Raw genomic sequence first — 53719 nt, forward strand, 5'->3', positions numbered from 1 at the left:
AGCAGCGGCAACGTGATCTGGGTGAACCGCTGCCAGGCCGAGGCGCCGTCGACCCTGGCCGCCTCGTACACGTCGGCCGGGATCACCTGCAGACCTGCGAGCAGCAGCAACGCCATGAACGGCGTCGTCTTCCACACGTCGGCCGCGATCACCGCGAACCGCGCGGGCCACGCGTCGGAGGTCCACAGGATGTGGGTGCCGAGCACCCGGTTCACCACCCCGTCGTACTGGAACATGAACTCCCACAACCGCGCGGTGACCGCGGTCGGGATCGCCCACGGAATCAGCACCGCGGCGCGCAGCAGCGCGCGTCCCTTGAACGTCTTGCCCATCACCATGGCGAAGCCGAGGCCGAGGGTGGCCTCCAGCGTCACCGTGACCACGGTGAAGAACAGCGTGACGCCGATCGCCAGCCAGAACTGCGAACCGAGGTTGCCGGTGGGGCAGCTGACTGTCTCACCGGCCGCCTGGCACTGCTGTAGCAGCCAGTGCGTGTAGTTCGAGAAGCCCGCGCTGCCGCCCTCGACGAACATGCCCGTCGCCGGGTCGAGACCCGAATCCTGCTGGAAGGACATCCACAGCGCCCGGATCACCGGGTAGCCGATGACTACCGCCAGCGCCAGCAGCACCGGCGCGACGAACAGCCACGCCCTACCGGAGCGACGCATTTCCACAGCCAGGGTCTCGCCGAGGCCACGCTTGCGTGGCAGGAACTCGTCACTCGGCACAGTGCTGGCCGCTCCCGAAGGATCCGACACCGTTTCTCTCTCCTACGGGTCTCGTCGGTTCCGTTGCGCTCTCCGCCTACGATCCCGCGGTCTCGATGCCCTTCTGCATCCCGATGATCGCGTCGTCGACGGACTTGGACTGCTTGAGCGCAGCATAAGCGTTGTCCTGGATGGCTTTCGACACCGCGGGGTAGAACGGCGTGACCGGACGCGGCACCGCGCTGGCGATGGAATCCTTGAGCGCGGGCAGGTACGGCATCTTCGCGATCAGCGCCGGGTCGTCGTACATCGAGGCACGCACCGAGGGCAGCGCGCCCGAGGCGACGATGTGCTGGGCGTCCTCGCTGATCAGGAAGCGCAGGAAGTCCAGCGCGGTGGCCTTGTTCTTGGAGTACGAGCTGATCGCCGCGTTGTAGCCGCCGAGCGTGGACGCGCCGACGCCGTTCTCGCCGGGCAGCGGGGCGACACCGAACTTGTCCTTCACCGCGGAGGCGTCGCCGCCGACGTCACCGTAGGTGGACGGCCACGAACGCAGGAACATGAGCTTGCCCTGCGCGAACGCGTTGCTGCTCTCCGGCTCCTTGAAGGTGATCGCTTCCTGCGGGATGTTGCCGTCCTTGTAGGCGTCGACCAGAACCTTGAGTCCGGCGCGCGCCTGCGGGCTGTTCACCGTCGGAGTCTTGCCGTCGGCGCCGACGAAGCTGCCACCGTAGGCGTTGATCACCTCGGCCGCGTTCACCGTCAGGCCCTCGTACGGCGCGAACTGCCCGGCGTAGCAGCCGATGTTCTGCGCCTTGGCCACCGGGCACTGGGCGATCATCTCGCTCCAGGTCTTCGGCGGGTTGGGCACCAGGTCCTTGCGGTAGAACAGCAAGCCGCCGTTGGTGTTCCGGGGCGCCGCGTACAGCGTGTTGTTGTAGGTGGCGCTGGCGACCGGCGGGGACAGCAGCGCGGAGGTGTCGATGGCGAAGGAATCCTTCAGCGGCTGGATCCAGCCCTTCGCGGCGAACTCGGCGGTCCACGGCACGTCGAGCGCGACGACGTCGTAGCTGGACTGCTTGGACCGCATGTGCTCGACCAGGTCGTCGTACTGCTGCGAGGCGTCGTTCGACTGTTCCTTGAACGTCACCTGCTCGTCCGGGTGCGAGGCGTTCCAGCGCTCGATGAGCTGCTTGACCGCACCGGTCTCGGTGGTGTCCTTGCCCTCGACGTAGGTGATCGGCCCGCGCCCGCTGAGGTTCTGGCTCGCCGGACTCCCGCCGCTGTCGCTGGAGCAGGAGCTGGTGAACGTCGCCGTCAGCAGCGCGACCGAGACGGCCGCGAGCGCGGCCTTCGGTACGAGCGACGTACGTAGGGACGACACCTTTTTCACAGCCATCGCGGACACTCCAAGTCGATCGTGAGCATTAGCACACCCTGCCGGTTGCACAACGCAAGATACATGGTGCGGGAGTGGCTCGGGGGATTGTGGCGGGAAGTCCTCGCTACTCTGGCGTGTGATGACATCGCCGAACCCGGTTCCCGAGCGGATGCTGACCCGCATCGGCGGGCTGCTGCGCCAGGCAGAATCCACCGATAACGAGCACGAGGCCGAGGCGTTTCTCGCCGCGGCCCAGCGGCTGGCGACCAGATCGTCCATCGATCTGACGGTGGCCCGCGCGCACATCGCGGGACGTGAGCGCAGGCCGACGCCCATTCAGCGGGTCGTCCCGATCGGCGAGCCGGGCAAGCGCGGGCTGCGCACCTACGTCCAGTTGTTCGTCGCCATCGCGCACGCCAACGATGTGCGCTGCGATGTCGCTCGCACCTCTACCCAGGTGTACGCCTACGGTTTCGATTCCGATATCGACACCTGCGAGGCGCTGTACGCGAGTCTGCTCGTGCAGATGGTGCGTGCGTCGGATCAATACATCAAGTCCGGGCAGTACCGCTCGGCGACGGTGGAGAAGGTGGTCACCGAAAAGCGCTGGGGGCGCAGGGTGCAACGGCGGGTGCAAGCGCCGGTCGCCGGGGTGACCGCGCGGTTGAACTTTCAGATGGCGTTCGCGGCGCGGATCGGGCAGCGGCTGGCCGCGGTGAAGGCGGAGGTCGAGGCCGAGGTGGTGCCCAGCGACAGCGCCGGGGCGAGCACCGCGCTGGCGTTGCGCAACAAGGAGATCGAGCTCACCGACTTCTACGCCAGCACGTCCGAAGCGCGCGGGACGTGGCGTGGGCCGCAGGCGTCGGCCGGGCATTCGGCGGCGGCGCGGCGAGCGGGGGACCGGGCCGGTAAGGCGGCGCGCCTGGGTACCTCGCCGGAACTCGGCGCGGCGCGTGGGCAATTGACGACGCGCAAGTCTCGCGGCTCGAACAACGGGTCAGCGTGAGTGCGTGCGGGGCTGCGGCGTGTCTGCGTTCGGACGCGCGGGACAGCGCTGGCTCCGGTCGCGTACGCGCCGTTCGTGGACGATGCTCGTGAGCGTGCGAGATACGCAGCGCGCCAAGGTATACGACGCCGAGCAGTTGGTGCGTGGGATGTTCGACCGCGCCGACGAGCACGGCGGTCGCACGGTCGAGCTGTACGGTTCGCACCTCACGCTGCCGATCGAACGGCGCTTCGCCTCCGTCGATTCCGTGCAGAGTTACGCCGACAAGGTGCTTGCGCTCAATTGGGTTCGGGGACAATGGGATCGCGCCGGGACCGCGGTTCGGGTGCGCTCTCGCGCGGGCGCGACGGCCGCGCACTACGAGGTCGACGACGCGGTCCTCGCGGTACCGCTGCATACGGGCAGTAGGGGATGGGCGTTGCGCGAGCTGGTGATCCTGCACGAATTGGCCCATCATCTGGAGCCGAACGTCGGCTCGGTCGCCCCGCACGGCCCCGAATTCTGTGCCCGCTACCTGGAATTGGTCGACGGCATCATCGGTCCCGAGGCGGCGTTGGTGCTGCGCGCGACGATGCTGGGATGCGGTGTGCGGCTCGGGTAGCACCGGTCTGTGCGGTCAATATCGGAGCTGTAGGGGCTATTTCAACGTGCCGGCCGCGAAAAATGTCCGCTCAGACCGGCGGCGCCTCCACCAGTAGCAGCACGCGGGCCAGCCGCTCTTCCCACCACGCGGTTCGATCCGGGTCACGCTGCCGGTACTGCTCGGCGAGGGCGGGATCAGGCTGCGGCGGCGTCCGCGGCACAGGCAGATACCCCTCGACTCGAGGCAGCGAATCGACCACCACATCGCCGGTGAGCAGCGACAATGTGCCCAGCCCGCAGGCGAAGTCGAGTTCGGGGATGGCACCGGCGAGGGCGAGTTGCGCGGCCAGGCCGACGCTGGTCTCCAGGGCCGAGGAGACCACGCACGGCAGCCCGGCGGCTTCGGCCACCCGGAGCGCGCGGCGGACGCCGCCGAGCGGAGTGCATTTCAGCACCGCGATATCGGCGGCACCCGCGACGGCGACCCGCAACGGGTCCTCGGCGCGGCGAATGGATTCATCGGCGGCGATGCGCACGTCGACGCGGCGGCGGACCGCGGCCAGTTCCTCGATGGTCCGGCATGGCTGTTCGACGTACTCCAAACCGCCTGCTGCCTTGTCGATTCGGGTGATATGCGCGACGGCGGTCTCGACATCCCAGACCGCGTTCGCGTCCACCCGGACGGCGCCGCGCGGACCGAGCGCGTCGCGCACCGCCTCGACCCTGGCGAGGTCCTCGGCGAGCGAATCGGGATGATCGGCGATCTTCACCTTCGCGGTGCCGCAACCCGACGCCGCGACAATCGCGTGCGCGCGTTCCGGATCGACCGCGGGCACCGTGCAGTTGATCGGAATCCGATCGCGCACCGGTTCCGGCCACCCCACCGTCACCTGTTCCAGGGCGGTGGCCAGCCAGCCGGCCGCCTCCCGGTCGTCGTACTCGGTGAACGGACAGAAGTCGCCCCACCCGAGCGGACCCCTGATCAGCATCCCCTCGCGCACGGTGATGCCACGGAAGCGGGTGCGCATCGGGATCGCGTAGACGATGCTCTCAACAACGTGCTCGGTCATCGCCGCCCAGCTTATCGGGCGCTGTCATGTTCGGACCGAGTATCGGCCGTGGTCGCCTGACCAGGGGTTTTCGGTTGCCGATGCGAATTCTCCTCATGCGGACTGAGTAGTTTTGCGGTCCTGCGAGTGCCATTCGCTCGCGATGCTGAATACATGACCTACTACCCGACAGTGCAGCAGCAATGGCAGCCGCCGCAGCAGGAGTGGCAACAGCCGCAGCCGCGGACCTGGGACCTGGTGCTCGCCATCGTGCTGTACAGCTGCGCGGCACTGCTCGGCCTGGTCGCCGCCTACGCCACCCTGTTCTTCGCTTTCGCCGCCGACTCCTGTGGCGCGAACAACTGCAACGACGGCTACCTCGGCGCCGCCTTCATCGTCTCCTGGGGCGGTACCGCCCTCGCCCTGGTCGGCTCCCTCATCATGATCATCGTGGCCGGGATGAAGCGCTGGTACATGTGGTACTGGCCGGTGCTGGCCGCGATCATGATCGTCGGTTCGTTCGCCGCCGGCGTAGCCCTGGCCTCCCAGGTCTACCCATCCTCCTGAGCACGAATTGCGTTGCTGAGCGTGTGATGGTCCGCAACTCGTGCGCGGCCAGAGACTTTGCGCGCGTGCTGCGCAGTGCTGCCGGGTGGGTCATCCTTGGGTATGGCGTGGGAACCGCGAGACGGGGTGCCGGATCTGCTGCGCACGGTGTTCGGTTCGCTGATCACGGTGGCTTTCGCCTGGTTCGCCGCGTATTTCGTGCCGCTGTACGAGGTGGTCGCGCGCGACGATGACGATGGGCGGGCCTGGCGGTATCTGTCGGTGGCGCAGGTCGTCGGCTGGGGAGGGATTGCCGCGTCGGTGATTTGGGCGGGTTGGCTGATGGTGCGCAAGGCGGGTACGCGCCGGCCGATCGGTTGGACACCGTTGATCGCGGTGCCGTTGATCATCGAATCATGGGTGGCCGGATTTCTGATCGCACTGGTGCTCTGACGCGGTGCCCATCCCGCGATGGGCACCGCGCCTGCGCGATTCAGAGGCGTTCGAGAATCATCGCGTTCGACAAACCACCTGCCTCACACATGGTTTGCAGACCGTAGCGGGCGCCGCGGTCCTGCATGGCATGCACCAGCGTGGTGGCCAGCCGGGAGCCGGAGGCGCCGAGCGGGTGACCGATGGCGATGGCACCGCCGTTGACGTTCACCTTGCCGAGGTCGGCGCCGGTCTCCTGTGCCCAGGCGAGCACCACCGGCGAGAAGGCCTCGTTCACCTCGAACAGGTCGATGTCCGAGATCTGGAGTCCGGCGCGCCGCAACACCTTTCGGGTCGCCGGGATCACCGAGGTGAGCATCAGCAGCGGGTCGTCGCCGACCACCGCGAAGCTGTGCAGCCGGGCCAGCGGCTTCAACCCGAGTTCCTTCGCGCGTTCGCCGGTCATGATCAGCACCGCGGCGCTACCGTCGCTGACCTGGCTCGCGGTGGCCGCGGTGACCTCCCAGCCGATCTGCGGGAAGCGGGCCGCCATCGCCTCGTCGTAGTAGGCGGGGCGCAACGTGGCGAGGGTGTCCAGGGTGCTGCCGACCCGGATGCCCTCGTCGGTGCTCAGTCCGTTGATCGGCGCGAGTTCGCTGGCGAACAGGCCGTTTTTCGTTGCCAGCGCGGCCTTTTCATGGCTGCCGAGCGCGAACTCGTCGAGCTGGGTGCGGGTCAGCCCCCACTTGGCCGCGATCAGTTCGGCGCTGATCCCTTGCGGCACCAGGCCTTCCGGGTAGCGCGCGGCGAAGCCGACACCGGAGATATCCGCCGAGCCGATCAGATTGGCGCCCATGGGGATCCGCCCCATCGACTCGACACCGGCGGCCACGACGATGTCGTAGGCCCCGGAGATCACGCCCTGGGCGGCGAAGTGGATCGCCTGCTGGCTGCTGCCGCACTGCCGGTCCACCGTTGTCGCGGGGACGGATTCGGGATACCCGGCGGCCAGTGCCGCGCGCCGGGTCATATTCGCGCCTTGCTCGCCGACCTGGGTGACGATGCCACCGATCACGTCGTCGATGAGCGCCGGATCGATGCCGCTGCGGTCGACCACTTCGCGCAGGCTGTGTGCGAGCAGATCTACCGCGTTCACGTCGTGCAGCGCGCCGTTCGGCTTGCCCTTGCCGATCGGGGTGCGTACCGCCTCGACAATTACCGCGTCTCTCATCGTGCTTCCTTTCGGACCGAGAACCGGGCGGCCTTGCCTGGCTCTATCGACACATAGTCAGGTTACGCCTGGCAATAGTTGAGGCAAGTCAGCGAGGCTATGATGTTGGTCATGGCAGCAGTGATGGAAGGACCGTTGGCTGATCTGAGCTCGTGGCAGCCCACCGATTGCTCGATCGCCAAGGCGATCGAACTCGTCGGCACCCGCTCGGCCGTGCTCATCCTGCGCGAGGCGTACTACGGCACCACCCGCTTCGACGGCTTCGCCCAGCGAGTCGGCATCACCGACGCCGCGGCCGCCACCCAACTCCGCAAACTCACCGAAGCGGGCCTGCTCACCAAACAGCCCTACCAAGAACAGGGCAAACGCACCCGCAACGAATACATCCTCACCCCCATGGGCCGAGACCTACTCCCCGTGGTGCTGGCCCTCATGCAATGGGGCGACGCCTACCTCCAACCCGGCCCACCCCCACTCCTGCTCGTCGAAGAATCCACCGGCTCCCCCGTCCGCGTCCAGATCCGCAGCGACGCCGGCCACGAAGTCGCCCTCGAACAACTAGCCGTCCGCCTCAACGACGACTACCTCGACACCATCCACCCCCGCAAAACCAAGCGCTGAACTCAGGTTGCTGGTCACAGTTTGGTCGGGCATTGCCGTCGGAGTTCGACAACTCGGCTGAGCCCTGAACACCAGTCGCGAACTTCTGGGCTGATCGCGCCGAGCAGACGGAGAGCGTCGTTGTGACGAGCGACGATGTTGACGTTGAGAAGTGGTTCCATGTGCGAAACACGATTGCGAAGTCCGTGCAGTCGACCAGCGCGCGCCGCCAGAATGAAGCCGTCCGGATCGGTCGTGTTGTGGGGGAAACCATGCCGTAATGCCTGGCGCCACAGGACCTGGCGTGCACGGTAGTTGGCATCGCCGGTGTCGTGTGTCGGCAATAATTTCGTCCACACACCGAAGGTGATTTGAGCAAGGATGTCGTCGTGAGTGACCGCAGCACCCTTGCGGGGGTGGCCGACTCCACGACCGCCATCGGCTTCGAGTGCGTGCTTTCCTGCGGTCCTACGTGAGTCCCTGGTCATGGAGTTGAGAGGGCGTGCGGGATCGAGAAGCCAGTCCCTGCTGTGGGTAAGACCGACGTCGGTGTGGTGTGGCTGCGTGGCATTCCAAGTCCGCAGCTGATCATCGATCGCGTTGCGCAGCGCGACTTCAGTGATGGCAAGGACCTGCTGGAAGGCGGCGGACAACTGGAGATTCCATTTGTATAGCTCGAGTGCCTGGAAGGGATCGTTTCCACAGCGTTTGGAGTAGGTAGCCAGCCGAACGGGATGCAGGTGTTTATTGACGGCGACGATGGTCGCGTGCTTTGGCATACCTCGATCCCTCCGCTATCATTGAGTACAGATACGAGGACAAGGTCCCTCGTAAACACATGGAGTTCCCCCCGCGGCAGCTAGGTCGCGGGGGTTCTTCGTTTTTGAAGGCAGTAACACCACAGTCGCACCTACGAAATTTCGCTCGATGTGGCTCCTGACCTCGCCAGGTATTCGGTGCCGAGGCCCTACTGGATGTGCGCCTCGGCGAGCGGTGGCGGGGCAAGCCTGCCGCGGCGATCGCTGTCACAGATGTGGGGGCTGTCTCGTCTTCTCAGTGACGGCGGATTTACCGCGGGCGCAGAGGTTGGGAGCGGAAAACCGCTTCCGACGCCGTTGCGGCCGGCGTGCATTCTGCCGGTGGCGGTGGGCGCCATGGTGTGGGTGATCATGCCGTTTTTGTCGCGCGGCTTCGCGGGGTGGTTGGCGCGCTGACAAAGGTGTCGGGAAATGACCGAGCCCGGTCCGTTGCGGACCGGGCTCGGTGGCTGATGCACTCAGTGCAGGCGGCGGCCGTCCTTGGCGGAGAAGAAGTAGGTGTGCTGGGGGTCGGTGGAGAGGCTGACGCGGGTGCCCTTGGCGGGCGGGTTGCGCCAATCCGCGCGCGCGACAATGGTTTCGCCGATGGCGTTGCCTTCGGAGGTGGTGCGGCCGTAGATGTAGGCGTCGGAGCCGAGCTCCTCGACCACGTCGACCTCCATCTCGATGCCGGTACCGGTCCCGTTGCCGAGCTCGAAGTGCTCGGGGCGGATGCCGACCGACACCGAACCCTCGGCCGAGTCGATGACGGAGCGCGGCAGCGGCAGCACATGCCCGCCGAGCGACACGGATCCGTCGGACACCGGGAGCGCGAACAGGTTCATCGCGGGCGAGCCCATGAAGCCTGCGACGAACACGTTGACCGGGTCCTGGTACAAATCGCGCGGCGTCGCACACTGTTGCAGCAGACCGTCTTTGAGCACCGCGACGCGATCGCCCATGGTCATCGCCTCGACCTGATCGTGCGTGACGTACACGGTGGTGGTGCCGAGCCTGCGCTGCAGCTGCGCGATCTGGGTGCGGGTCTGCACGCGCAGCTTCGCGTCGAGGTTGGACAGCGGCTCGTCCATCAAAAACACCTGCGGCTGGCGCACGATCGCCCGGCCCATCGCGACGCGCTGCCGCTGACCGCCGGACAGCGCCTTCGGCTTGCGATCCAGGTACGGCTCCAGGTCGAGCAGCTTCGCGGCCTCGAGCACCCGCTTCTGCGTCTCGGCCTTGGCGACCTTGGCCAGTTTCAGCGCGAAGCCCATGTTCTCGGCGACGGTCATGTGCGGGTAGAGCGCGTAGTTCTGGAACACCATCGCGATGTCGCGTTCCTTGGGCTCGGCGTGCGTCACATCGTTGGCGCCGATCAGGATGCGTCCGTCGCTGACGTCCTCCAGCCCGGCGAGCATGCGCAGCGAGGTCGATTTACCGCAGCCCGACGGGCCGACGAGGACCAGGAATTCGCCGTCTTCGATTTCCAGATTCAACTGGTCGACAGCGGGTTTGGTGGAGCCAGGGTAGAGCCGGGTAGCACCGTCGAAGGTCACTGTGGCCATGACAAAATCACATCCCATCACCGGCAGGAACGTGCCGGACGATCCGAGTAAGGGTTGACCGGCGACATTACTATGTCTGCTCGTTTCGCGCTCGAAATGCTCGAGTTCGCGCGCGAAGTGCGGGTGGTGCAACGCGTCTCGGCCGCGGCCCGGATTGCCGAGAGGCTAAGCCGGATACCGGTTGCGCCGGTAGCCTCGATCGGGGGACCAAGCCGAGCGACGAGGAGCTTTTCATGACCCGAGCGGTTCGTATCGGAGTTCAACTGCAGCCGCAGCACGCGCCCAAGTACGGACTGATTCGGGACGCCGTACTGCGCTCCGAGGACGCGGGCGTCGACGTCGTCTTCAACTGGGATCACTTCTATCCGCTCACCGGCGACCCCGACGGCGCGCACTTCGAATGCTGGACCATGCTCGGCGCGTTCGCCGAGCAGACCGAGCGAGTGGAGATCGGCGCGCTGGTCACCGGTGGCGGCTACCGCAACCCGGAGCTGCTCGCCGACATGGCACGCACGGTGGACCACATCAGCGACGGCCGCCTCATCCTCGGCATCGGCGCGGGCTGGTTCGAGAAGGACTACACCGAATACGGCTACGAGTTCGGCACCCCCGGCACCAGGCTCGCCCTGCTGAAGGAAAACATGGCCCGGCTCAGCGCCCGCTTGAAGAAGCTGAACCCGCAGCCGACCCGCGAGATCCCGATCCTGATCGGCGGCGGTGGCGAGAAGAAGACGCTGCGCCTGGTCGCCGAGTACGCGCACCTGTGGCACACCTTCGCCGACCTCGATTCGCTCGCGCGCAAGAGCAAGGTGCTCGCCGACCACTGCGCCGCCGTCGGCACCGACGAGTCGCGGATCGAGCGCTCGGTGCAGTGGCCGGGCGCCGAGCAGGCGTCGGCCCTCGTCGAGGCCGGTGTTTCGCTGTTCACCGTCGGCGTCAGCGGCCCGGGCTACGACCTGAGCGAGGTCGAGCGAGCGATCCGCTGGCGCGACGAGGTGAACCCGGAGCCGGTCAGCGGGCTCGCCTGAACGGCACCGATAGTCGGATCAGGGCTCAAACGGGGTTGGTGTGCACCGGCTAGATGGTGTGCGATCACGCCCTCGGATCAAGGCTGACCTGGATTGCCGACCAGGGCATGCTTCCAGCACGCCTAGTTCGGATCATGCTGATCCGAACTCTGTCGCCGCAGGTCCGACTTGTCGCATTCCAGATGACGCGGCTTCGGTGGCGGGGTAGCTGCGAGATAACACTTGGGCGCGGCTAGGGTTTCTCATCATGGCTGGTCTGCCCGCTGTGCGGTCTCGTGCGTTGATCGCCGTGATATTGCTTGCTGTCGGTCTCGCGGCCACGGCGTGTGGTTCCGGCTCCGATGATGCGTCGTCGGAACGCAACCTGTGTTCCCCGCCCGGGGTGAGTGCGGCCTCGGCCGCGCCGACCAACCTGGCCTCCGCGCAGACCGCGGGCGCGGACAAGTACACGACGGCGACCACCGCGCCGGTGTCCTCGATCGACACCTCGAAGCTCGGGCTGATCACGCCGGGCAAGCTCAGCGTCGGCACGCTGTCGGACGCGCCGCCGAGCATCTGCGTGAACGGCCAGGGCTCGTTCACCGGCTTCGACAACGAGCTGCTGAAGGCGATCGCCACGAAACTCGGCCTGCAGGTGGAGTTCTCGGGCACCGAGTTCGCCGGGCTGCTCGCCCAGGTGGCCGGTAACCGCTTCGATGTCGGCTCGTCGAGCATCACCACCACCGACGCGCGCCGTCAGCTGGTCGGCTTCACCAACGGCTACGACTTCGGCTACTTCTCCCTCGTCGCCCCGAATTCCGGTGGCATCAAGGGCTTTTCGGACCTCAACCGGGGCACCAGGATCGCGGTGGTGCAGGGCACGGTGCAGGACGAGTACGTGATCAACACGCTGCACCTGGATCCGGTGAAGTTCCCCGACTACAACACCGCCTACGCCAACCTGAAGTCCGGCCAGGTCGATGCCTGGGTGGCGCCGTCGGCGCAGGCCGAGGGCGCGATCAAGCCGGGCGACGGAACGGCGGTGGTGCAGAACACCTTCAGCCTGGACAACTTCGTCGGCTGGGCGGTCGCCAAGACCAACCAGCCGTTGACCGACGCGCTCAACAGCGGCCTGGACGCGGTCATCGCGGACGGCACCTACGCCAAGCTGTACAGCGACTGGGTGCCCAGGCAGCTGCCGCCGGGCTGGAAACCGGGCTCCAAGGCGGCGCAGCTACCGCAGCTGCCGGACTTCGCCGCCCTTGCCGCGGAACGCAAACCGGCCGACACCACGGCGGTCGCGCCGAAATCCACGCTGCGACAGCTGAAGGACACCTTCTTCGACTGGTCGTTGTACCGCAAGGCATTTCCCGACCTGTTCAAGACCGGCCTGCCGAATACCCTGATCCTCGCGGTGGTTTCGGGCGTCCTCGGCACCATCCTCGGCATGCTGCTCGCGGTGGCGGGCATCGCGAGGACCCGCTGGCTGCGCTGGCCGGCCCGGGTCTACACCGACATCTTCCGCGGCCTGCCCGCCGTGGTGATCATCCTGCTGATCGGCCTCGGCATCGGCCCGGTGGTGCGCAACGTGACCGGTAGCAACCCGTACTGGCTCGGCGCGGTAGCGCTGGCATTGCTGGCTTCCGCCTACATCGGCGAGATCTTCCGTTCCGGCATCCAGTCCGTCGAAGCCGGTCAGCTGGAAGCGGCCCGCGCCATCGGTTTCGGCTACCGGCAGGCAATGACGCTGGTGGTGATCCCGCAGGGCGTCCGCCGGGTGCTGCCGGCGCTGATGAACCAGTTCATCGCGCTGATCAAGGACTCGTCGCTGATCTACTTCCTCGGCCTGCTCGCCACCCAGCGCGAACTGTTCGCGGTCGGCCGCGACCTCAACGCGCAGACCGGCAACCTGTCTCCGCTGGTGGCCGCCGGCCTGGTCTACCTGCTGTTGACCATCCCGCTCACCCACCTGGTGAACTACATCGACCGCCGCATGCGCACCGGCGGGCCGGACCGGCCGATCGACCAGGTCGAGGCCGCCACGATCACGGAAGGGCGCGGATAGATGAGTTCCTCCCTCACCGGAACCGGTTTGCACCTGAAGCTCGGGCACAACCGCATCCTTCGCGGCATCGACATCCACGTCGACGCGGGCAAGACCACCACGGTCATCGGCCCGTCCGGCTCCGGCAAGTCGACGCTGCTGCGCGTGCTCAACCGGCTGCACGAGCCGGACCAGGGCGATGTGCTGCTCGACGGCAAGTCGGTGCTCACCGAGGATCCAGACCGGCTGCGCCAGCGCATCGGCATGGTGTTCCAGCATTTCAACCTGTTCCCGCACAAGAGCGTCGCCGACAATGTCGCGCTCGGCCCGCGCAAGCTGCGCGGACTGTCCAAGGACGAGGCGCGCGCGGTCGCCGTTGAGCAGCTGGAGATCGTCGGCCTGTCCGACAAGCTCGACGCGCGGCCCGCGAACCTGTCCGGCGGGCAGCAGCAGCGGGTCGCCATCGCTCGTGCGCTGGCCATGAAGCCCGAGGTGATGTTCTTCGACGAGGCCACTTCGGCGTTGGATCCGGAGCTGGTCAAGGGTGTGCTCGCGCTGATGGCCGACCTGGCGTCGGGCGGCATGTCGATGATCGTGGTGACCCACGAAATGGGCTTCGCGCGCACGGTCTCCGACAGCGTCGTGTTCATGGACGAGGGGCAGGTCGTGGAGACAGGCACGCCCGACGCGCTGTTCGACAACGCCGAGACTCCGCGCCTGCGACGCTTCCTCTCCCAGGTGCTGTAGCGCACCCTTAGTTAACTTCACTGATGCGCATCTGCTAATGTGTCTGCGCTCACATATCCATCTGTCCACGCTTGGAAAGAGGGAGATCTGATGACCACGGCACATATGCAGCACACCGAGCACGACCACGCGCACGGCCCGAACTGCGGGCACGCGGTGATCGAGCACGGTGATCACGTCGATTACGCGCACGACGGCCACCTGCACCGCGAACACGACGGCCACTACGACGAGTGCGAACCGCAGGGCCACGCCGAACACACCGATCACGCGCACGCGCACGGCCCCGACTGCGGCCACGACACCGTCCAGCACGGCGACCACGTCGACTACGTGCACGACGGCCACCGCCACGCCGCCCACGACGGGCACTACGACGAGCACTGAGGCTCGTCCGCCTCTCCGCCTCTCCGCCTCTCCGCGTCTTCAGGCCAGATCTAGGTGCGGTCACCGGAACGCCGGCGCCCCGCGGTGAGTATGTGGGTGCATTAGTCGGTACCCGGCGAGTTACCCATGTGGTTGCGAAACCAGTCGTCCCGTTCCGCGACCGTGTGACTGACCGCGGAGATAACGAGGGGCCCTAGAGTCAACCACGTGATCGAGGCAATCAAGATTTCTACCGCTGCCGGGACGTTCGACGCGCTGTGCAGCGGCGAGGTCGGGGGACGGGAAGTCATGCTGCTGCACGGGTTTCCGGAGGCGGCCATCGAGTGGGAGTTCCAGCTGCATGCGCTCGGTGGCGGTGGGTGCCACGTGGTAGCGCCTGATCAGCGAGGGTATTCGCCCGGTGTGCGGCCGGACGATGTCGCCGACTATCGGCTCGACGAATTGGTCGGCGATGTGTTCGCGATCGCCGACCAATTGGGTTGGCAGCGCTTCGATCTGGTCGGGCACGACTGGGGGGCCTATGTCGGGTGGGCGGCAGCGGCGGATATGCCCGAGCGGGTCCGCAGTTTCACCGCGGTGTCGCTGCCGCATCCCGCCGCCTTCCTGCGAGCGATCACCGAGGACGAGGATCAGGCGCAACGGTCGCAATACTTTTCGCTGCTGCGCACCCGCCGGGTGGCCGAGCGGGCGCTGCTGATGGACGAGGGGGCCGGGCTCCGGAAGATCTTCGAATGGAAGATCCCGGCGGAACGGATCGACGAGTACGTGCACCGTCTCTCCCAGCCCGAGGCGCTGACCGCGGCCCTGAATTGGTACCGCGCGATGCACCTGTCCGGGCCGACCGGACCGGTGTCGGTGCCGACCATGTACGTGTGGAGCACCGAAGACAGCTCCATCGGCTCCACCGCGGCGATGGCCACCGCGAAGCACGTGACCGGACCGTATCGATTCGAAATGCTCGAGGAAGTGTCGCATTGGATCCCCGAGCAGGCGCCCGAGGAATTGACCCGCCTGCTCATGCAGCACCTCCTCGCGCACCGCACCTAAGGCGGCCGTTCGCCTGACACAGCGCCACCGGGAGTGAATTGTGGACAATAAGGTCTACGCACCGGAGGCGAGTTCATGGACGTCAAAGAAATCAACCGCGCAACCATCACCCAATTCCGCGCGGGTGGCGAGATCGAGGGCATGCACCGCGAGAGACTGGTGCTGCTCACCACCACCGGCCGCAGTACCGGCAAACCGCACACCACGCCGATGATGTTCCATCGCGACGGCGACCGGCTGCTGGTCATCGCCTCGAACGTCGGGGCGACGACGCATCCGGACTGGTATCAGAACCTGGCCAGCAACCCCGAGGTGATCGTCGAAGTCGGCGACGAAAAATACGACGCTGTCGCCACTCCGATCACGGGCGCCGAACGCGACCACCTATGGACCATGTTGAAGCAGCTCTATCCGTTTTTCGCGGACCACGAAACCAAAACCGACCGCACAATTCCGGTCGTCTCGCTAACAAGACGGTGAAGCCCCGATCCAAAAGGGCGTGCCGCTCCGAATGCGGAGCATGCCCAACACGAACACACGCAATCTGCACGAGCTGTCCGCCGACATCACCGCCGTTGTCCGCGAAGTAATAGCGACCGGCGAAGACGCCGTCATCACCGATGACGGCACCGAGGTGGCGGTCGTCATGTCGATGGCCGACTACGACCGCCTGCACCTCTACGCCGAGCTGGCCGACGCCGCGCGACCCGGCTACGCGGGCGCGACCGAGTTCCGGGCGATGTCCATCTCGGAGATGCTCGATGTGCTCGGCGTGCATCCGACCGTGGACCGCGGGCTGCGTGGCTGACTCAGGTGCACAGGGTGGCGAACGCCGACCAGAGCAGCGGCGAATGCGCGATGGTGCGTTCGGTGCGCCAGGCGTGCAGCCGTTCGCGTTGCCATGCGGCGAGCTCGGCGACCGGGTCCGGCTGTTCGTGCGCAGCGTCGATGGCGCAGATGGCCTGTTGCAGCGGGTGGGCGTCGGGCGGCGCGCCCGCGATGCGGTGGAAGGCCAGATCGGTGGGCAGTGGCCAGCGGCTCGCCGTCACCAGTTCGGCGCCGCCGTTGATCATCGCCGCGGTCAGCCCGAGTGCCTCGGTGAAGCGCATGTCGCCGCCGCTCTCGCAGGCGATCAGCGCGACTCGGCTCGGTATGGGCCAAAGGTCCTGGCCGTCAGCGGGTTCCGGGGCAAGCGTATGCGTGCCGAGGAGGAAGTCCTTGGCGGACAAGGGGCGGTGGGTGCGGGTGGAGATGGCGAAGCCGAGAGTGTCGGCGGTGCAGGCCAGGTGGAGTTCGGCGTCCTCGCTCTGGCCGGACTCCGGTGCCGCGGCGGTGACGTGGCCGACGTAGATCAGGCGGCTCGCGCCGTCGCGTAGTACCTTGCTCAGCCAGGTGCGGTCGATATCGGTCCGGCGGAACGCCTCCGTCGGGTCGAGCACCGCGGGACATAGGCGATCCTGGGCCGCGTACTCGGCGATCCGTTGGGTAAGTGGGGCATTCGCGGGCATGCGGCCGAGCACCGAGCCGAGGATCGAATCGGCGCGGAAGCCGGGGATGCGCGGATCCAGCACGGCGACAACGGGTGCGCGGTGGGTGCCGGCCCAGCTGCGCGCGGTGCGGCCCGGCGCGTGCACGATGCCGGCCGGTGCGAGCAGGCTGACATCGGCGATGTCGATCAGCCGGATCTCCGGGCCCGGGGCGATGATCTCCCACGGGACCTGAGCCACCCGCGGCGAGGGCTGCAGCCGGATGTGCGGGCGGACGCCGCGTCGATACAGCTCGTACAGCTGAGCGGCCAGTGCTTGCGGCAGCAGCGCTCGGGAAAGAGCTTGGGCGACAAGGTACTCGCTGTCGAGCTCGGCGAAAGCGCCGGTGGTCATGGCACGTTCGAGCCCACCAGGCGCGGCTGGCTGCGGCAGCGCGTCGGACAGCCGCCGCACGGCCTCGAGTACCGGCTCTCCCGGCAGCATGGCGGCACCCCGTGGCGCGGTATCCCCGATCCAACGCCAGGACAGGTAGACATCTCCCGCGTCCGCCATCCGCACCACGACGGTCGGCTGCTCCTGCGTCATACCGTCAGCACCCGGTCGTCTCGGATCACCCTGCCGTAGCGTTGTTCGGCGGCGGCGAGGTAGGGAGCCAGCGCGATACGACCCTCGGCGGCGAGCGCGAGGCGTGGCGGCGGGGAAACCGGAAGGCCCGCGCTGGCCGCGACTTCGGCGAGTGCCGCGCCCAACTGGAGCGTGGTGGTTCCCGGCTGCTCGGCGAGATCGGCTGGGGGATCGAGGAGTTCGAGCGGCAGCCGGATCGCGCGGCCGTCCTCGGATCTATCGATGTTCAAGGTGGTTCCCGCGCATTGTGTTTCGATCAAATCTGCGAGGAGCAGCCCGTTGCCGGACAGGTAGGCGAAGCGGAAAGCCAATCGCATGGCGGGGTCGGCGATCTGACGGTTCCACTGGTCCCGCTGGTTGCCGTTGGGGAGGGTGTAGCGCACCGCATCGATGGCCAGTGCGGCGGGGACCGCGACATCGACGGCTCGGGTGAGCAGTTCGGGCGAGTCCACGACGGCACTCTCCAGCAGCGTCGCATGCCAGTAATCGAGCTGGGCACAGTGCATACCGAGACCGCGCTCAGCGTACGCGTCGAAGGCCTCGGCGAGCAACGCCTCGCACTCCTCGTACCTGCCGCACTTGAACGCCACGGTGGACAGGCGCATGCGCAGGTCGGCGGCATCCAGCACCGCACCGGACGCCACGAAGTAGGCCAGGCTCCGGCTGTACAGATCCTGCGCCTGCGCGAGATCCTCGCGACCTTCGGCGAGGAAAGCCAGTGTCTTGAGCCCGATTCCGGCGCGATAGCCGAGCCCGGCTTGCTCGAAGTAGTGCTGGCTCGCCCACAGCGGCGCCTCGGCATCGTCGAAGCGATCGGTGCGGACCAGCATGGTGGCCAGGTTCTGCTGGGTCTCGGCGACGGCATTGCGGTCGCCCGCCGCCTCGAACGCGGCGAGCGCCTGCCCGGCGAAGTCGACCGCGAGGTCGCGGCGCCCGGTCTCGAAATATGTCGCGGCCAGGTTCATCAGTGGATGACCGGCCAGCTGTGGAGCGAAACGCCGTGCCGCGTCCAGGGATTCGGTGGCCAGTTCGGCGGCGTATGCCCAGTTCTGGCGGTGCAGGGCGACGGCGGTCAACGACAGCAGGCAGGCCACCCGCAGGACACCCTGGTCGGTGGCCTCGGCGAGTAACTCCCGTGCCTGCTCCAAGGCTTCCTGCGCCGCGTCGAGTTCGCCGAGGTGCTGCAACGCCTGCGACATGTTGACCAGCGTGTTGGGGCGCAGCCGCGGGGCATCCTCGGGCATGGCGGCGAGCGCCTCGCGGTACAGGCGCAGCGATCCGGCGTGATCGCCGAGTTCATCCGCCATACTCGCCGCGTTGACGATGGCGCCGACGCGGACGTCGCCGGTGGTGTTGCGCGCGGCGTCCTCGAAGATGCGCAAGGCTCCTGCGGTGTCGCCGCGGGTGTACGCTTCGGCGCCTGCGGCGAGCAGGGCACGACCGTCTTCGGACGTCTCGCCGGGCATCTCAGAAGTCCGAATCCGAAGCGGCGGCGTCGATTTCGGCGAGCAAGGGGGCATCACCGGCATCCTCGACCGGGTCGGCCGCGCGGCGCAGTCGCCGGACGGCGAGGTCGCGCAGCCGCTGGCGAACCATCGGGCCGCCGTGCTCAGTGCTGTCCGAGCCGACGCCCGGTACGTAAATTGCCACGGCCACACCGGATTCCGCGCCGTCGGGCGCGGGCACCTCGGTGGTCCACATGTCACCGGCAAGTGTCAGCGCCGCGTCGGCGGTTCCGGCGGCCGTGCGGACCAGCACGTGGGGATGCAGGTAGGACGGAAAGTGGCTCTGCGGCGCGGCGACCGCGCGCACCGCGACGGTCGTGTCCGCGGCCCGGCGCACCACTTCCCACGACACCGCCTGTTCCGAGGCATCGAGCAACCTGGGTGGGCAGCGGCGCCAGTCCCAGCCACCGGTGCCGCGCGCCAGCACCAAGGCACCCGGAGCGGCGGTGGCCGCACCCGCCGCGAGCGCGTAATCTTCGGCGCGGCCGCGTGTCTCCGATACCTGGCCGGTCGGCGGTTCGGCGACTTCGAACGGCTCGTCCGCGCCGTCGACGATCATCTCGCACGCCTCGGACAGCGTCGCGATGTCGTCCAGCAACAGCCGCTCGTCCAGTGGCGCGATGCCATCGATGATCGACGCGGGCCACCACCGCGCCGCCCAGTGCGCGTACCCGAGCCGCCGAGCGCTCGACACGAGTTCCGGCAAGCCGGGCACGGCGGTCAGCTCGCCGGTTTCACCCGCGTCGACCGCCAGTGCGACTTCTTCGCCGTAGACCGCCCAGAGCCAGTCCTGGGCGAGCTGCACGTCATCGATCACGGCGGCCGGAAGGGACTGTCCGGCAAGCAGACTCCACGTCAGGTGCCCGCCCGCCGCCTCGAGTACCAGCACGTCGATCTCCGCCGCGTCATCGAGGACGGTAGGCGCACCGTCAGGCGCGACGACCAGGAGCCCGTCGGCCGCCCGCCGAATCCGCACCGTCTCGTTCATCAGCTCGCCCTCGATTCCGTCGAATCCGATTCGGCCGCACCCGCACTCAGCGCCCGTTTGACCCGCGTCCGGTGATCGAGGATGACCGAGCGTGCCACGCCGTCGAGCAGATCCCACAGTTCATCCGGGTCGTCCACCGCGAATTCCCGAACATCGCGGCCGTGCAGGCGAACCCACAGCCGCCGCAGGTATGGCCGCCACGGGGTGGACAACTCCGTGGCGATAGCGGCGAGCGGCCCGGCCGGTGGCGAGTCGAGGTCGACGCGCACCGCCAGCCGACGAGCCTGCAACACGTAGGCCTCACGTTGCCAGCGGCTGTTGATAACTCGGTGCGCCGTGGTCTCGCGCGCACCCGCCGCGGGCAAGCGTGCCACATCGGCGTCGGATCGCGGGCGCCGAACTGCCGTTCCGATCGGCGAAAGCCCCTGCGCGAGGGCAACGCCCGCCGTTGCCGTCACTCGGAGCGTCTCGTCCAACAGCGCCCACGGCGCACAACTCCTGGCGATCTCGGTGGTCACCAACTCCGGAATCGGCGGCAGCTCAGCGCGTTCACTGGATGCCTGCAACGCCGTGAACACTCGCTCGTACACGGTGCGATCGAACGGCAGGCCCAGGGTGGATGTCGAGGCCGACGCGCCGACGGCGGGTGGCTGCGCCACGGCATGTGTCGTGAGTCCCAGTCCCGCTGCGGAATAACCGGGTTCGGACCGCCAGAGCCGGATTCCGGCATGTGTCCCCGCATGGGCACCGACCAGCGCGGTCAGTGCCGTATGCCCGTTGTCCCGCCGCTGCTCCAGTCGGGCCGCGGCACAGGCGTCGAGCAGTTCGGTGAACGCACCGGTGTGGTCACCGCCTGCCGGACCGGTCAACGGCCGCCGTCGCCACGCGACCTCGACCAGCGTCGCGAGCTCCGGAGTCCGTTCGGCGACATACTCCTTCAACGCCTGGGTGGTGCGGCCCGCCGCGTTGTCGTGCACATCGCGCAGCGTTGCCTCGGCTATTGCCCTGTCCTGCAATGGATCTGGCATCCCCGAGGTAGTAGCCAGCTCGAAACACCGTTGGAAGTAAAGATCCTGTGGATGCCCCTCGGTGATCCGCAACGCCCGTCGCACCTGCTTGAGCACCGTGAACCAGGCCGCCGTCGCGCGCAGCACATCCGCCGCGGCGTGCACCCGCGCGGCGAGCAGCACCGCGCCGTCGGCCGTCACGATCGGCCCGGCGCACGCCGGATGCTGGACTGGCCGGATCACCAGCGGATCGAGGATCAGCTTCACCGTGCGGCGCAACGGCCCGCCGTGCGGACCACTGAGCGGTTCGACGCCGTCGAGCTTGCGCCACACCTCGTCGAGCACCATGGCGCGCGGTCGTCGCATTCGACCAGGTTAACGGACTTTTGTCCGATTCGAACCCGGTAAAACCTGGGATCGGTAGGGCGCGACGCGTTCCTAGGTTTCTCGTATCGGCCCAGACACCCGGGCCGCACGAACACAGGAGAAACCATGAACACCAAGTCCGTCACCGCCGCCCTCGTCGCCTCCGCCGCCGCTGCCGCCTTCTTCGTCACCGGTTGCAGCGACAACGCGAGCAGCACCCCGCCCAAGTCCTCGACCGCCGCTGCCCCACAGACCAACTCGGCGCCGTCGGGCAAGTCCACCGCGTCGGTCGACGGCAAGGCCTTCGACGCGAAGTTCACCACCACCTGCGCCAAGCAGGGCGGCACCCTGGCACTCGCGTTGACCGATGCCGCCAACGCCGCCTACGGCAACCTCTCGGTGAGCGCCACCATCACCGGCACCGACACCGTGCAGGCCGTCGGCATCGCGGGCAGCAAGGGCGGCGACGCGGGCCAGCCGTACGCGATCGGCTTCGGCAACGGGATGCCCGGCGGCTCGGCCACGCTCACCAAGGACGGCAACACCTACAAGGTCACCGGGGAGGGCGTCAGCGCGGATCTGACCAACCCGCTGGCCGGCCCGAAGTCGTCCAAGTTCGACGTCACCTTCGCCTGCTCGACCGTCGTCGGCGGCTGACCACCAGCGCTGGCAAGCGCGAATGCGCGAGGCCGGCCCGCTCGAGTTCGCTCGAGCGGGCCGACAACGCGCCCCTATCGAATCTTCGAGGAACATCATGAAATCCCTCCGCTGGATCACCGCCGCACTCGCCGCACTGGCCATCGGCTACTACCTCTTCCACGGCCTCACCTATGTCAGCGCCAATGCCTACGAGCCCGCCGCACTGGGCTGGCTCGGTTGGCAGATGGCGCTGCCGATCACCGCGATCACCCTGGTACCCATCGTCTTCGCGTTTACCGGCGAGGGCATTGTCGCGGCCTTCACCGGCCGCAACAGCGCCGAGTTCCGTAACGGCCTGGTCGGGCTCGGCACCATCAGGTCGTTCGCGCAGACCGGCTTGACCGTCAACGACCAACCGCAGGTCCGCATCGAATTCGGCGTCGAGGGCGTCGACGGAAAGAACTTCACCGCCACCGCGAAAATGATTGTGCCGCTTACCGAATTGGCGCTGCTACAGCCGGGAGTCGTGCTCCCGGTGCGTTATCTGCCCGGCCGGACCGGCAAGGTCGAGGTCGACATGTCCGGCGACACCTCCATGGCGCAGCGGGCGATGAACGAGTCGATGATCCGCAAGGGCATCACGACCAGGCACAAGCTCGATATCGCCGAGCGGGGTATCGCGACTCAGGCTGTGGTGCAATCGCTTTCGGTGCCCGGCGAGATCCGCGACGGTCACTCCAAAATCGAACTCGGCCTGGTGGTCACCAGGCCGGACGGCTCGACCTTCGGCACCCGGGTGGAAAAGTTCCTCGCACCGAGCAGTGTCGGGCAGGTGCAGGTCGGTCGCATCCTGCGGGTGCACTATCTGCCCGAGAACGAGCACGAGGTCGTCATCGCCCTTGCGGTGAATGCGTAGCCCCGCAACGAATGCCGCGTTGATTCGAGATTCTCGAACAACGCGGCATTCTCGCGTCGGCGGACTACATATTGGCGAATCGCGCGAAATCGCCTTGGGCACCGCTGTATACGTTCAAATCGGTGTTTCCCGCGATGCCGTCGATGCCGCCGCTGTCGGTGGTCTGCCAGAACGTCCAGGTGGACCAGCCGCCCGGCACCTCGGGTGCCTCGTTTCCTCGGTAGTCGGCGATCCACAGTGGGTACCTGGTGAACTCGTTGGTGTCGGCCATCGCCGTCCGCCAGAAGTTCGGATAGGTGTAGACGATCGGGGTCCGTCCGGTGAGCGCCTGCACCGAGCTCAGATACCGTCGCGTCCAGTCGATCAGCGCGGCGGGTGGCAGCCCGCCGGTGGTCTCCAGATCGAGCACCGGCGGCAGATCCAGCGCGCCGTTTTGGCCGAGCACCACCGCGGCATATATCGCGGCCTGCGGTTCGGGCGCCAGGTTCGGCCGCGCGTAGTGGTACGTGCCGCGCGCGACGCCGGCCGCCCGCATCAGCAGGCTGTCCGCGACGAAGTACGGGTTGATGTAGCTCACGCCCTCGGTGGCCTTGACCATGGCGAACGTATGACCGGAGCGTTTCACCGCGAACCAGTCGATGAGTCGGCCGTCGATGTGCTGCCAGGACGAGACGTCCGGGCCCGTCGGCGTGGCCCCGGCACTCGCGGACAGGGTAGCCGTGAGGATGCCGGATAGTGCGATCAATGAGAGCGCCGTGCCGCGGCGACGGATGGTCGAGCGCCAGCGAGAGGTGTCCATGGTGTTCGACGATAGCTATTTGATCTTAATGTGACCAATGTTGCACAAGGTGCAGTTGCGCAATATTTATCTGACGGCCGCGCCGGCCGCCATCAGCCGAGCCAATCGAGCACCGAGGCCGCCGTCCAGGACTGCTGCATGCTGCCGAGCGGTTCGCCGGTGAACGGCTCGTAGTACTCGGCGAAACTGCCGTCGCTGGCCTGCCGCAACCCTTCGGCCCGCAGCATGAACGAGCGCTCGGCCCAGCCGCGCCGGGCGAACACCCAGGAGAACAGCCAGCTCATCACCGGCCACACCGGGCCACGCCAGTACTCACGCGGACGGAACTCCCGCGACACCGGCGAGGTGGACGGCGGCAGCGCGTACCGCAGATCCGGATGTCCGCAGAAACGCGGACCCTCGAACGTGCGCAGCAGGCTGCGTTCGGTGTCGCGCGGCAGCCCGCCGCACAGCAGCGGCGCGAACATCGCCAGCGTCTCGGTGCCGATCCAGCGTTGCAAGCGCACGTCGAAGTCCCTGGCCGCGCCGGTGCGCGCATCAGTAGTCGCGACAACGCCGGCCCGGAAGCGATCGGCCCACGCGTACAGATCGCGAACGTCGGCAAGCGGCTGCTTGTACTCCTCACCGATATTCGCGAGCACCTCGCAGGCCAGCGCGAAGATCCCGGTGACGAACACGTCCTCGACCGCGAAGCTCATTGTCGAGGCCAGCTGATAGTCGTCGTAGCCCGCCCTGCGCATCTGCTCGACCAGCCACAGGTAGCGGTCGTATTCGCGGTCGCTCGGCCGCTGCGTCGGGTCGGCAACCACCCGCACGTCCTCGCGGTCGTACGGCGGCAGCTCGCCGGGGATCACGTTCTCGTAGGCGCGGTCCCAGCGCGGTGAGTTGTCCATGCCGGATTCCCAGCCGTGATACAGCGTGATCCGCCCGGTCTCCTTGGGATCGCGCGCGTGCGCCAGCCAGCGGTGCCAGCGCACCAGGTCCGGCCAGCGCCGGTTCAGGAATTCCTCGGCGACCGCGCGGGTGCCGCGGCCGTGCCGCCGGGAGTGATCGAGAATGCGCTGCACCGCGATGGCGTGCACGGGCGGCTGGGTGATGCCCGAGGTATCCGGGCCGTCGGGCGCGTTGGCGGCCAGTTTGCGGCACTCCCAGCGGGACGGACCGGGGAAGTACCCGTCGACGCCGTTGGCGAAGACGATGTGCGGGATCATGCCGTTCTTCCACTGCGCCGACAGCAGCGTGTCCAGCTCGATCACGGCGCGCTCCACGCTCAGCGGGGCGAGCCCGACCGCGACGAACGCGGCGTCCCAGCTCCACATGTGCGGATACAGGCGCGGTGCGGCACTGGTCATGGTGCCCAGGTCGTTGCCACGCAGCAGGTAGGCGGCGCGGGCCGCGAGCTGTGTCGGGGTGAAACCCGGGTGTGCCATCCCCCTATTCTGCGATGCCACCCGCAGGTACGCCCGCTCGGCGGTGTCCGACTCGGCCTCGTCCCACCTGCCGGTGGGCGGCTCGTGCTCGGCGGTTCTCACTCTCGAATGCCCCGTCCCTGATTCGCTGTCCGAGATTATTGCAGTGATGTATGCGTGCATCGCTGTGTTTCCGCGGGCTATTACGGTGGGGCGCATGACCAATGCCGTGACCAGCTCTCCGAAGCCGACCGCGCTGATCACCGGCGCCAGCCGCGGCCTCGGCGCCGCCATCGCTCGCGAGCTCGCGCCGACGCACGACCTGCTGCTCGGCGCCAGATCCGCCGACGCGCTGCACGCGATCCGCAAGGAACTGCCCGAGGCGACCGCGTGGCCGGTCGAGCTGACCGACTATCCGGCGGTGGCCGCGGCGACCGAGCCGATCCGGCGGCTGGACGTGCTCGTGCACAACGCGGGCATTCAGGACCTAGCCTCGATCGCCGAGTCGACCGTCGATCAGTGGCGAAACACGTTGGAGGCCAACCTGATCGCCGTGGTCGAGCTGACCAGGCTGCTGCTGCCCGCGCTGCGCGCGGCGGACGGCCACGTGGTGCTGATCAATTCGGGCGCCGGGCTGCGCGCGAACGCCGGCTGGGCCTCCTACGCCGCGAGCAAGTTCGGGCTGCGCGCCTTCGCCGACGCGCTCCGGCTCGAAGAGCCCAAGCTGCGGGTCACCTCGATTCATCCCGGTCGCATCGACACCGACATGCAGCGCGAGATCATCGCGCAGGAGGGCCGCGAGTACCGCCCGGAGCAGTTTCTGCGCGCGGAGACGGTCGCCGGTGTCGTGCGCAACGCGGTGGAGACGCCGAGGGACGGGCATCCGACGGAGATCGTGCTGCGACCCGCGTCGAGCTAGCGGGTCTTTCGTTCCCGCGTGATCAATGGTTCAGGTTGTGGACAGATACGATCGGTAGCCTGTCGCTGTATTGTGCGCCGCCCCCTGGAGAGAGAGCGGCGTCGTTCGATCAAAGCAAGGGTTTCGAAGCAGTGGATAGACGCCGGATGTTGATGCTCGCCGCAGGTACTGCCGCCATACTGGCCGGTTGCGCGGTCGCCGAGGGCGACCCGCTCAACAGCGGTTCGGCCGGTGGCGACCCGCTTGCCCCGCCGAAGCCACCCCTGCTACCGCCCCCGCCCGGCGGCCCGAAGACGCCGATCCCCGCCAGCACCATCACCGCCCTGCCCGGCCCCGGCACCAACATGGCGCTGACCGTAGACGACGGAGCCAGCCCCGAGGTGGTCGGCGCGTACATCAAATTCGCCAAGGACACCGGCGCCCGCTTCACCTTCTTCGTGACCGCCTACTACGACTCATGGTCGATCCACCGGGACGCCTTGCGCCCCTTGGTCGATTCCGGCCAGATCCAGCTAGGCAACCACACCTGGGACCACCCCGACCTGACCAAGCTCTCCGCCGCAGCCGTCGCCGACCAGCTACAACGCGCAAAAACCCACTTGCAGAACAACTTCGGCGTCGACGGCGCCCCGTACTATCGACCGCCGTTCGGCAGACACAACGCCACCGTCGACAAGGTCGCCGCCGACCTCGGCTACCCCGTCCCCGCTATGTGGTACGGCTCCCTATCGGACTCCGGCGTCATCACCGAGGACTACCTGATCGAGTGCGCCCGCAAGTACTTCCACCCCCAAACCATCATCATCGGCCACGCCAACGCCCCCGCGGTAACCCACTGCTACGGCCAACTGGTCGACATCATCAAAGAGCGCAACCTAGCCATGGTCACCCTCAACGACGTCCTACTCCCCCCGCACTAGCCCAACAATCAGTTGGGGCAAACCATATGACTCACCTCGATGACACTCAGGCGACGATATTGATCAGGCGGCCGGGGACGACGATCAGCTTGCGGGGTGCGGCGCCGTTGAGGAGGGTGGCGATTTTTTCGTCGGCCAGCGCGGCCGCCTCGATGGCCGCGGTGTCCGCGTCCGCCGGAACCTGAATTCGGCTGCGCACCTTGCCGTTTACCTGGATCGGGTACTCGACCGACTCGTCCACCAGCAGCGCCGGGTCGGCCACCGGGAACGGGCCGTGCGCCAGCGAAGCGGTGTGGCCCAGGCGTTCCCACAGCTCCTCCGCGATGTGCGGCGACAGCGGGGCCAGCATCAGCACCAGCGGCTCCACCACCGCGCGCGGTGCGCCGTCCGGGTAGGTCTTGGTGAGATGGTTGGTCAGCTCGATGAGCTTCGCGCCCGCCGTGTTGTCGCGCAGGGCGGCCAGGTCCTCGTCCACACCGGCGATCGTCTTGTGCAGCAAGCGCAGTGTCTCGTCCGTGGGCGCGGCCTCGGTGACCCGCAGTCCGCCGGTCTCCTCGTCCACCACCAGCCGCCACATCCGTTGCAGGAAGCGGTGGGCGCCGACGACGTCCTTGGTCGCCCACGGCCGCGAGGTGTCCAGCGGGCCCATCGACATCTCGTAGAAGCGGAAGGTGTCGGCACCGTACAGATCGCACATCTCGTCGGGCGAGATGGCGTTCTTCAACGACTTCCCGATCTTGCCGTACTCCTGGTTCACCGGGATCTCGGTGCCGGTCGGGTCGGTCCAGAAGAACTTGCCGTCGCGCTCGACCACCTCGGCGGCCGGAATGTAGGCGCCGCGCTCGTCGGTGTAGGCGTAGGCCTGGATGTAGCCCTGGTTGAACAGGCGCCGGTAGGGCTCGTACCCGGACACGTCACCCAGGTCGAACAGCACCTTCTGCCAGAACCGCGCGTACAGCAGGTGCAGCACCGCGTGCTCGACACCGCCGACGTACAGGTCGACGCCACCCGGATCGTCCGGGCCGTGCTCGCCCGTGCGCGGGCCGAGCCAGTACTGCTCGTTTTCCTTGGCACAGAACGCTTCCGGGTTGGTCGGGTCCGCGTAGCGCAGCTGATACCAGGAGCTGCCCGCCCAGTTGGGCATGACGTTGGTGTCGCGCCGGTACCGCTTCGGCCCGTCGCCGAGATCCAGTTCGACCTCGACCCAGTCGGTCGCCTTGGCCAGCGGCGGCGACGGCTCGGAGTCCGCGTCGTTCGGATCGAAGGTCACCGGGGCGAAGTCGTCCATGTCCGGAAGCCGCACCGGCAGCATGGATTCCGGCAGCGCGTGCGGCGCGCCGTCCTCGTCGTACACGATCGGGAACGGCTCGCCCCAATAGCGCTGGCGGGCGAACAGCCAGTCGCGCAGCTTGTACTGGATGGTGCCCTTGCCGTGGCAGTCGGCCTCCAGCCGGGCGACCACCGTCGCCTTCGCCTCGTCTATCGAAAGTCCGTCCAAGTAGCCGGAATTCACGATCGCGCCGTCGCCGGTGTAGGCCGAGGCGGTCAGGTCGCCGCCCGCCACCACCTCCTTGATCGGCAGACCGAGCGCGGTGGCGAAGTCCCAGTCACGCTGATCGTGCCCCGGCACCGCCATGATCGCGCCCGTGCCGTAGCCGCTCAGCACATAGTCGGCGATGAAGACCGGCATCGGCGCGCCGTTCGCCGGGTTGGTGGCGTAGCTGCCGAGGAAGACGCCGGACTTCTCCTTGTTCTCCTGGCGCTCCAGATCGGACTTGGCCGCGATCGATTTGCGGTAGGCCGCAACGGCATCCGCGGGGCTCGCGCCGCCGTTGGTCCAGCGCGCATCCGTGTCAGCGGGCCATGCGGCCGCGGTCAGTGTGTCGACCAACTCGTGCTCGGGCGCGAGCACGACATACGTCGCACCGAACAGCGTGTCGGGACGGGTCGTGAAGACCTCGATCTGCGCACCGTTCGCGTCGAACTTGACCTGTGCGCCCCGCGAGCGCCCGATCCAGTTGCGCTGCATGGCCTTCACGTTGTCCGGCCAGTCCAGGTGATCGAGGTCGTCGACCAGCCGGTCCGAATAGGCGGTAATGCGCATCATCCACTGCCACAACCGCTTACGGAACACCGGGAAGTTGCCGCGCTCGCTGCGACCCTCGGCGGTGACCTCCTCGTTGGACAGCACCGTGCCCAGGCCCGGGCACCAGTTGACCATCGAATCGGTCTGGTACACCAGGCGATACGAGTCGAGCACTGCCGCGCGCTCGGCGGCCGACAGTGCCGCCCAGTCCTTGCCGTCGGGGGCGGGCCGGGCGCCGGTGGCGAACTGGTCTGCCAGTTCGCTGATCGGGCGGGCCCGATTCAGCTCCTGGTCGTACCAGGCGTTGTAGATGCGCAGGAAGATCCACTGGGTCCAGCGGTAGTACTCGGGATCGGTGGTGGCGAACGAACGCCGCCGGTCGTGGCCGAGCCCCAGGCGATCGAGCTGGCGCTGCATGGTGCGCATGTTCGACTCGGTGGTGTCGCGCGGGTGCGCGCCCGTCTGCACCGCGTACTGCTCGGCGGGCAGGCCGAACGCGTCGTAGCCCAGCGCGTGCAGCACGTTGCGGCCGTGCATCCGGTGGTAGCGGGCGAACACATCGGTGGCGATGTAGCCGAGCGGATGCCCGACGTGCAGTCCTGCGCCGGACGGGTACGGGAACATGTCCTGGACGAACAGCTTGTCCGCGGGGGTGGCACCGGCGAGTGGACCGACCGGATTCGGCGCATGGAAGGTCCCGCGCTCGCTCCACGTCTGCTGCCACCGACGTTCGATGCGGCCCGCGAGCTCCGCGGTGTACCGGTGCTCGGGTACATCGCTATCGGTTGCACGAGTGTCCTGCACGGTCCTGCCTTCTTGTGATCGCCGATCCCCGACAAACTTCGTCTATCAGGGTAGAACGTGCGGACCGCAGTACCGAAAATCGGGCTGCGCTGACTCGGTCGGCGGGTCCGCGTCCGCGCCTCGAAGAAAGTTACCCGCCCGTCGGTATGGGATTGTGCCGCACCGTCTTCGCATTACTCGCGGGTTGTCGTTCCCATCCGAGCGGTCCCAACAGTGCGTTTGGTTGCTACGTCGCCGGCCTGGCCCCGCACAGTGTGGAACACGCCTGTCCGCCGGTGGTGGCGGGTCGGGTGCTGATCGGTTGCGGGGAGCTCCCGGCCGGCGTATGACACCGATGCGCTAGCCTGCATGGGTGCTCGTCGTCGCTCTCGTCCTGTTCGTGCTGGCCCTGGTGGCCATCGCAACCGGCGCACTCGGACTGATCGGCAGGCTGCCGCGCAACCGCTTCGTCGGAGTGCACACCGAGGCCGCCCTATCCGATGACGAGACCTTCCGCATCGCGAATCGCGTCGCCGCCCCCACCTCGCTGGCGGCCGGCGCGCTGCTGTTCGCCGGTGGTCTCGTCGCCCTCGCCGCGAGCGGCATCGTCGCGCTGCTCGTCGGTGCCGGAGCGGCTGTCGTCGCGCTGTTCACCCTCGGCGCGGGAGCGAATGCCGCGGCGTCGACGGCCGCCGCCCTCGCGCCGCCCGCGGAGGTCGGCGGCTGCGGCAGCGCGTGCGGAGCATGCTCGCTGCGCGACGCTTGCCAGCCCGCGACCTAGACCCTTATTCGGCGCATTCCGGTGCGGGCACGCTGCGCGACAGCGGACTCCCGAGCGGATTGAGGTAGAGCACGCACAGCTGGACCGGCGCCGAGCCACGGTTCCGTGCGACATGGGGATAACTCGAACCACTCGGCTCGCGAAAGACACGCCAACGGCGGTAGGTCACCGGTGCGCAGTCCGCGCCAGGGTGATCCAGCGTGCCGCGCGTGACCACGACCAGCAGCGTGCCGTCGTGATAATGCCAACCGCTGCTGCCGCCGGGTTCGATGATCGTCTGGCGCAGCACCAACTCGCGACGGCCGATGGCAATGCGGAACAGCACGCGGCTCGCGGTGTTTTGCGCGGGTGCCGCGTTCACCTGATACTCGCGTCGCATCAGACCATCGAACCATTTTCCGGTGCCCCGGGTAGCACTGTGGCGACCAGGCCTTTCCGTGCGGGCCGGGTGGGTTGAGTCGACCGAGTTACGTTTCGGGTCGAACCCTGTCGGTGGCGGTATCGGCGGTCCATACTTGGGGCGTTGTAGTACCAGCTTGATTTTCGGGGTGGAAATGAACTCGCTCGACTTTGTTGCCGCGGGCAATACGTGGGGAATCTCCGGACCCGACTTCATGGCGCTGTATTGGCCATTCATCGGCCTCGCGCTGCTATTCGGATTGTTGATGCGATTGCGGGTGACCCGCGGCGCGGTCGATAAGCGTGGCATCGAGCGGCCGGGCATGGACCTGTCGCTGCCCGAGCTCGCCATGTTGTTCGACGATCGCCGCGCGGTGCTGACCGCGCTGGCCCGGCTGCGCGGCCACGACCTGATCGACTCGGCGGCCGCACCGGCGCGGCCGCTGACCGATGCGGACAAGCATCGGCTCGATCCGTTCACCCGGTCGATCTACGACCGGATCGTTGCCGGAGCCAAGCCGACGGTCGTCTCGCTGACCGCGAATTCGGCGGCGGCCCTCGGCCGACTGCGTGACTCGATGATCAAGCGTGGCTACTTTCCCGACGCGGCCTTCCGGCGCAGGCTGTGGGATGCGGGCCTGCCGCTATTGATCGTGGGCGCGGTCGGGGTGGTGCGGTTCATCGCGGGAACGCTGCAGCACAACCCGGTCGCGTTCCTGGTCATCGCGCTCGTGGTGCAGGCCTTCGGCTACTGGCTTGTGGTGGCCAAACCCCGGTTGACACCGCTCGGCCGACTGGCCCGCAAGAACGCGACGAGCAGCAATGCGCATCTGCGGCCGTCCAATTCGCCTGCCTACGCCACCTACGGCGCGGAGAGCGCCGCGCTTGCCGCGGCCGTGTTCGGTGGTGCCGCGCTCTTGTCCCTGGACCCAGGGCTCGCGAGTGCCGTGCAGCCGCCGAGCTCGTCAGGCGGCGACGGCGGCAGCAGCAGCGGTGACAGCGGTGGGGGTGGTTGTAGCGGCGGTGGCGGCTGCGGTGGTGGTTGTGGCGGCTGATCGCGGCGCGCACCGGAGCCTTGGATGAGCGGACCGTTGGTGAATGGGACGCTCGGCATCGGCTGGCGTCCGGAGATCTGCGGGGTGATCGCGGAGCTGGATGGGCTCGGGTTCGGTGAGGTGATCGCGGAGTCGCTGCCGGTGCGGCGGCGGCTCGGCAGGTCGAAGGTCGTGCTCCCCGACGAGCTGACGGCGTTGATCTACCGCGGGGTAGCGATTGTGCCGCATGGCATTTCGCTGTCGCTCGGTGGCGCCGAACCGGTGGCCGAGCACCGGATCGACCATCTCGCCGCGTGTGCGCGGGCGCTCGGTGCACCGTTGGTGAGCGAGCACGTCGCCTTTGTCCGGGCAGGCGGGGTCGAAGCGGGACATCTGCTTCCGGTACCGCGCAGCAAAGCCTCCTTGGATGTGTTGGCCCGCAACATTTCCCGTACTCAGGAAGCGCTCGACGTACCGCTGGCTGTGGAGAACATCGCGGCACTGTTCGACTGGCCCGACGACGAATACACCGAGTCGGAGTTCCTCACCGAACTCGTCGACCGCACCGGGGTCTACCTGCTGCTCGATATCGCCAACGTTTACGCGAATGCCCGCAATCGCGCCCGCGACCCGCTCGACGAACTCCTGCGTCTACCCGCCGACCGCGTCGCCTACTGCCATGTCGCGGGCGGCCACGAATCCGGCGGCCGCTACCACGACACGCACACCGACCCGATTCCTGCCGAAATCCTCACGCTCGTCAGCGAATTCACCGATATCCACCCGGTGCCGCTGATGCTGGAACGCGACGGCAACTACCCACCCGCTGCCGAACTCCTCGACGAACTCGACGCCATCGCCGCGGCAGCGCATCGACCGTCCGTCACCGGCCGCGCACGATCGGCGCGCACATGAGGACACCCGAAGCGCATTCATCGAGGCGGGAAGTCGACGCGCTTGCCGAGCGGCAGGCGGCTTTAGTCCACGCCTTGGTAGCGGGGAGTCCGGCGCCGGACGGTTTCGATACCGAAGCCGTCGCCGCGACGGCCCAGGCATTGCTGCACAAACGCGCGGGTGAAGTCGCGCGCCGCTTCCCGTTACTCGCGCACGCCTGCGGTGCCGACTTCACCGAACAGTTCGTCGCCTGGGCTGTCGACAAACCGAAGACGACTACCGCTTCGGACGCAACAGCTTTCGCTGAATACGTGAGTGTCGCGCTGTCGACGAGCGGCGCCCGTAAGTCGTTCCCGCGCCGACTTCGCTAGCCGGGCTATTCGCCGCGCGTTGTCATCAACACGCCGAAGCGCCGGCACCGAGGCCGTCGACGGCAGGCATGCAGACGAACGTTCGTATTCATCGAACATGCCAAGAGGTCCCATGGTGTGACGAATTACGTACTTTTCGGTTCTATCTGGGAACACCGTCGGCGTTAGCGTGTGGTGTGCGATTCCTTAGCAAGTTCTACATCGACGGTTTCATCCTGTCGATCCTCGCTACGGTTGCCCTGGCCAGTGTGTTTCCCGCCCGGGGTACCGCTGCCGACGTAGTGAGCGTGCTGACGAAGATTGCCATCGCATTGCTATTCCTGCTGTACGGCACCCGTCTCTCGCCGAAGGAGGCCCTGGCCGGCCTCACCCACTGGCGGCTGCACACCGTGGTCCTGGCAAGCACGTTTGTGCTGTTCCCGCTGCTCGGGCTGGCGGCGCACCTGCTGGTGCCCAGCGTGCTCACCGACGACCTGTACACCGGTTTGCTGTTCCTGTGCCTGGTGCCGTCTACCGTGCAGTCCTCGATCGCGTTCACCTCGATCGCGAAAGGCAATGTGCCCGGTGCGATCGTGAGCGCGACGGCATCGAACCTGATCGGCGTCTTCGTGACACCGCTGCTTGTCATCCTGTTGATGAACACCACCGGCCAGGCCAGCGTCGATTTCTCCTCGATCGGCGACATCGTGCTGCAGCTGCTGGTGCCGTTCGCCATCGGTCAGCTGATCCGGCCGAAGGTGCATCGCTGGCTCAGCCGCTACGCCGAGCCGACGAAGCTGGTGGACCGGGGCTCGATCCTGCTCGTCGTCTACAGCGCGTTCAGCGCGGGCATGGTCGAAGGCATCTGGCACATGCTCTCGCCGTGGCGGATTCTCGCGCTGGCCGGTGTCTGCTGCGTGCTGCTCGCGCTGGTCATCGCCGCGACCATGCTGATGGGCCGGATCTTCGGCTTCGCCATGCCCGACCGGATCGTGATCGTGTTCTGCGGCTCCAAGAAGAGCCTGGCCACCGGACTGCCCATGGCGACGGTGCTTTTCGCCAGCCAGCCGGTCGGGCTGATCGTGCTGCCGCTGATGATGTTCCACCAGATCCAGCTGATCACCTGTGCCGCCTTGGCGCAGCGCTGGGCCAAGAAGGCGGCGGAGTCCGGCGAGGAAGGCGAACTGCGGCCCGCCGCATGACCGGCTAACGCAGCGTCTCCAGGGCCGTCAGGACCGCATGATCCGCGTCCGGGTCGCCGACCGAAATACGGGCACTCCCATCGGGATACGCCTTGGCGGCGATGCCTGCCCGCCGCAGCGCGGTGGCCACGCCGGGCCCCGGCAGGTACAGGAAGTTCGCCTGGCTCAGCGGCACCGCGATCCCAAGGCGCCGCAACGCGTTCCGCAATGTCTCCCGCGCGGCGGTGATCCGCATGGTCCGCACGGCGAGTTCGGGTTCGGCGGCGTAGGACGCGGACACCGCGGCCACCGCCGCCGAACTCACCCCGAACGGCAATTGCAGTTTGCGCACCCTGGCCATCATTTCGGGCCTGCCGAAGGCATATCCGATGCGCAGCCCGGCCAGCCCGTAGGCCTTCGAGAAGGTACGCAGCACAAGCAGATTCGGATGCTTGCTCAACAGGGCGAGCGGGTCGATGTAGTCGGCGGCCCCGAGAAACTCGACATACGCCTCGTCCAGGATCACCGGCACCCGCGCGGGCACGCTGCTCAGAAACGTCCGCAACGCGGCGGCCGAGACCACCGTTCCGGTCGGATTGTGCGGACGGCACACCACCACCAGCCCGGTCCACTTGTCGATGGCCTTGGTCATCGTCCGCAGATCCTGGTTGCCCGCCGAGTCCAACGGCACCGGCACCATTTCCACGCCCGCCATCTCGGCCAGGATCGGGTAGCCGTCGAAGGTCGGTGCCGCGTAAACCATTCCGGCACCGGGCGTGGTGAGCGACTGGATGATCTGCATCGCCACCCCGGTCGCGCCGGAGCCAACCACCACCTGGTCCGGATGCACGCCGTGATGCTGCGCGATCAGCTTCGGCAGCCGCCGCGGCAGGAACTCTGGATAGCGATTGGCCTGTGCCAGTACGCTGTGCACCGCGCGCAGCACCGAAGGCAGTGGCGGGAACGGGTTTTCGCTCAGGGTCAGATCGAATCGGGGCTGCGCTGACGGCCCGCCACGGCGCCGCGACGGCGTGGTCTCGTCGACGAGGTGCAGGCTCATCGTGCCGCGCCCCACCGGATGGCCGCGGCCCCGGCGAAGTCACCCGCGTGCGCGAACGCCGACAGCAGCACCACCGAGCCGTTGCGCAGCCTGCCCGCCCGGTTCTCCACATCCAGGGTCACCGGAATGCCTGCCGCGAACAGGTTTCCGCACCTGTCGAAGGTGTCCGGATGGCGTTCGGCGGGTAGCTCGAGCGCATCGTGCCAGTTGCGCAGGAACAACCGGTTCGGCTGATTGGTGACGAAGGTGTCGATGTCGCGGCCCTTCACCCCGATCCGATCGCACACCGCCAGCGCGACTTCCGGCACCAGCCGGTTGCCGCGCGCGAACACCTTGGTGATCTTCGATTCGGTGAAGCTGACGCAGCCCTGGCCCTCGCCCGGTTCCCAGTACTTGCGCTCGCCATTGGTGGAAAACTCCATGTCCCCGGCGAATTCGGGATAGGTGCGGCATTCGAGGTCGAGGATCGGCGCGCTGTCGTCCTTGACGAGCAGCCCGACCCCGCAGCCGTCGCCGGGCACCGGCGCCTGCGCCAGCTTGCGGATGTCGGGCTGGGTGAACACCGGGCCCGCGCAGTTCTGCGTCGCCGCGATCAGTGCGGTGCGCGCGTTGGTGGTCTGCAGCACCATGCGGGCGATCGACATCATGTGCACGAAGGCCGCACAGCCGCCGTTGTGCACGTCGTACACGAAGGCGGGGCGCGCGCCGAGCCGCTTGGCCACCTCGGGTCCGCAGCCCATCACCGGATTGTCCGGCAGCTGGGTATGGGTGATCAGCACGTCGATGTCCGAAAGGAACCGCGCGCCATGGCGTTCGATCAGCGGCGCGACGGCGCGCTCGACCATGTCCACCGCGGTCTCGTCCCGGCCCACATGGTGGCGGGCCTTGGGCGAGCGGAACATCACGTTCTTGGCCATCCGGTCCGAACGGGAGAACTGGGTGAAGTATTCGGTGCCGACCGGCTCGCCCGGCAGGTAGCTGGCCACATCGACCAGGCTGACCGGGGGCAGCGCGGGAGCGTCCGGATTGGTGGGGATCATGCCTGGTCTCATTTCATCCAGTCGGGCTTGATGGGCAGGTCATGTGCCGCCCGGAATTCGCAGATCGCCTTGAGGTTGTCCATCTCCAGCTGGTGACCGGCGGAGAACATCTCCCAGAAGTCGCCGACCCACACCGGGCGCTTCGCGGGCGCGGTCTCGGGATAGGGGTTCTCGTCGTAGAACGGGTGCTTGCAGTTGACCCACAGCACCACTGAACCCGGCTTGTTGAACACCGTCTGCGCGTCGACGACCCGCAGCAAGTAGATCATCCACAGGTGCTGCGACTGATCCCAGGCGCAGTGGTAGTCGACGGTCATCCCCTCGGGGTGCGCGACGGTGCGAGTGAAGATCTGGGTCTCATCACCGAGCCGGTCGTAGGCCAGCCACAGGCCCGGTTCCTCGGTCGGCACGAAACCACGCAGGCTGTAGGTCCATTCCTCCAGCGAGCGAGTGTCGGCGAGGTATTCGTACACCGCGCGCGGCGGCGCGGCGATGTAGGCCTGCACCGGGCAGTAGTCGCCGAAGATCTGGTCGTGCGGATAGACCGACCGCAGCATGTCCATGATGATCGGGGTGGTCGCGTCCTTGTCGGAATTCTCGATCCGCAACAGGCCGGTCGGCAGCAGGTCCTCCGGGATGTCGCTGAGTGCTGGCAGGGCGCCGGTAGGCCCACCCGGCGCCCGGCCACCGGCCCTGATGGAATCGCTACGCGCTGCGGTCATTTCGTACTCCTGGATTGCTCGATGGTCGTCAAGAACGGAAGAAACGGGGGCACCTCGTCCGGGTCCACGTCGATCGAAATGAACGACGGCCCCGCAGTTTCCATGCAGTGCCGCAGCGTCGCGGCCAGCTCGGCAGGCAGGCGCACCGAGAAGGTGGGCAGTTCGGGGAACATGGCGCCGACGCCGTCGCCGAGGTGCGCGGGCCGGAATCTGTTGAAGCTGTAGCGGTCTCGGTAGTACAGCTGTTCTCTGGTGACGCACATGGCGTGGGCGTTGTTGTTGAGCACGAGAAAGGTGATCGGCAGCGCGTGCTCGATCGCGGTGTGTATCTCCATGCCGTGCATGAAGAACGCGCCGTCACCGGCCACCACCACGGTGCGCCGCACCCCGTCGGGTCCGTGCCCGCGGGCGAACGCGGAACCGATGCCCGCGCCGAACGCGTACCCCATGCCGCCCATCCCGAGCGCGACCACGAACCGGCCACCGCGCGGCACCCGCAGGTGATGCACCACGGCCGCACCGGTATTGCCCGCGTCGGCGAAGACGTCGGTGCCCTCGGGCAGTCCGGCTTCGATGGTCTCCACCAGCTGCCGGTAGCGCAGTCCGGGGCCGGAGGCTGCCGGAACATGCAGCGGGGTAAGCGAAGTGATGGCGCGTCGCTCGGGTGCCGTGGTGGCAGCGGTGAATTCGTCGGCCAGCTCGCCCAGCGTGCGCGCCAGGTCGGTACTGGTGGCGTGGATGGTCGGCAGGTACGGTGACGTCACGCCGATGCTCGCCACCACGGCGCCCGCCAGTAATTCGTCCAGCCCGGTGCGCGCGGTGATCGGCATCGGTGTGCCGATGATCAGGCACAACGCCGCCGACCGGACGGCCGCGCTGAGTTCTGGATGCCCCATCGTGCCCGCGACCCCGCAGAAGCCGGGGTCGGTGTTGTCGTAGGTGTCCTTGGCATCGGGAGCGACGCCGACCGCGGCGTCCAGTGCGCTGGCCAACCGCGCCAACTCGTCCCGCGCGTCGTCGCGGGCGACCTGGTCACCGGCGATGATCACGATCTTGCCGGTCCGTCGCGCCGTCGTCAGCGCGGCGCGCAGCCGAGTCAGGCCCGCCTCGTCGCGCCGATACACCTTGGTGGGCAACCGAATCGAGCCCGCCGCGCCCATGTCCGCCTGCTGCACATCCTTGGGCAGCAGCAGCACCGCGGGGCCGCCGCGCCGGGCGGCACCGACCGCCCTGGCCAGCTGATCGGGCAGGTCGGCGGCGGTCTCGACGCGCGCGCAGTAGCGGGTGATCTCGTCGAACATCCGGGCGGCGTCGATGGTGCCCGCCTGTCCGCTGGTGTCCTGGAAAGCGCCATTGCCCTCCAGCGCGGTCGGCGGCTGGCCGACCAGCGCAAGCACCGGTACCCGCGAGGCGAACGATTCGGCAAGTCCGGCAACGAGATTCATCGCGCCCCCGCCGGACGTCGCGGCGACGACGCCGAGCCCGCCGGTCGAGCGGGCGTACCCGTCGGCCATGGTGGCCGCCGAGAATTCGTGCTTGGCGATCACCCCCGTGACGTCGTAGGGCGCGTCGAAGATCGCGTCATAGAGGTCCTCGATGTTCGCGCCGTCCACGCCGAAAATGTGCCGGACTCCCAAGGTCGAAACCGCCTGTACCAAATAATCCACGACCCGGCTCTGCATCGGCACTCCTTCCCGCGGTGTCCCTCCGTGCACTGGGCACACGCGAGATCACTTGCTGCGTACAGGAGTAATACGGGCGGGAAGGGTGGACGGTTCAACGCTGGGCCAGCAGCGCGGCGACGGCCGCGCTATCGAAAGTCGCTCAGCTCAGCTCGATGGGGTCGCTGTAGACGACTTCGCTGGTCTGCCCGCCTGGGGTGACCAGGGTGAATTTCACGAACGTCCGCACCGTTACCGGCCCGAACGCGCCGGTGACGGTCAGATGTGTGTCGGACAAATCGGCGTATGCCATGGGCTGGGTCAGTGCGACCGTCGCCAACGTCGTCGCGACGATGCCGCCGTGCCCCACCTGGAACGATGTCTGCTGGGACGGCAGCACGGTGGCCAGCGCACCGAACTCGCCGCCGAGTTCGTAGTTCAGCGGGGTATCCGATTCGGCGGCGGCCTCGGGCTGGGATTGCGACTGCGATGCGGTGCTGCCGGAGATCTTCGGCTTGGTGTTTCCGGTGACCGCCACCGACGGCGAGTTGAGCGTCGCGGTGATCCCGTTGGGCGCCAGTGCCACCGGGTAGCCGATTTCGTAGCCCACCTCCAGCACCGCGCTGACTATCTTGCCGCGCTTGGGCCCGTCGACCTGGCCGATGCCGATCCCGGACAGGAAGGCTTCCTTGCTGAACGGATTGTGGTCCAGCGGTGGTGTCACGTTGGCCGCGGTGTTCGCCTCGATGATCATGAACGCGTAGCCGTCCATGGTCCGTTTGACCAGCTGGTGGCCGATTCGGACCGGCAGCGTCGCGGGATCGACGAACCTGGCCGACGCTGGCGTCGCGGCGGTCAGGGGCATGGCCAGTGCGAGCAGGCAACTCCCCAGCACCATCCGTGTGCTGTACTTTCGCTGGGCATTCCGAGGCTTCACAGCCGCACCTTCTCGCAATCCGCGTCCAGTAGCTGGCGGTTAGGTGCCAGTCGGAGGATGATGGTGACCTTCCAGCAACCTACAAGAGCTGGATTCCGAAACGCCGCATTTCGCCGGGCGGTGTCGCCGAGCTTGCGTGTACGTATACATCTACGTATAGTCGTGTCATGCCCAACAAGACGATCTATGTTGCCGATGATGATCTGCCGCTGTTCCAGCGGGCCCAGGAACTGGTCGGCGGCAATCTCTCCGGGGCGGTGACCACGGCGTTGCGCCGGTTCATCGAATTGGAAGAGGGTCGGCAAGAAGGGTACGACGAGGTCATCGTCCGGGTCGGGCACAACGGCGTCCGGCAGGTTCGGTTCTCCGGCGCCCTGCTTTTCGAAACCAACGACATCAACGACCACCGGATGGAACATGTCCGGGTGTTCCGCAGCCGCAAAGGCAAGTTCGTGCTGCACGCGCACTACGCCAGCTGGGACGAATATCCCCAATCCGCCAACTGGATCAAGGATTTGAAGAACTGGCGGCGCATGCTCGGCGTCGGCGAGCAGGATTGGGGCGATTTCCTGCTGGAGATCGTCGACTCGATCGAGGAATTGAAAGGCAAACTGCCGGACAAGGTCTACGAGCGGGTGGTCGATATCGCGAAGCGGCCGCAGATCGAAGACCTCGACATCTAGCCGAATCGCATTTCCGCACAACTGAACACCAACTACTCGACCGGTAAAGCCGCACCCAGACATGGGGAGCGGTGTGGATTAGTCATGCGCACATGCGCATTCAATTATGAAATTCATTGAAAGGACCGTCATGGTCAACGGCCATCGCGCACCCGCCATCTCGGCATTTGGCTTGCGTAAATCCTTCGGCGAGCAGGTGGTGCTCGACGGTATCGACATCACCGTCCCCGAGGGCACGGTCTACTCGTTGCTCGGCCCGAACGGCGCGGGCAAGACCACCACCGTGCAGATCCTGAGCACACTCATCCACGCCGATGGGGGAGAAAGCCGGGTCGGCGGCCACGATGTCGAGGCCGAGCGTGACGCGGTGCGCAAGGCGATCGGTGTCACCGGCCAATTCTCCGCGGTCGACGAGCTGCTCACCGGCCGGGAGAATCTGCGGCTGATGGGCGATCTGCATCATCTGCCCCGGCGCGAAACCCGAAGGCTGGCAGCCGATCTGCTGGAACGCTTCGACCTGGTCGAGGCTGCCGACAAGCCCGCGTCCGCCTACTCCGGCGGCATGACCCGACGGCTGGACCTGGCGATGACGCTGGTCGGCGATCCGCGCATCATCTTCCTCGACGAGCCGACCACCGGCCTGGACCCGCGCAGCAGGCGGGCCATCTGGGAGCTCATCCGCGGGCTGGTCGACGACTATAACGTGACGGTCTTCCTCACCACCCAGTACCTCGAGGAGGCCGACCACCTGGCCGACCGCATCGCGGTGCTCGACCACGGCCGGATCGTCGCGGAAGGCACTGCGGCGGAACTGAAGCGGCTGGTGCCCGGTGGGCACATCCGACTGCAGTTCGCCGACAGCGCCGCGTTGTTCGCCGCGGCCGCCGCGCTCGGCGTCGCCGCGCAGCCGGTCGACGACGCCGAGGGCGACGCCGACCTGACGCTCGCCGTGCCGAGCGACGGCAGTGTGAAATCGCTACGGGCGCTGCTGGATCGGCTCGACTACGAGCAGATCGAGGTCGAGGGGCTCGCCGTGCACACGCCCAATCTCGACGATGTCTTCCTCACCCTCACCGGCCAGCCGACCTTCGAAAAGGAAACCGTCGCATGAGTAGCATGTCCTACGCCCTTGCCGACTCGGCAACAATGTTGCGGCGCAACCTGACTCATGCCAAGCGGTATCCGAGCATGAGCGTCGGCGTCATCGTGATGCCGACCGTGCTGCTGCTGATCTTCAAGTTCGTCTTCGGCGGCGCGCTCGAAAAGTCTTCCGGCGGAAACTACATCGACTATCTCGCGCCCGGCATGCTGCTGATGGTGCCGGCCTACATCACGGCGTCGGTGGCGGTGTCCATCGTGACCGACACTTCCAAAGGCATCGTGAATCGCTTCCGCACCATGGGGATCACGCAGTCGTCGATGCTGACCGGTCACGTGGTCGGTGCGCTGCTGCAGGCGCTTGGCGGCATCGTGTTGATGGCCGTGGTCTCGTTGCTCATCGGGTGGCGACCCGATGCCAACGCGGTCGAATGGATCGCCGCGTTCGGTCTGCTCAGCTGCACGATCTTCGGGCTGAACTGGCTCGCGGTCGCCTTGGGCCTGCTGTCGTCGAACCCGGAGGGCGCGAGCAACACCGTTTTCCCGATCATCATGCTTCCGTTCCTCGGCAGCGGTCTGGTCAGCACCGACACCATGCCCGTCGGGCTGCGTCAGTTCGCCGAGTATCAGCCGTTCACGCCGATCACCGAGACCGTGCGCGGCCTGCTGATGGGCACCGAGATCGGTAACAACGGCATTCTCGCGCTGGCCTGGTGCGCGGGTCTCACCCTCGTCGGATTCCTTTGGGCGAACTCGATTTTCCGTCGCCAGACCAGCTGAGCCAGCACGCGATGAGGGGTACCGATCCCCCGCCGGAACCCGGCGGGGGATCGGTGGTGTCCTCAGACGGTGCCGGACAGCAGCGTCTCGCCCGAGGACGCCAACCGGATCTGCACGGCCTGGATCTGCTCCGGCGTCTTGTCGACGGTCCGGTCGATCGTCAGCTCGGTGCCCGGCCCGGCGGGCCACTGATCGAGTTCGGTCTGGCTGCCGTCGGTGCCGAGCACGAACAGCTTCAGATTCCAGTTGTACTGCTGCTCGCTCGGTCCGTAGCTACAGGTCATCACGATCCGCGTCTTGCCGTTGGCCTGCACGACCTTGAAGCTGGCCGTTACCGGATTCGGCTTGAGCGGTTGCATACTGCGTTCCGCGACAACCTGGTCGGTGCTGGTGTTGCCCGACGAGGTCACGGTGGCGACCACCGGAACCGCGATGGCCACCGCGGCGGCGGCCGCCGCGACCGCGGCGCCGATGGACACCCACCGGCTCCGGCGCCTGCGCTTCTCGGCCGCGTCGGCGAGCCTGGGCAGCAACCGCGGCACCGGCGGACCGGCCTCGGTCGTCGGCGAACCAAGCTGTGCCGCAAGCGCTTCGGGCAGATCGATCATCGCGAGCGCGGTCGCGGGTTCGACCATCGCGAGCATGCCCGGCATGCCGGCCAGCTCGGCGACGGCGGCCTGACAGGCGGGGCAGCCCGCCAAATGCTCTTCGTATTCCCGGCGCTCGGTTCTGGTCAGGGAGCCGAGCACATAGGGCGCGTCCCACGCGGTGTAGTCGTCAGCGATATCGGTCATTGGTTCGTCACCCCCATCTCCTGTAATGCCAGCCGTAGTGCCCGCATGCCGTAGTGCATCCGGGATTTCACCGTGCCCGCCGGAATGTCGAGTTCGTCGGCGATCTGGTGGGTGGAAAGGCCCCGATAGTAGGCCCGCACGATCACCTCGCGGTGGTCGGGACTCAGCCTGCCCAACGCGTCCGCGACCACCCAGCCGTCCAAGGCCCGGTCGGCCTGGTCGGGCGTGGCCTGCTCCGGCGGGCTGTCGGTGCGGAACTCGCGCCGGTTGCGGGCGCTGCGGTGCTCATCCACGGCGAGGTTGCGTGCCACCGTGAACAGCCACGCGCGCGCCGAGGTGTCGGACTGATCCAGCACGTTCGGTCGCTGCCACGCTCGCAGCAACGTTTCCTGCACGATGTCCTCGGCCCGTCCGGGGTCGCGGACCAAACCGAGCGTGTACCGCCACAATGCGGCCGCGTGTTCGTCGTACAGGACCCGCAACAACTCGGTTCGGTTGTCGGGCATTGCTCACCTCCCGCTCATCCCACGAATCAGCAGGGGTGAACGGTTCAATAAGTGCGCACATGTCAATTTCGTTCGAGTTCGATCGGATGGGTTGCCAGCAGCGACAGGGGGAGGGGCTGGCGGCGCAGCACGTGCGCCCACAGGTCGGCGCGGCCGGTGCTGATCGGGTCGGAGGGCAACGCGGACAGCACGATCCAGTCGTCGTTTTCCAGCTCGCCTTCCAATTGCCCGAAGGTCCAGCCCGCATAACCAGCGAAAATGCGGATGCCCTCGACCAGCTGCCCGATCTCCGCCGGGTCGGCGTCCAGGTCGACGAGCACCACCCGGCCGTCGATCCGGCGCAGGCCGGGGATGCCGTCGATGGTCGCGCCGACGCGGATGGTGCCCAGGCACAGCGCCGCGTCTCGTTTGACCGGGCCGCCGATGAACAGGGTGCGCGGCGCGGCCGCCACCTCGGTCCAGCGGGGCAGCACGTCGTGCACGGCCGTATCGCTCGGCCGGTTCAGCACGACGCCGAGGCTGCCTGCGTCGTTGTGCTCGATGATGTAGACAACGGTGCGCCGGAAGGTCGGTTCGGCCAGTTCGGTCGCCGACACCAGCAGGGTGCCGGCGCGCACCACCTGCTCGCCGTGCCGGTAATCGCGCCGCTTGCGGTCGCCGTGCCCGCCGCGAGTTTTCCGATCATCCGGGTCGTCTGCGCGTGCCACTCGGACATCATCGCAGTTGTTTCGGCGATATGCGCTTCCGCTGACCAGTTCGGTGTCATGAATTTGTGTCGGGAGCCGATGCTGGGCGCTTGCGGTCGTCGTAGAGTCCGTGTCATGGAACCTCCCGAGGTACGCCTCGAGAACAGCGACACCGTGTACGACTTCTATCTCGACCATCGGCAGAATCGGCTGAAAGCCTGGGCCGCATACGCCATTCTGGGTCGTCGGTACTATCCCCGCGTCTCCTACGCCGAGGGTGCGCATGCCGGTATGCGCGCGGCGATCCGGCAGGGCCGACCGCTGTTGATCTCGATCAATCATCTTTCCGAGAACGATCCGTACACGGTCGCGGCGGCGGCGTGGCGCAGCGCGTTGCGCCCCGTGATCGGGCGGGTGCGGGTGCTGGCCAAGGACGAGCTGTTCGAGGAGCCCGAGCAGCGACGCAAGATCGACATGATGGGCGGGATCCCGGTCTTCCGCGGCAAGGATCACGGCATCCGGGCGGTCAACGCGGCTGGTCAGCGGATGATGGACATCTGCGCGCAGCGGATCGCGCGCGGTGACGGTGTCGCGGTGTTCCCGGAGGGCACCTGCAACGAGGTCGACCCGGCTCAGGTGCAGCCGGTCGGTAGCGGGATCGGGCACATCGCGTTTCGCGCGATGAAGCTCGGCGTCGAGCCGGTGCTGGTGTCGATGGGCCTGAGCTACGGGCCGCGCACCGACCCGGCGGTGCAGCCGAACAAGGAGGAGGCCAAGTCGGCCAGCTTCTACTTCGGCGTGCCGATCACCGAATTGCCGAGCAAGCCGGGCGATATCGCGCGGCTGGTGCGCACCGATCTGCAGCAGGCGCTGGACGGGGCCGTCGCCGCCTACTGAGGCAGGTTCAGGCTGTCGCGTGCCCAGTGCGGCACCATCACCAGATATTCGGGCCGAGTCTCGATGAAGTGGTGCACCATTCGGCACATCGGCAACGCGCCGAGTTTGTCCGCCGCGGTGCTGTTCAACGCCGCCTCGACCAGCACGCGGCCGTAGCCCTGGCCCTCGTAGCGGGGGTGGATCTCGGTGTGCACGAACGCGCGTTCGGACTGGGTGTCCTGATATTCGACATATCCGGCGTTGTCACCGTCGACATAGAGCTCGAAGCGTTCCAGAGCGGTGTTGATACGGACCTCCGTCGACATGGCTCGACGCTACTCCCGTGCGACGTCATCCGCGCATTCCGCAACGCATCGCGCGGCGGCCGCCGCGGACTGGGGACGGCCGCGGCCGCGGCCGCCTGACCGGCGGAATCCGGTGCTCGACTTGTCTGTCGGTGGCGACCTGCGCAGAATGCTCATGATCGGGGTCGCGCACGCGCGCGTGGCGGCCCGTGGAGGTACGAAACATGATGAAGGTACGGCTGTTTTCGCGAGCCGCGGCTGCCATGGCCGTGTGCCTGCTCGGTGGATCGATCGGTTCCGGCCTGGCCGATGCCGCGCCGTCGTTCGGGGCTTGCCCGGCGGGCTCGGTGGTCGCGGGTCATGGCGTGCAGTGCGCCGTGGTCGACGTACCGATGAACTACGCCGACCCGGACGGGCCGAAGATCCAGGTGACCGTCAGCCGGATCGCGGCAAGCGGGGAGCGGCGCGGCGCTATCTTCGCCAACCCCGGTGGGCCGGGCGCGGACGGCCTGGACTTCTGGGGTCTGCGCACCGATGTGATGCCCGCCGAGCTCAACGCCCACTACGACCGGATCGCGGTGCAGCCGCGCGGATTGCGCTGGGCCACCCCGTTGGACTGCGCGGCCGAGGACGGCGGGCGGGTGTCGCTCGGCGGCGGCGACCGCAATGCCATCAAGAAGGCGTGCGATATCGCGCTCCCCGGCTACCTCGACACCATCACCACCGAGAACACCGCCCGCGACATGGACGCGGTGCGCGCCGCGCTCGGGCTGGACCGGATCAGTTACCTCGGCACCTCGTACGGCACCTATCTCGGCGCGGTGTACGCCTCGCTGTTCCCCGACCGGGTCGAGCGAATGGTGTTGGACTCCAACGTCAATCCCGACTGGGTGTGGACCGAGGAATTCGCCCAGCAGCAGATCGCAGGCAAGCAACGGCTCGATGATCTGTTCGCCTGGATCGCCGAGCACAGCGACGAATACCACCTCGGCGATACGGCTTTGCAGGTCTATCAGAACTGGGTGCGGATGGCGGTCGACCAGGGCGGCGGCTGGTACGCCAACCTGACGCCGCCGCCCGCCAGCCTCGCCGACCTGCCCGGCTCGTTGCCCGAGCCGCTTGCCGAGATCGCTCGTGACGGTTATACCGGCAGCCTCGAGCAGACCGGAAAACTGCAGAACCTGGTGCGTACCTTGATCTCTCGTGGTGTCACCACGCAGGGGCCGTTACTCGGCGCGACGTCGGTCGCCAGCTACACTCGCACCTACTGGCCGACCTTTGCCCGCGCGATGGCCGACGCACTCGCCAACCCGGCGAACGTGCAGCGCCTGCGCACCATCGAGGGCGCCACCGCCACCGACAGCACCGGTCAATTCGTCTTCGCCGCGATCACCTGCAACGAGAACGCGATTCCCGGTCGGCTCGAGGTGATCGGCTCGGCGATCGCCACGATCGCCTCCGGCGGCAACGCCATGGATGCCCGTGCCGACCTGGTCCGCTCCGGAATGGCCTGTGGGGCATGGGAACCCGTCACCAAGCCGGTCCGGATCACCGGCGCCGGTCTCGGCACCCGCCCGCTTGTCCTGCAGAGCCGCCACGACGCGTTGACCAAGTACGAAGGGGGGCCGGCGATGTCACGCGCGCTGAACGGGTCCCTGATCACCGTCGAAGGTGGCGATCACGGCAACTTCGGCCGCGGTAACCACGTGATCGACGATGCGGTGATGACCTACCTGCGTACCGGGCAGGTCACGATCACCGAAGCCGCCGAGGCACCGCTGCCGGTGCGCTGACCCGCTCGCGCGATCCCGTCGCGACCGGCGGGAATCGCGGTCGCTGGCGTCGAGGAGTCTGGTTGGGTGGACGGTAACTTCGTCTCGGCATTGCCTGCCCAGTTGGCGCGGCTCACACTGCAAACCATGACGACGTGGACGCCGCTGCATGGTCAGCCGTATATGCCAATTCCGTACCACCCGAACCGAATTCCGGTCGAGGACGCGCTCGCCGGGTCGGCCGCGTTCCGCGAGCGGATGGATGAGCGCCGCACCGTGCGGATGTTCTCGACCGATCCGGTACCTGAGCAGTTGGTGCTCGATGCGATCGCGGTGGCGAACACCGCGCCGTCGGGCGCGCACCAACAACCGTGGACCTTCGTGCTCGTCGAAGATTCCGACGTCCGAGCCAAAATTCGTGCCGCGGCGGAGGCGGAGGAGCAGATCTCCTACAACGGCAGGCTCGGCGAGGAGTGGTTGTCCGCCCTGCGGCCCCTCGGCACCGACGAGCACAAGCCGCACCTCACCGACGCCCCTTATCTCCTGGTGGTCTTCCAGCAGCGGTTCGGCCTGCGTCCCGACGGCACCACCTACAAGCACTACTACGGCGACGAATCCGTCGGCATCGCCGTCGGCATGCTGCTCACCGCGCTACACCTCTCCGGCCTGGCCGCCCTGACCCACACCCCTAGCCCGATGAAGTTCCTCGCCGAAGTCCTGAATCGCCCGCGCAACGAAAAGGCTTTCGCCGTAGTACCTATCGGCTACCCGGCCGACGATTCCGTGGTCCCCGACCTGGTCCGCAAGACAATGGACCAGGTCCTCATCCGGATCTGATCGGCGCCATCGCCCCATGCCCCTGAATTTGAGGGCAGCACATTCAGTGGGCTTCCGTAACATTCCAGCGTTCCATACCGACAGCACACTGGAATAGGAGGAGTTCATATGAAGAAGACAATTACCGCCGCCGCCCGGGTCGCGGCCGCCGGTGTATCGGGCCTCGCCTTCGTCGCGATTATCGGTTCCGGTAGTGCCCAGGCAGCACCTCAGGACTGCGCCGTTCAGCGCGACTTTTTCGGTGCGTCCGCTACCTGCCAGCCGGACGGTGGTAGCAATTACGTCCTGCACGTCGACTGCTTCGGCTTGTATGCCAGCGGGCCGTTCCCGTTGTACGGCGTCGGCGCCTACAAGATACTCAGCTACCCCTTCACCCCGGACGGGCAGCGTATTTCGACAGCTTGCACAGGTGTCGGTCCCGGCGTTGTCGCTATTGCCACAAACGCCTATGTGGAGATTTACCGCGGTTAAGAAACGCGAAATCTCGACCACTTATCCGCTCGATCGAGGCAGCTCCGGGACCTGGGTGACCAGGTCTTCCGGAGCCGACAAGCGCCAGGCCTCGAACACCAGCTCGGCCAGTTCGTCGGCGTCGATACCCGCGAGGTGAACGACGACCCAGCCGAAACCGCCTGCCGTGAACTGTTCTTCGAAGACGTCAGGTCGTTCGGAGACCAGCGCTTTCTGTTCGGACAGCGTCTGTTTCAAGCCGATCGTGTTGGTGCGCGGCCAGTAGTAGCCGAACAACTTCCCGCGCACCTTGTACGAGGTGTATCTCTCACCCTTGGTGTCCCGCACGTCGACGAGGCCGCCGACGACCCGGAAGAATTCATCACTCTGTACTGCCACCGCGGACCCCTCACAAGTCGGAGTCCGCAATATACCCGCGGCCCTGGTCAGCGGGTCACGGTGGCCGAGGTGAGCACGACGGGCTGGACCGGCACGTCCTGGCCGCCGGTCTTGACCTTCCCGATCTGATCGACGACGTCGTTGCCGCGGGAGACCTTGCCGAATACCGCGTAGCCCCAACCGTCTTGCCCTGGATAGTCGAGGAACGCGTTGTCGCTGGTGTTGATGAAGAACTGGGCCGACGCCGAATGCGGGTCGGAGGTGCGGGCCATAGCGACGCTGTAGATAACGTTCTGCAGCCCGTTCTTGGCCTCGTTCTCGACCCGGTTGGGCGCCGGCTTTTCCCGCATCGTCTGGTCCAGGCCGCCGCCCTGGATCATGAAGCCGTCGATCACGCGATGAAAGATGGTGCCGTCGTAATGGCCGCTGTTGACGTAGGTCAGGAAGTTTCGCACGGTCTTGGGTGCCTTCGTTTCGTCGAGTTCGAGCTCGATGTCACCCATAGAGGTTTGGAGCAGAACCTTGATCATGATTTCCCCAATTTGTGCGACGGGCTCAGTCCCGCAGTCGCCCTGACGGACGCGTGCTCCAACCGAGCTGGACACGGACCTGTGCAGCTTACCGGTGCGTGGCCGCGGGGAATCCGTTTCGGCCCCGCACCGGTGCCTGTCGCGACAACTACACCGCCAGGTCGGGCAGTACCTCGCCGGTCTCCAGCAGCGTCTTGAGGTTGGACAGGATGGACGGCCAGCCGCCGCTGATCCCTTCCCGCACAGCGCTGTTCGGCGGGAAGTTGTCGTGCACGACGGTCAGCTTGACCACCGAGTCGCTGGCTTGCTCGAGTTCGAAGGAAACGTGCGAGCGCGGCTCGCGGGCCCAGGCGGCGACGTCGTCGGGGTTCATGTCGAAGGCCTCGGCGAACGCCGGATCGAAGGTGTGCCAGGTGTAGGACAGCTTGTTGTACGGATCTGCTTCCAGTACCACCTGCTCCGGATCCTTGCTACTCCAATCCTGTTGGTGCCAGACCATTTCGGAGCCCGGCTGCCAGTCGGTGTCGAAGCTGGAGCCCCAGTAGCGCTTGGTGAAGGCCGAGTCGGTCAGTGCCTGCCACAGCTTTTCCCGGGTGGTCTTGATGAAGGTCGTGTAGACGAATGTGTTGTCGCTCATGGGCTCTGCCTCCAAGGCTTTCTTGAGATCTGCGAGTGCGTGTACGCGCGCGCGGTCGTAGTGGGTGATCCAGCGTTCGGTGATGGCGTTGATGGGGTCGGCATTGAGGTAGTGCAGTTTTTCGCGGCCGCTGCGGCGGGTGCTGATCAAGTTGGCCGCCTCCAGCACGGCGAGGTGTTTGCTGACCGACTGCCGCGCCATCTCCAGCCCCGTGCACAGTTCGCGCAGGGTTTGCCCGTTGCGGGCATTGAGGCTGTCGAGCAGCCGCCGGCGATTGGGATCGGCCAGCGCTTTGAATACCTCGTCCATGTCACCTTTCTAATAGGCAGCTGGTTGGCTGCGTATTCGAGGTTAGGCAGCCGCTCGGCTGCATGTCAAGGAGTAGCGCCAGAGAGAAAGCATTGTCGCGGCGGAATGTAGTAGCTATGCTACGAATCGACGGAAGACCGCAACGGGGAGATCGGCATGACGATGGGTCAGGGCGTCACACTCGACGTCGAGAAATTGCGAATGCGCTACGGCAGCACCGACGTCTTGCACGACGTGACGTTCCAAGCGAAGCATGGCGAGGTGCTGGTGCTGCTCGGCCCGAATGGTGCGGGCAAGACCACCACCATCGAGATACTGGAAGGCTTCCGCATGCGGTCGGCAGGCCGCGTCGACGTGCTCGGTGTCGATCCCGCGCACGGCGGCGAAGCCTGGCGGGCGCGCATCGGCGTCGTCCTGCAATCGTGGCGTGATCACGGCAAGTGGCGGGTCAGGGAACTGCTGGACTACCTGGGCGCCTTCTACGCGCCCTACGGCACCGACCGGGTCCAACGGCCATGGGACACAGACGAACTAATCAAGGCGGTGGGCCTCACCGAACAGTCGTCGAGCAAAATCAACGACCTGTCCGGCGGCCAGCGGCGCCGGATCGACGTCGCCATCGGCATCGTCGGCCGGCCGGAGGTGCTGTTCCTGGACGAGCCGACCGCGGGTTTCGATCCGGAAGCCAGGCGTGAGTTCCACGATCTGGTGCATCGGCTCGCCGACGACCAGCAGACCACCATCCTGCTCACCACCCACGACCTCGACGAGGCCGAGAAGCTGGCCGACCGGATCCTGATCCTGGCGGGCGGCCGGATCATCGCCGACGGTTCGGCCGACGAGCTCTCCCGTCGGATCGCCGGTGAAGCCGAGGTGAGCTGGACCAACGACGGGCAGCGGTTCGTGCACTCGACCGCCGCCTCGACCAAGTTCGTCTACGAACTGTTCAAGCAATACGGCGATGCGATCGGCGACCTGCAGGTCCGCCGCGCGTCACTGGAGGACACCTACATGACGCTGGTGCGCCGATTCGAATCCGGTCAGGTCGAGACCGCAGTGCACACGATCGAGGAGGTAGGGCGATGAACCCGATCGCGGTGGCCGTCCGGCAGGGGTGGACCCGAGGCATGATCGAGCTGCGGCAGATGCTCACCAATGGCCAGGATCTGTTCGGACTGCTGTTCTGGCCCGTGCTCGTGCTGATCGTCTTGTTCTTCATGCGGCACGCGTCGTTCCAGTCGAGCGGACTGCTGCTCGGCTCGCTCGCCTTGCCCAGCGTGATCGGCATGCTCGTCGCGATCAACGGGATGATCGGCATGGGTCAGCAACTCACCATCGACCGCGAGGACGGCACGTTGTTGCGGGCCAAGGCGACCCCGAACGGCATGGTCGGCTACCTGGTCGGCAAAATCATTCAGGTGTCCGGCATGGTGCTGATTCCCGGTGCGGTCATCCTGGTGGCCGGGTCGTTCATCGTCGACGGGCTAGCGCTCGACGATGCCGGCTCGTGGCTGACGTTGATCTGGGTGATGGTGCTCGGGCTGCTCGCCACGTTGCCTGCCGGTGCCGTGTTCGGGTCGATGTTCGCCAACCCGCGCGACTTCGCGTTCATGACCTTCCCGATCATGGGACTGGTCGCGGTATCCGGCATCTTCTACCCGATCACGTCGATGCCCGGCTGGGTGCAGGGCGCGGCTCAGGTGTTTCCGGTGTACTGGCTCGGGCTCGGTATGCGCTCGGCGATGCTGCCGGACCAGGCGGTGGCTGTCGAGCTGGGACAGTCCTGGCGGCACCTGGAAACCGTTGGCGTGCTGAGCATTTGGGCGGTGGTCGGGCTGCTCGCCGCGCCGGTGGTGCTGCGCAGGATGGCGCGCCGCGAATCGGGCTCCAGCGTCGCCCTGCGCCGCGAGAAGGCGATGCGGCGTGCCTTCTGAGGTCATCTACAACCGCATCGCGATGCTGCGCGCCGAGCGCGGCATCTCGCGGCGCGAGTTGGCGGAGGCGCTCGGCGTGCACTATCAGACGGTCGGCTATCTGGAGCGCGGCGAGTACAGCCCGAGCTTGCATCTCGCACTGCGGATTTCGGCCTACTTCGAGGTGGCGGTGGAGGTCATCTTCGCCACCGACCCGTTCCCGCGTCTGGGCTCCAGCACCGAAACCGCCGCGCCGGCAAGCGGATAGCTGGCGCGCCGCCCTGCTACGACTGTCCGTCGCGGAGCAGGGCGTAGGTCGAGACCGCTTCGCCTTTCTCCTCGCTGGCGGCAACGGCCTTGCGCCAGAACAACTGTGCGGTGTGCGAGAACGTCGCGTCCACGCCGACCTCCTCGCTCGCGTCGATGATGTGCTGCGCGCCCGCGTCCATTATCTTCAGGCTCGCCAGGGTGGCCCAGCCGCCGTTCTGATTGGCGACCGAGAACTCCTCCATGAAATAGGGGAACGCGGCGGCCGAGCGGATGGCGAACGGCACGAACTGGGCGATGCTGTGCCCGGAGCGGTCGATCAGCGCGGTCGCCTGGTCGAACGCGAGCAACCACGGATGGAAGATGGTCAGCAGCGCCTGGTAGAAGACCTGTGCGAGACCGTCGTCCGCGCCGAGGTATTCCTGCGGGCTCAGCGGCCGCAGCAATTCGGCGTGCGCGTCGAAGACCGCGCGCGGTCCGCTGTAAAAGATGTACGACGCGGGATGGACGATATTGTCGCCCGCCGACATGACGCCGCCCGAGATGAACTGCGCGCCGTGTGCACGGACCCACTGCGCACCCTTGCGCGCCTTTTCCGGCGAATCGGAGGACAGGTTGGCGATCACCTTGCCCGGCAGGTGATCGGTGGCCTGGCCGAGGACGTCGTACATGGCGGCGTAGTGGGTGAGGCTCAACACGGTCACTTCGTTGGCGTCCAGCGCCTCGGCGACCGTCCCGGCCCGCTTGGCGCCGAGCTCGACCATGGCATCGACCTTGTCGGTGCTGCGGTTCCAGACGGTCACCTCGACTCCGGCGTCCAGGAAGGCCCTGACCATAGCTTGACCCATCGGGCCGAGGCCGACAACGGAGACGGATCGGGGGCTGGTGTGTTCGGACATCGTATGTCCCTTCGGTTCTCGGTGAATGGGGGTCGGCGCCGGAACCAATAGTGCGTTGCCGCAGGTGGGGTCGGGAAGACCGAACGTTCAGGTGGGGTTGCTTACCTAAAGGTTCGAAATAAGCTCAGAAGGAGTGCGGTGGATATGAACGGTGACGCGGATCACGACGTGTGTGGCATGTCGGTGGCGATCGATGTCGTCGGCGGCAAGTGGAAACTGCACCTGATGTGGGCGCTGAGCGCCAGCCCGCAACGGTTCGGCGAGATCCGCCGCCTGCTCACCGGCGTCAGCGAAAAGGTGCTCGCGGAAAACCTGCGCCATCTCGAGGCGAGCGGCATCGTGC

At 67.0% G+C, this 53719-nt stretch carries 59 protein-coding genes (2 of these 59 only partly in view); 32 read left to right on the forward strand and 27 right to left on the reverse strand.

The window, feature by feature from the left end:
* Both ACIBCN_RS30155 and ACIBCN_RS30160 read right to left on the reverse strand, forming a co-directional pair.
* Window positions 1-668: the 5' portion of a carbohydrate ABC transporter permease gene (locus ACIBCN_RS30155; protein ID WP_396995179.1), read on the reverse strand. The gene continues 265 nt to the left of window position 1, outside the view; only the first 668 of its 933 coding nucleotides appear in the window; it begins with the start codon at window positions 666-668; its stop codon lies beyond the left edge, outside the window.
* Window positions 669-804: 136 nt separating this feature from the next.
* Entirely contained in the window at window positions 805-2106 is a 1302-nt protein-coding gene (locus ACIBCN_RS30160) for an ABC transporter substrate-binding protein (RefSeq protein ID WP_396995082.1), read from the reverse strand.
* 121 nt (window positions 2107-2227) lie between these two features.
* Between ACIBCN_RS30160 and ACIBCN_RS30165 the strand changes: the two genes are divergently transcribed.
* The gene (locus ACIBCN_RS30165) at window positions 2228-3094 is read left to right on the forward strand and encodes a DUF2786 domain-containing protein (protein WP_396995083.1); all 867 of its coding nucleotides are present in this window, start codon (window positions 2228-2230) and stop codon (window positions 3092-3094) included.
* An 82-nt stretch (window positions 3095-3176) separates the two neighbouring features.
* Complete coding sequence (locus ACIBCN_RS30170; protein WP_396995084.1) at window positions 3177-3695, forward strand: TIGR04338 family metallohydrolase; 519 nt, start codon at window positions 3177-3179, stop codon at window positions 3693-3695.
* 70 nt (window positions 3696-3765) lie between these two features.
* On the opposite strand, the gene ACIBCN_RS30175 is transcribed toward ACIBCN_RS30170, so the two are convergent.
* The gene (locus ACIBCN_RS30175) at window positions 3766-4746 is read right to left on the reverse strand and encodes an o-succinylbenzoate synthase (RefSeq protein ID WP_396995085.1); all 981 of its coding nucleotides are present in this window, start codon (window positions 4744-4746) and stop codon (window positions 3766-3768) included.
* A 153-nt stretch (window positions 4747-4899) separates the two neighbouring features.
* On the opposite strand from ACIBCN_RS30175, the gene ACIBCN_RS30180 reads away from it, so the two are divergent.
* Together ACIBCN_RS30180 and ACIBCN_RS30185 are read left to right on the forward strand one after the other, a co-directional pair.
* Complete coding sequence (locus ACIBCN_RS30180; protein WP_396995086.1) at window positions 4900-5292, forward strand: hypothetical protein; 393 nt, start codon at window positions 4900-4902, stop codon at window positions 5290-5292.
* Between the two features lie 102 nt (window positions 5293-5394).
* Window positions 5395-5724 carry a hypothetical protein gene (locus ACIBCN_RS30185; RefSeq protein ID WP_396995087.1) on the forward strand — a complete coding sequence of 110 codons (330 nt, stop codon included), beginning with the start codon at window positions 5395-5397 and terminating at the stop codon, window positions 5722-5724.
* 40 nt (window positions 5725-5764) lie between these two features.
* On the opposite strand, the gene ACIBCN_RS30190 is transcribed toward ACIBCN_RS30185, so the two are convergent.
* The gene (locus ACIBCN_RS30190; RefSeq protein WP_396995088.1) at window positions 5765-6934 is read right to left on the reverse strand and encodes a thiolase family protein; all 1170 of its coding nucleotides are present in this window, start codon (window positions 6932-6934) and stop codon (window positions 5765-5767) included.
* A 99-nt stretch (window positions 6935-7033) separates the two neighbouring features.
* Between ACIBCN_RS30190 and ACIBCN_RS30195 the strand changes: the two genes are divergently transcribed.
* Window positions 7034-7555, forward strand: a complete 522-nt coding sequence (locus ACIBCN_RS30195; protein WP_396995089.1) for a winged helix-turn-helix transcriptional regulator — start codon at window positions 7034-7036, stop codon at window positions 7553-7555.
* Between the two features lie 14 nt (window positions 7556-7569).
* Here the strand turns inward: ACIBCN_RS30195 and ACIBCN_RS30200 are convergent, their stop codons facing one another.
* Together ACIBCN_RS30200 and ACIBCN_RS30205 are read right to left on the reverse strand one after the other, a co-directional pair.
* A complete protein-coding gene (locus tag ACIBCN_RS30200) occupies window positions 7570-8313 on the reverse strand; it encodes a hypothetical protein (protein ID WP_396995090.1) in 744 nt (247 codons plus the stop codon).
* A gap of 497 nt (window positions 8314-8810) precedes the next feature.
* Complete coding sequence (locus ACIBCN_RS30205) at window positions 8811-9896, reverse strand: ABC transporter ATP-binding protein (protein ID WP_396995091.1); 1086 nt, start codon at window positions 9894-9896, stop codon at window positions 8811-8813.
* 233 nt (window positions 9897-10129) lie between these two features.
* Between ACIBCN_RS30205 and ACIBCN_RS30210 the strand changes: the two genes are divergently transcribed.
* The 7 genes from ACIBCN_RS30210 (at window position 10130) to ACIBCN_RS30240 (ending at window position 15936) form a co-directional block, all read left to right on the forward strand.
* Window positions 10130-10924 (forward strand): LLM class F420-dependent oxidoreductase, encoded by a 795-nt coding sequence (locus ACIBCN_RS30210; protein ID WP_396995092.1) that lies wholly within the window; start codon window positions 10130-10132, stop codon window positions 10922-10924.
* Between the two features lie 247 nt (window positions 10925-11171).
* On the forward strand, window positions 11172-12968 hold the full coding sequence (locus ACIBCN_RS30215; RefSeq protein ID WP_396995093.1) for an ABC transporter substrate-binding protein/permease: 1797 nt from the start codon (window positions 11172-11174) through the stop codon (window positions 12966-12968).
* Window positions 12969-13694: an amino acid ABC transporter ATP-binding protein gene (locus tag ACIBCN_RS30220; RefSeq protein ID WP_396995094.1), complete on the forward strand. Its 726-nt coding sequence runs from the start codon at window positions 12969-12971 to the stop codon at window positions 13692-13694. It abuts the gene before it with no gap.
* 90 nt (window positions 13695-13784) lie between these two features.
* Window positions 13785-14081, forward strand: coding sequence for a hypothetical protein (locus ACIBCN_RS30225; protein WP_396995095.1), 297 nt, complete (start codon window positions 13785-13787; stop codon window positions 14079-14081).
* Between the two features lie 207 nt (window positions 14082-14288).
* Complete coding sequence (locus ACIBCN_RS30230) at window positions 14289-15128, forward strand: alpha/beta fold hydrolase (protein WP_396995096.1); 840 nt, start codon at window positions 14289-14291, stop codon at window positions 15126-15128.
* A 75-nt stretch (window positions 15129-15203) separates the two neighbouring features.
* Window positions 15204-15608 (forward strand): nitroreductase family deazaflavin-dependent oxidoreductase, encoded by a 405-nt coding sequence (locus ACIBCN_RS30235; RefSeq protein WP_396995097.1) that lies wholly within the window; start codon window positions 15204-15206, stop codon window positions 15606-15608.
* Window positions 15609-15648: 40 nt separating this feature from the next.
* Window positions 15649-15936 carry a type II toxin-antitoxin system Phd/YefM family antitoxin gene (locus tag ACIBCN_RS30240; protein ID WP_396995098.1) on the forward strand — a complete coding sequence of 96 codons (288 nt, stop codon included), beginning with the start codon at window positions 15649-15651 and terminating at the stop codon, window positions 15934-15936.
* Between the two features lies 1 nt (window position 15937).
* Here ACIBCN_RS30240 and ACIBCN_RS30245 read toward each other — a convergent pair whose 3' ends face one another.
* From ACIBCN_RS30245 to ACIBCN_RS30260, 4 genes are read right to left on the reverse strand one after another with little or no spacing between them, the layout of a single operon-like run.
* Window positions 15938-17200 (reverse strand): CHAT domain-containing protein, encoded by a 1263-nt coding sequence (locus ACIBCN_RS30245; RefSeq protein ID WP_396995099.1) that lies wholly within the window; start codon window positions 17198-17200, stop codon window positions 15938-15940.
* Entirely contained in the window at window positions 17197-18705 is a 1509-nt protein-coding gene (locus ACIBCN_RS30250) for a tetratricopeptide repeat protein (RefSeq protein ID WP_396995100.1), read from the reverse strand. Before ACIBCN_RS30250 ends, ACIBCN_RS30245 begins: the two co-directional genes overlap by 4 nt.
* 1 nt (window position 18706) lies before the next feature.
* Window positions 18707-19732: a hypothetical protein gene (locus ACIBCN_RS30255; RefSeq protein WP_396995101.1), complete on the reverse strand. Its 1026-nt coding sequence runs from the start codon at window positions 19730-19732 to the stop codon at window positions 18707-18709.
* A complete protein-coding gene (locus ACIBCN_RS30260) occupies window positions 19732-21087 on the reverse strand; it encodes a hypothetical protein (protein ID WP_396995180.1) in 1356 nt (451 codons plus the stop codon). The genes ACIBCN_RS30255 and ACIBCN_RS30260 overlap by 1 nt, the downstream gene beginning before the upstream one ends.
* Window positions 21088-21231: 144 nt before the next feature.
* On the opposite strand from ACIBCN_RS30260, the gene ACIBCN_RS30265 reads away from it, so the two are divergent.
* The gene (locus ACIBCN_RS30265) at window positions 21232-21762 is read left to right on the forward strand and encodes a lipoprotein LpqH (RefSeq protein WP_396995102.1); all 531 of its coding nucleotides are present in this window, start codon (window positions 21232-21234) and stop codon (window positions 21760-21762) included.
* Between the two features lie 94 nt (window positions 21763-21856).
* Window positions 21857-22660, forward strand: coding sequence for a hypothetical protein (locus ACIBCN_RS30270; RefSeq protein ID WP_396995181.1), 804 nt, complete (start codon window positions 21857-21859; stop codon window positions 22658-22660).
* Window positions 22661-22724: 64 nt separating this feature from the next.
* Here the strand turns inward: ACIBCN_RS30270 and ACIBCN_RS30275 are convergent, their stop codons facing one another.
* Both ACIBCN_RS30275 and ACIBCN_RS30280 read right to left on the reverse strand, forming a co-directional pair.
* On the reverse strand, window positions 22725-23459 hold the full coding sequence (locus ACIBCN_RS30275; RefSeq protein ID WP_396995103.1) for a glycoside hydrolase family 25 protein: 735 nt from the start codon (window positions 23457-23459) through the stop codon (window positions 22725-22727).
* A 92-nt stretch (window positions 23460-23551) separates the two neighbouring features.
* Window positions 23552-24889, reverse strand: a complete 1338-nt coding sequence (locus ACIBCN_RS30280) for an MGH1-like glycoside hydrolase domain-containing protein (protein WP_396995104.1) — start codon at window positions 24887-24889, stop codon at window positions 23552-23554.
* A gap of 196 nt (window positions 24890-25085) precedes the next feature.
* Here ACIBCN_RS30280 and ACIBCN_RS30285 point away from each other — a divergent pair, with 196 nt between their 5' ends.
* Both ACIBCN_RS30285 and ACIBCN_RS30290 read left to right on the forward strand, forming a co-directional pair.
* The gene (locus ACIBCN_RS30285; protein WP_396995105.1) at window positions 25086-25787 is read left to right on the forward strand and encodes an SDR family oxidoreductase; all 702 of its coding nucleotides are present in this window, start codon (window positions 25086-25088) and stop codon (window positions 25785-25787) included.
* A 146-nt stretch (window positions 25788-25933) separates the two neighbouring features.
* Window positions 25934-26707, forward strand: a complete 774-nt coding sequence (locus ACIBCN_RS30290; RefSeq protein WP_396995182.1) for a polysaccharide deacetylase family protein — start codon at window positions 25934-25936, stop codon at window positions 26705-26707.
* 46 nt (window positions 26708-26753) lie between these two features.
* Here ACIBCN_RS30290 and leuS read toward each other — a convergent pair whose 3' ends face one another.
* A complete protein-coding gene (leuS, locus tag ACIBCN_RS30295; protein ID WP_396995106.1) occupies window positions 26754-29597 on the reverse strand; it encodes a leucine--tRNA ligase in 2844 nt (947 codons plus the stop codon).
* A 352-nt stretch (window positions 29598-29949) separates the two neighbouring features.
* Between leuS and ACIBCN_RS30300 the strand changes: the two genes are divergently transcribed.
* On the forward strand, window positions 29950-30357 hold the full coding sequence (locus tag ACIBCN_RS30300; protein ID WP_396995107.1) for an SdpI family protein: 408 nt from the start codon (window positions 29950-29952) through the stop codon (window positions 30355-30357).
* A gap of 4 nt (window positions 30358-30361) precedes the next feature.
* On the opposite strand, the gene ACIBCN_RS30305 is transcribed toward ACIBCN_RS30300, so the two are convergent.
* Window positions 30362-30736, reverse strand: coding sequence for a cupin domain-containing protein (locus tag ACIBCN_RS30305; RefSeq protein ID WP_396995108.1), 375 nt, complete (start codon window positions 30734-30736; stop codon window positions 30362-30364).
* A 175-nt stretch (window positions 30737-30911) separates the two neighbouring features.
* On the opposite strand from ACIBCN_RS30305, the gene ACIBCN_RS30310 reads away from it, so the two are divergent.
* The 4 genes from ACIBCN_RS30310 to ACIBCN_RS30325 all read left to right on the forward strand — a co-directional run bounded on the left by ACIBCN_RS30310 (window position 30912) and on the right by ACIBCN_RS30325 (window position 34236).
* Window positions 30912-31811: a TIGR04222 domain-containing membrane protein gene (locus tag ACIBCN_RS30310; protein WP_396995109.1), complete on the forward strand. Its 900-nt coding sequence runs from the start codon at window positions 30912-30914 to the stop codon at window positions 31809-31811.
* Between the two features lie 24 nt (window positions 31812-31835).
* Complete coding sequence (locus ACIBCN_RS30315; protein ID WP_396995110.1) at window positions 31836-32705, forward strand: DUF692 domain-containing protein; 870 nt, start codon at window positions 31836-31838, stop codon at window positions 32703-32705.
* On the forward strand, window positions 32702-33055 hold the full coding sequence (locus ACIBCN_RS30320) for a hypothetical protein (protein WP_396995111.1): 354 nt from the start codon (window positions 32702-32704) through the stop codon (window positions 33053-33055). The genes ACIBCN_RS30315 and ACIBCN_RS30320 overlap by 4 nt, the downstream gene beginning before the upstream one ends.
* A 176-nt stretch (window positions 33056-33231) precedes the next feature.
* Entirely contained in the window at window positions 33232-34236 is a 1005-nt protein-coding gene (locus tag ACIBCN_RS30325; RefSeq protein WP_396995112.1) for a bile acid:sodium symporter family protein, read from the forward strand.
* Window positions 34237-34240: 4 nt separating this feature from the next.
* Here ACIBCN_RS30325 and ACIBCN_RS30330 read toward each other — a convergent pair whose 3' ends face one another.
* From ACIBCN_RS30330 to ACIBCN_RS30350, 5 genes are all read right to left on the reverse strand, one after another.
* The gene (locus ACIBCN_RS30330; RefSeq protein ID WP_396995113.1) at window positions 34241-35275 is read right to left on the reverse strand and encodes an aminotransferase class I/II-fold pyridoxal phosphate-dependent enzyme; all 1035 of its coding nucleotides are present in this window, start codon (window positions 35273-35275) and stop codon (window positions 34241-34243) included.
* Window positions 35272-36315, reverse strand: coding sequence for a 3-oxoacyl-ACP synthase III family protein (locus ACIBCN_RS30335; RefSeq protein ID WP_396995114.1), 1044 nt, complete (start codon window positions 36313-36315; stop codon window positions 35272-35274). The genes ACIBCN_RS30330 and ACIBCN_RS30335 overlap by 4 nt, the downstream gene beginning before the upstream one ends.
* An 8-nt stretch (window positions 36316-36323) precedes the next feature.
* On the reverse strand, window positions 36324-37037 hold the full coding sequence (locus ACIBCN_RS30340; RefSeq protein WP_396995115.1) for an SRPBCC family protein: 714 nt from the start codon (window positions 37035-37037) through the stop codon (window positions 36324-36326).
* Window positions 37034-38719, reverse strand: a complete 1686-nt coding sequence (locus tag ACIBCN_RS30345) for a thiamine pyrophosphate-binding protein (RefSeq protein WP_396995116.1) — start codon at window positions 38717-38719, stop codon at window positions 37034-37036. Before ACIBCN_RS30345 ends, ACIBCN_RS30340 begins: the two co-directional genes overlap by 4 nt.
* Window positions 38720-38861: 142 nt before the next feature.
* On the reverse strand, window positions 38862-39635 hold the full coding sequence (locus ACIBCN_RS30350) for an MspA family porin (protein ID WP_396995117.1): 774 nt from the start codon (window positions 39633-39635) through the stop codon (window positions 38862-38864).
* A gap of 167 nt (window positions 39636-39802) precedes the next feature.
* On the opposite strand from ACIBCN_RS30350, the gene ACIBCN_RS30355 reads away from it, so the two are divergent.
* The 3 genes from ACIBCN_RS30355 (at window position 39803) to ACIBCN_RS30365 (ending at window position 42196) form a co-directional block, all read left to right on the forward strand.
* The gene (locus ACIBCN_RS30355; protein ID WP_396995118.1) at window positions 39803-40318 is read left to right on the forward strand and encodes an EXLDI protein; all 516 of its coding nucleotides are present in this window, start codon (window positions 39803-39805) and stop codon (window positions 40316-40318) included.
* 130 nt (window positions 40319-40448) lie between these two features.
* A complete protein-coding gene (locus ACIBCN_RS30360) occupies window positions 40449-41429 on the forward strand; it encodes an ATP-binding cassette domain-containing protein (RefSeq protein ID WP_396995183.1) in 981 nt (326 codons plus the stop codon).
* Window positions 41426-42196: an ABC transporter permease gene (locus ACIBCN_RS30365; protein ID WP_396995119.1), complete on the forward strand. Its 771-nt coding sequence runs from the start codon at window positions 41426-41428 to the stop codon at window positions 42194-42196. The genes ACIBCN_RS30360 and ACIBCN_RS30365 overlap by 4 nt, the downstream gene beginning before the upstream one ends.
* A gap of 62 nt (window positions 42197-42258) precedes the next feature.
* Here the strand turns inward: ACIBCN_RS30365 and ACIBCN_RS30370 are convergent, their stop codons facing one another.
* From ACIBCN_RS30370 to ACIBCN_RS30380, 3 genes are all read right to left on the reverse strand, one after another.
* Window positions 42259-42990, reverse strand: a complete 732-nt coding sequence (locus ACIBCN_RS30370) for an anti-sigma factor family protein (RefSeq protein WP_396995120.1) — start codon at window positions 42988-42990, stop codon at window positions 42259-42261.
* Window positions 42987-43496, reverse strand: a complete 510-nt coding sequence (locus ACIBCN_RS30375) for a sigma-70 family RNA polymerase sigma factor (RefSeq protein WP_396995121.1) — start codon at window positions 43494-43496, stop codon at window positions 42987-42989. The genes ACIBCN_RS30370 and ACIBCN_RS30375 overlap by 4 nt, the downstream gene beginning before the upstream one ends.
* A gap of 62 nt (window positions 43497-43558) precedes the next feature.
* The gene (locus ACIBCN_RS30380) at window positions 43559-44203 is read right to left on the reverse strand and encodes a YqgE/AlgH family protein (RefSeq protein ID WP_396995122.1); all 645 of its coding nucleotides are present in this window, start codon (window positions 44201-44203) and stop codon (window positions 43559-43561) included.
* A 114-nt stretch (window positions 44204-44317) separates the two neighbouring features.
* Here ACIBCN_RS30380 and ACIBCN_RS30385 point away from each other — a divergent pair, with 114 nt between their 5' ends.
* Window positions 44318-45079: a lysophospholipid acyltransferase family protein gene (locus ACIBCN_RS30385; RefSeq protein WP_396995123.1), complete on the forward strand. Its 762-nt coding sequence runs from the start codon at window positions 44318-44320 to the stop codon at window positions 45077-45079.
* Here the strand turns inward: ACIBCN_RS30385 and ACIBCN_RS30390 are convergent.
* Window positions 45073-45384, reverse strand: coding sequence for a GNAT family N-acetyltransferase (locus tag ACIBCN_RS30390; protein WP_396995124.1), 312 nt, complete (start codon window positions 45382-45384; stop codon window positions 45073-45075). The genes ACIBCN_RS30385 and ACIBCN_RS30390 overlap by 7 nt on opposite strands.
* Before the next feature lie 203 nt (window positions 45385-45587).
* On the opposite strand from ACIBCN_RS30390, the gene ACIBCN_RS30395 reads away from it, so the two are divergent.
* The 3 genes from ACIBCN_RS30395 (at window position 45588) to ACIBCN_RS30405 (ending at window position 48443) form a co-directional block, all read left to right on the forward strand.
* The gene (locus ACIBCN_RS30395; protein WP_396995125.1) at window positions 45588-47156 is read left to right on the forward strand and encodes an alpha/beta hydrolase; all 1569 of its coding nucleotides are present in this window, start codon (window positions 45588-45590) and stop codon (window positions 47154-47156) included.
* 66 nt (window positions 47157-47222) lie between these two features.
* The gene (locus tag ACIBCN_RS30400; RefSeq protein WP_396995126.1) at window positions 47223-47972 is read left to right on the forward strand and encodes a nitroreductase family protein; all 750 of its coding nucleotides are present in this window, start codon (window positions 47223-47225) and stop codon (window positions 47970-47972) included.
* Window positions 47973-48080: 108 nt separating this feature from the next.
* Window positions 48081-48443: a hypothetical protein gene (locus ACIBCN_RS30405; RefSeq protein WP_396995127.1), complete on the forward strand. Its 363-nt coding sequence runs from the start codon at window positions 48081-48083 to the stop codon at window positions 48441-48443.
* A gap of 21 nt (window positions 48444-48464) precedes the next feature.
* Here ACIBCN_RS30405 and ACIBCN_RS30410 read toward each other — a convergent pair whose 3' ends face one another.
* The 3 genes from ACIBCN_RS30410 to ACIBCN_RS30420 all read right to left on the reverse strand — a co-directional run bounded on the left by ACIBCN_RS30410 (window position 48465) and on the right by ACIBCN_RS30420 (window position 50297).
* The gene (locus ACIBCN_RS30410) at window positions 48465-48821 is read right to left on the reverse strand and encodes an MmcQ/YjbR family DNA-binding protein (protein WP_396995128.1); all 357 of its coding nucleotides are present in this window, start codon (window positions 48819-48821) and stop codon (window positions 48465-48467) included.
* Between the two features lie 47 nt (window positions 48822-48868).
* On the reverse strand, window positions 48869-49351 hold the full coding sequence (locus ACIBCN_RS30415; RefSeq protein ID WP_396995129.1) for a peptidylprolyl isomerase: 483 nt from the start codon (window positions 49349-49351) through the stop codon (window positions 48869-48871).
* 148 nt (window positions 49352-49499) lie between these two features.
* A complete protein-coding gene (locus ACIBCN_RS30420; protein WP_396995130.1) occupies window positions 49500-50297 on the reverse strand; it encodes an ArsR/SmtB family transcription factor in 798 nt (265 codons plus the stop codon).
* 156 nt (window positions 50298-50453) lie between these two features.
* Here ACIBCN_RS30420 and ACIBCN_RS30425 point away from each other — a divergent pair, with 156 nt between their 5' ends.
* The 3 genes from ACIBCN_RS30425 to ACIBCN_RS30435 are packed head-to-tail and all read left to right on the forward strand — an operon-like array spanning window position 50454 to window position 52478.
* Window positions 50454-51383 carry an ABC transporter ATP-binding protein gene (locus ACIBCN_RS30425; protein WP_396995131.1) on the forward strand — a complete coding sequence of 310 codons (930 nt, stop codon included), beginning with the start codon at window positions 50454-50456 and terminating at the stop codon, window positions 51381-51383.
* Window positions 51380-52231: an ABC transporter permease gene (locus ACIBCN_RS30430; protein ID WP_396995132.1), complete on the forward strand. Its 852-nt coding sequence runs from the start codon at window positions 51380-51382 to the stop codon at window positions 52229-52231. Before ACIBCN_RS30425 ends, ACIBCN_RS30430 begins: the two co-directional genes overlap by 4 nt.
* Window positions 52221-52478, forward strand: a complete 258-nt coding sequence (locus ACIBCN_RS30435; protein WP_396995133.1) for a helix-turn-helix transcriptional regulator — start codon at window positions 52221-52223, stop codon at window positions 52476-52478. Before ACIBCN_RS30430 ends, ACIBCN_RS30435 begins: the two co-directional genes overlap by 11 nt.
* 16 nt (window positions 52479-52494) lie before the next feature.
* Here the strand turns inward: ACIBCN_RS30435 and ACIBCN_RS30440 are convergent, their stop codons facing one another.
* A complete protein-coding gene (locus ACIBCN_RS30440) occupies window positions 52495-53376 on the reverse strand; it encodes an NAD(P)-dependent oxidoreductase (RefSeq protein ID WP_396995134.1) in 882 nt (293 codons plus the stop codon).
* 144 nt (window positions 53377-53520) lie between these two features.
* Here ACIBCN_RS30440 and ACIBCN_RS30445 point away from each other — a divergent pair, with 144 nt between their 5' ends.
* Window positions 53521-53719, forward strand: the 5' portion of a protein-coding gene (locus ACIBCN_RS30445) for a winged helix-turn-helix transcriptional regulator (protein WP_396995135.1). It continues 152 nt past the right edge of the window; 199 of the gene's 351 nt are visible here — the first part of the coding sequence; it begins with the start codon at window positions 53521-53523; its stop codon lies beyond the right edge, outside the window.

This window comes from Nocardia sp. NPDC051052 (genome assembly GCF_044456045.1).
Taxonomy (GTDB): Bacteria; Actinomycetota; Actinomycetes; order Mycobacteriales; family Mycobacteriaceae; genus Nocardia.

Bases quoted from the DNA above. Each gene is read 5' to 3' on its own strand.
- ACIBCN_RS30390 (WP_396995124.1), bottom strand. From the start codon at position 45,384: ATGTCGACGGAGGTCCGTATCAACACCGCTCTGGAACGCTTCGAGCTC.
- ACIBCN_RS30375 (WP_396995121.1), bottom strand. From the start codon at position 43,496: ATGCCCGACAACCGAACCGAGTTGTTGCGGGTCCTGTACGACGAACAC.
- ACIBCN_RS30205 (WP_396995091.1), bottom strand. From the start codon at position 9,896: ATGGCCACAGTGACCTTCGACGGTGCTACCCGGCTCTACCCTGGCTCC.
- ACIBCN_RS30220 (WP_396995094.1), top strand. From the start codon at position 12,969: ATGAGTTCCTCCCTCACCGGAACCGGTTTGCACCTGAAGCTCGGGCAC.
- ACIBCN_RS30185 (WP_396995087.1), top strand. From the start codon at position 5,395: ATGGCGTGGGAACCGCGAGACGGGGTGCCGGATCTGCTGCGCACGGTG.
- ACIBCN_RS30200 (WP_396995090.1), bottom strand. From the start codon at position 8,313: ATGCCAAAGCACGCGACCATCGTCGCCGTCAATAAACACCTGCATCCC.
- ACIBCN_RS30170 (WP_396995084.1), top strand. From the start codon at position 3,177: ATGCTCGTGAGCGTGCGAGATACGCAGCGCGCCAAGGTATACGACGCC.
- ACIBCN_RS30405 (WP_396995127.1), top strand. From the start codon at position 48,081: ATGAAGAAGACAATTACCGCCGCCGCCCGGGTCGCGGCCGCCGGTGTA.
- ACIBCN_RS30245 (WP_396995099.1), bottom strand. From the start codon at position 17,200: ATGACGCAGGAGCAGCCGACCGTCGTGGTGCGGATGGCGGACGCGGGA.
- ACIBCN_RS30240 (WP_396995098.1), top strand. From the start codon at position 15,649: ATGCCCAACACGAACACACGCAATCTGCACGAGCTGTCCGCCGACATC.
- ACIBCN_RS30195 (WP_396995089.1), top strand. From the start codon at position 7,034: ATGATGTTGGTCATGGCAGCAGTGATGGAAGGACCGTTGGCTGATCTG.
- ACIBCN_RS30385 (WP_396995123.1), top strand. From the start codon at position 44,318: ATGGAACCTCCCGAGGTACGCCTCGAGAACAGCGACACCGTGTACGAC.
- ACIBCN_RS30315 (WP_396995110.1), top strand. From the start codon at position 31,836: ATGAGCGGACCGTTGGTGAATGGGACGCTCGGCATCGGCTGGCGTCCG.
- ACIBCN_RS30265 (WP_396995102.1), top strand. From the start codon at position 21,232: ATGAACACCAAGTCCGTCACCGCCGCCCTCGTCGCCTCCGCCGCCGCT.
- ACIBCN_RS30160 (WP_396995082.1), bottom strand. From the start codon at position 2,106: ATGGCTGTGAAAAAGGTGTCGTCCCTACGTACGTCGCTCGTACCGAAG.
- ACIBCN_RS30425 (WP_396995131.1), top strand. From the start codon at position 50,454: ATGACGATGGGTCAGGGCGTCACACTCGACGTCGAGAAATTGCGAATG.
- ACIBCN_RS30335 (WP_396995114.1), bottom strand. From the start codon at position 36,315: ATGATCCCCACCAATCCGGACGCTCCCGCGCTGCCCCCGGTCAGCCTG.
- ACIBCN_RS30340 (WP_396995115.1), bottom strand. From the start codon at position 37,037: ATGACCGCAGCGCGTAGCGATTCCATCAGGGCCGGTGGCCGGGCGCCG.
- ACIBCN_RS30355 (WP_396995118.1), top strand. From the start codon at position 39,803: ATGCCCAACAAGACGATCTATGTTGCCGATGATGATCTGCCGCTGTTC.
- ACIBCN_RS30395 (WP_396995125.1), top strand. From the start codon at position 45,588: ATGATGAAGGTACGGCTGTTTTCGCGAGCCGCGGCTGCCATGGCCGTG.
- ACIBCN_RS30215 (WP_396995093.1), top strand. From the start codon at position 11,172: ATGGCTGGTCTGCCCGCTGTGCGGTCTCGTGCGTTGATCGCCGTGATA.
- ACIBCN_RS30165 (WP_396995083.1), top strand. From the start codon at position 2,228: ATGACATCGCCGAACCCGGTTCCCGAGCGGATGCTGACCCGCATCGGC.
- ACIBCN_RS30310 (WP_396995109.1), top strand. From the start codon at position 30,912: ATGAACTCGCTCGACTTTGTTGCCGCGGGCAATACGTGGGGAATCTCC.
- ACIBCN_RS30260 (WP_396995180.1), bottom strand. From the start codon at position 21,087: ATGGTGCTCGACGAGGTGTGGCGCAAGCTCGACGGCGTCGAACCGCTC.
- ACIBCN_RS30190 (WP_396995088.1), bottom strand. From the start codon at position 6,934: ATGAGAGACGCGGTAATTGTCGAGGCGGTACGCACCCCGATCGGCAAG.
- ACIBCN_RS30235 (WP_396995097.1), top strand. From the start codon at position 15,204: ATGGACGTCAAAGAAATCAACCGCGCAACCATCACCCAATTCCGCGCG.
- ACIBCN_RS30365 (WP_396995119.1), top strand. From the start codon at position 41,426: ATGAGTAGCATGTCCTACGCCCTTGCCGACTCGGCAACAATGTTGCGG.
- ACIBCN_RS30275 (WP_396995103.1), bottom strand. From the start codon at position 23,459: ATGGACACCTCTCGCTGGCGCTCGACCATCCGTCGCCGCGGCACGGCG.
- ACIBCN_RS30420 (WP_396995130.1), bottom strand. From the start codon at position 50,297: ATGGACGAGGTATTCAAAGCGCTGGCCGATCCCAATCGCCGGCGGCTG.
- ACIBCN_RS30250 (WP_396995100.1), bottom strand. From the start codon at position 18,705: ATGCCCGGCGAGACGTCCGAAGACGGTCGTGCCCTGCTCGCCGCAGGC.
- ACIBCN_RS30210 (WP_396995092.1), top strand. From the start codon at position 10,130: ATGACCCGAGCGGTTCGTATCGGAGTTCAACTGCAGCCGCAGCACGCG.
- ACIBCN_RS30255 (WP_396995101.1), bottom strand. From the start codon at position 19,732: ATGAACGAGACGGTGCGGATTCGGCGGGCGGCCGACGGGCTCCTGGTC.
- ACIBCN_RS30290 (WP_396995182.1), top strand. From the start codon at position 25,934: ATGTTGATGCTCGCCGCAGGTACTGCCGCCATACTGGCCGGTTGCGCG.
- ACIBCN_RS30430 (WP_396995132.1), top strand. From the start codon at position 51,380: ATGAACCCGATCGCGGTGGCCGTCCGGCAGGGGTGGACCCGAGGCATG.
- ACIBCN_RS30285 (WP_396995105.1), top strand. From the start codon at position 25,086: ATGACCAATGCCGTGACCAGCTCTCCGAAGCCGACCGCGCTGATCACC.
- ACIBCN_RS30370 (WP_396995120.1), bottom strand. From the start codon at position 42,990: ATGACCGATATCGCTGACGACTACACCGCGTGGGACGCGCCCTATGTG.
- ACIBCN_RS30360 (WP_396995183.1), top strand. From the start codon at position 40,449: ATGGTCAACGGCCATCGCGCACCCGCCATCTCGGCATTTGGCTTGCGT.
- ACIBCN_RS30225 (WP_396995095.1), top strand. From the start codon at position 13,785: ATGACCACGGCACATATGCAGCACACCGAGCACGACCACGCGCACGGC.
- ACIBCN_RS30280 (WP_396995104.1), bottom strand. From the start codon at position 24,889: ATGGCACACCCGGGTTTCACCCCGACACAGCTCGCGGCCCGCGCCGCC.
- ACIBCN_RS30330 (WP_396995113.1), bottom strand. From the start codon at position 35,275: ATGAGCCTGCACCTCGTCGACGAGACCACGCCGTCGCGGCGCCGTGGC.
- ACIBCN_RS30180 (WP_396995086.1), top strand. From the start codon at position 4,900: ATGACCTACTACCCGACAGTGCAGCAGCAATGGCAGCCGCCGCAGCAG.
- ACIBCN_RS30175 (WP_396995085.1), bottom strand. From the start codon at position 4,746: ATGACCGAGCACGTTGTTGAGAGCATCGTCTACGCGATCCCGATGCGC.
- ACIBCN_RS30440 (WP_396995134.1), bottom strand. From the start codon at position 53,376: ATGTCCGAACACACCAGCCCCCGATCCGTCTCCGTTGTCGGCCTCGGC.
- ACIBCN_RS30305 (WP_396995108.1), bottom strand. From the start codon at position 30,736: ATGCGACGCGAGTATCAGGTGAACGCGGCACCCGCGCAAAACACCGCG.
- ACIBCN_RS30345 (WP_396995116.1), bottom strand. From the start codon at position 38,719: ATGCAGAGCCGGGTCGTGGATTATTTGGTACAGGCGGTTTCGACCTTG.
- ACIBCN_RS30320 (WP_396995111.1), top strand. From the start codon at position 32,702: ATGAGGACACCCGAAGCGCATTCATCGAGGCGGGAAGTCGACGCGCTT.
- ACIBCN_RS30415 (WP_396995129.1), bottom strand. From the start codon at position 49,351: ATGATCAAGGTTCTGCTCCAAACCTCTATGGGTGACATCGAGCTCGAA.